Annotated in this window: 63 protein-coding genes and 1 pseudogene (2 of these 64 running past the window's edge); 37 read left to right on the top strand and 27 right to left on the bottom strand. The window is 65.2% G+C overall.

All coding sequences use genetic code 11. The annotated features are described in order from the left end of the window. Both CFR71_RS16875 and CFR71_RS08740 read right to left on the bottom strand, forming a co-directional pair. Positions 1 to 469 carry the 5' portion of a surface-adhesin E family protein gene (locus tag CFR71_RS16875; RefSeq protein ID WP_239020322.1) on the bottom strand. 32 nt of this gene lie to the left of the window's left edge, so the window shows 469 of its 501 coding nt (coding positions 1-469); it begins with the start codon at positions 467 to 469; its stop codon lies off the left edge, out of view. 148 nt (positions 470 to 617) lie between these two features. Beyond that, on the bottom strand, positions 618 to 992 hold the full coding sequence (locus CFR71_RS08740; RefSeq protein ID WP_110530170.1) for a hypothetical protein: 375 nt from the start codon (positions 990 to 992) through the stop codon (positions 618 to 620). A gap of 270 nt (positions 993 to 1,262) precedes the next feature. Between CFR71_RS08740 and CFR71_RS08735 the strand changes: the two genes are divergently transcribed. From CFR71_RS08735 to CFR71_RS08715, 4 genes are all read left to right on the top strand, one after another. Then, positions 1,263 to 2,966 (top strand): HAD-IIIC family phosphatase, encoded by a 1,704-nt coding sequence (locus CFR71_RS08735; RefSeq protein WP_165832067.1) that lies wholly within the window; start codon positions 1,263 to 1,265, stop codon positions 2,964 to 2,966. 290 nt (positions 2,967 to 3,256) lie between these two features. Continuing rightward, positions 3,257 to 4,444, top strand: coding sequence for an aldose epimerase family protein (locus CFR71_RS08725; RefSeq protein ID WP_110530162.1), 1,188 nt, complete (start codon positions 3,257 to 3,259; stop codon positions 4,442 to 4,444). A 118-nt stretch (positions 4,445 to 4,562) separates the two neighbouring features. Then, positions 4,563 to 4,751, top strand: a complete 189-nt coding sequence (locus tag CFR71_RS08720) for a hypothetical protein (RefSeq protein ID WP_110530159.1) — start codon at positions 4,563 to 4,565, stop codon at positions 4,749 to 4,751. Between the two features lie 52 nt (positions 4,752 to 4,803). After that, the gene (locus CFR71_RS08715; RefSeq protein ID WP_207781348.1) at positions 4,804 to 6,288 is read left to right on the top strand and encodes an MFS transporter; all 1,485 of its coding nucleotides are present in this window, start codon (positions 4,804 to 4,806) and stop codon (positions 6,286 to 6,288) included. 21 nt (positions 6,289 to 6,309) lie between these two features. Here CFR71_RS08715 and CFR71_RS08710 read toward each other — a convergent pair whose 3' ends face one another. Beyond that, entirely contained in the window at positions 6,310 to 7,635 is a 1,326-nt protein-coding gene (locus CFR71_RS08710) for a retropepsin-like aspartic protease family protein (RefSeq protein ID WP_165832066.1), read from the bottom strand. Positions 7,636 to 7,693: 58 nt separating this feature from the next. Between CFR71_RS08710 and CFR71_RS08705 the strand changes: the two genes are divergently transcribed. From CFR71_RS08705 to CFR71_RS08685, 5 genes are all read left to right on the top strand, one after another. Then, complete coding sequence (locus CFR71_RS08705; RefSeq protein WP_110530274.1) at positions 7,694 to 8,191, top strand: DUF2975 domain-containing protein; 498 nt, start codon at positions 7,694 to 7,696, stop codon at positions 8,189 to 8,191. Between the two features lie 6 nt (positions 8,192 to 8,197). Continuing rightward, positions 8,198 to 8,419 (top strand): helix-turn-helix domain-containing protein, encoded by a 222-nt coding sequence (locus CFR71_RS08700; RefSeq protein ID WP_110530152.1) that lies wholly within the window; start codon positions 8,198 to 8,200, stop codon positions 8,417 to 8,419. An 80-nt stretch (positions 8,420 to 8,499) separates the two neighbouring features. Next, positions 8,500 to 8,829: a hypothetical protein gene (locus tag CFR71_RS16505; protein ID WP_165832065.1), complete on the top strand. Its 330-nt coding sequence runs from the start codon at positions 8,500 to 8,502 to the stop codon at positions 8,827 to 8,829. Positions 8,830 to 9,041: 212 nt separating this feature from the next. Beyond that, positions 9,042 to 10,214, top strand: a complete 1,173-nt coding sequence (locus tag CFR71_RS08695) for a restriction endonuclease (protein WP_133251116.1) — start codon at positions 9,042 to 9,044, stop codon at positions 10,212 to 10,214. Between the two features lie 565 nt (positions 10,215 to 10,779). Beyond that, entirely contained in the window at positions 10,780 to 11,112 is a 333-nt protein-coding gene (locus tag CFR71_RS08685; protein ID WP_110530143.1) for a DMT family transporter, read from the top strand. 122 nt (positions 11,113 to 11,234) lie between these two features. Here the strand turns inward: CFR71_RS08685 and CFR71_RS08680 are convergent, their stop codons facing one another. Further along, on the bottom strand, positions 11,235 to 11,630 hold the full coding sequence (locus CFR71_RS08680; RefSeq protein ID WP_110530140.1) for a hypothetical protein: 396 nt from the start codon (positions 11,628 to 11,630) through the stop codon (positions 11,235 to 11,237). Positions 11,631 to 11,839: 209 nt separating this feature from the next. Between CFR71_RS08680 and CFR71_RS08675 the strand changes: the two genes are divergently transcribed. Further along, positions 11,840 to 12,421 carry a PAS domain-containing protein gene (locus tag CFR71_RS08675; protein WP_207781347.1) on the top strand — a complete coding sequence of 194 codons (582 nt, stop codon included), beginning with the start codon at positions 11,840 to 11,842 and terminating at the stop codon, positions 12,419 to 12,421. A gap of 12 nt (positions 12,422 to 12,433) precedes the next feature. Here CFR71_RS08675 and CFR71_RS08670 read toward each other — a convergent pair whose 3' ends face one another. Beyond that, the gene (locus CFR71_RS08670; RefSeq protein ID WP_110530137.1) at positions 12,434 to 12,823 is read right to left on the bottom strand and encodes a thiol-disulfide oxidoreductase DCC family protein; all 390 of its coding nucleotides are present in this window, start codon (positions 12,821 to 12,823) and stop codon (positions 12,434 to 12,436) included. Between the two features lie 270 nt (positions 12,824 to 13,093). Between CFR71_RS08670 and CFR71_RS16870 the strand changes: the two genes are divergently transcribed. Next, positions 13,094 to 15,955: an autotransporter outer membrane beta-barrel domain-containing protein gene (locus CFR71_RS16870; RefSeq protein ID WP_239020321.1), complete on the top strand. Its 2,862-nt coding sequence runs from the start codon at positions 13,094 to 13,096 to the stop codon at positions 15,953 to 15,955. A gap of 15 nt (positions 15,956 to 15,970) precedes the next feature. Here CFR71_RS16870 and CFR71_RS16865 read toward each other — a convergent pair. Beyond that, positions 15,971 to 16,093: pseudogene (locus CFR71_RS16865) on the bottom strand (IS481 family transposase); the annotation flags it as partial. A 226-nt stretch (positions 16,094 to 16,319) separates the two neighbouring features. Between CFR71_RS16865 and CFR71_RS08655 the strand changes: the two are divergent. After that, a complete protein-coding gene (locus CFR71_RS08655; protein ID WP_110530134.1) occupies positions 16,320 to 16,958 on the top strand; it encodes an NAD(P)-dependent oxidoreductase in 639 nt (212 codons plus the stop codon). A 139-nt stretch (positions 16,959 to 17,097) separates the two neighbouring features. Here the strand turns inward: CFR71_RS08655 and CFR71_RS08650 are convergent, their stop codons facing one another. Both CFR71_RS08650 and CFR71_RS16500 read right to left on the bottom strand, forming a co-directional pair. Further along, positions 17,098 to 17,637 carry a hypothetical protein gene (locus CFR71_RS08650; protein WP_110530132.1) on the bottom strand — a complete coding sequence of 180 codons (540 nt, stop codon included), beginning with the start codon at positions 17,635 to 17,637 and terminating at the stop codon, positions 17,098 to 17,100. Between the two features lie 640 nt (positions 17,638 to 18,277). Next, on the bottom strand, positions 18,278 to 18,721 hold the full coding sequence (locus CFR71_RS16500; RefSeq protein WP_165832064.1) for a hypothetical protein: 444 nt from the start codon (positions 18,719 to 18,721) through the stop codon (positions 18,278 to 18,280). 539 nt (positions 18,722 to 19,260) lie between these two features. Here CFR71_RS16500 and CFR71_RS08640 point away from each other — a divergent pair. The 3 genes from CFR71_RS08640 (at position 19,261) to CFR71_RS08630 (ending at position 24,030) form a co-directional block, all read left to right on the top strand. Next, positions 19,261 to 19,863 carry a glutathione S-transferase N-terminal domain-containing protein gene (locus CFR71_RS08640; RefSeq protein WP_110530269.1) on the top strand — a complete coding sequence of 201 codons (603 nt, stop codon included), beginning with the start codon at positions 19,261 to 19,263 and terminating at the stop codon, positions 19,861 to 19,863. 330 nt (positions 19,864 to 20,193) lie between these two features. Next, positions 20,194 to 21,414: a DUF3142 domain-containing protein gene (locus tag CFR71_RS08635; RefSeq protein WP_110530126.1), complete on the top strand. Its 1,221-nt coding sequence runs from the start codon at positions 20,194 to 20,196 to the stop codon at positions 21,412 to 21,414. 195 nt (positions 21,415 to 21,609) lie between these two features. Next, the gene (locus CFR71_RS08630; RefSeq protein ID WP_110530123.1) at positions 21,610 to 24,030 is read left to right on the top strand and encodes a hypothetical protein; all 2,421 of its coding nucleotides are present in this window, start codon (positions 21,610 to 21,612) and stop codon (positions 24,028 to 24,030) included. 110 nt (positions 24,031 to 24,140) lie between these two features. On the opposite strand, the gene hchA is transcribed toward CFR71_RS08630, so the two are convergent. The 4 genes from hchA to CFR71_RS08610 all read right to left on the bottom strand — a co-directional run bounded on the left by hchA (position 24,141) and on the right by CFR71_RS08610 (position 27,327). Next, positions 24,141 to 25,010 carry a glyoxalase III HchA gene (gene hchA, locus CFR71_RS08625; RefSeq protein WP_110530120.1) on the bottom strand — a complete coding sequence of 290 codons (870 nt, stop codon included), beginning with the start codon at positions 25,008 to 25,010 and terminating at the stop codon, positions 24,141 to 24,143. 194 nt (positions 25,011 to 25,204) lie between these two features. Next, the gene (locus CFR71_RS08620) at positions 25,205 to 25,972 is read right to left on the bottom strand and encodes a YoaK family protein (protein ID WP_110530267.1); all 768 of its coding nucleotides are present in this window, start codon (positions 25,970 to 25,972) and stop codon (positions 25,205 to 25,207) included. Positions 25,973 to 26,165: 193 nt separating this feature from the next. Further along, entirely contained in the window at positions 26,166 to 26,351 is a 186-nt protein-coding gene (locus CFR71_RS08615) for a hypothetical protein (RefSeq protein ID WP_110530117.1), read from the bottom strand. A 193-nt stretch (positions 26,352 to 26,544) separates the two neighbouring features. Further along, entirely contained in the window at positions 26,545 to 27,327 is a 783-nt protein-coding gene (locus CFR71_RS08610; protein WP_110530114.1) for a S24 family peptidase, read from the bottom strand. On the opposite strand from CFR71_RS08610, the gene CFR71_RS16495 reads away from it, so the two are divergent. The 4 genes from CFR71_RS16495 to CFR71_RS08600 all read left to right on the top strand — a co-directional run bounded on the left by CFR71_RS16495 (position 27,326) and on the right by CFR71_RS08600 (position 28,892). Then, a complete protein-coding gene (locus tag CFR71_RS16495) occupies positions 27,326 to 27,472 on the top strand; it encodes a hypothetical protein (protein ID WP_165832063.1) in 147 nt (48 codons plus the stop codon). The genes CFR71_RS08610 and CFR71_RS16495 overlap by 2 nt on opposite strands. Positions 27,473 to 27,653: 181 nt before the next feature. Then, positions 27,654 to 28,136, top strand: coding sequence for a phosphate-starvation-inducible PsiE family protein (locus tag CFR71_RS08605; RefSeq protein WP_110530265.1), 483 nt, complete (start codon positions 27,654 to 27,656; stop codon positions 28,134 to 28,136). Between the two features lie 219 nt (positions 28,137 to 28,355). Continuing rightward, positions 28,356 to 28,532: a hypothetical protein gene (locus CFR71_RS16490; RefSeq protein WP_165832062.1), complete on the top strand. Its 177-nt coding sequence runs from the start codon at positions 28,356 to 28,358 to the stop codon at positions 28,530 to 28,532. Positions 28,533 to 28,694: 162 nt separating this feature from the next. Beyond that, entirely contained in the window at positions 28,695 to 28,892 is a 198-nt protein-coding gene (locus CFR71_RS08600) for a hypothetical protein (protein ID WP_110530111.1), read from the top strand. Positions 28,893 to 29,223: 331 nt separating this feature from the next. Here the strand turns inward: CFR71_RS08600 and CFR71_RS08595 are convergent, their stop codons facing one another. Both CFR71_RS08595 and trhO read right to left on the bottom strand, forming a co-directional pair. Next, complete coding sequence (locus tag CFR71_RS08595; RefSeq protein ID WP_110530263.1) at positions 29,224 to 29,808, bottom strand: GNAT family N-acetyltransferase; 585 nt, start codon at positions 29,806 to 29,808, stop codon at positions 29,224 to 29,226. Then, on the bottom strand, positions 29,801 to 30,811 hold the full coding sequence (gene trhO / locus CFR71_RS08590; RefSeq protein WP_456306463.1) for an oxygen-dependent tRNA uridine(34) hydroxylase TrhO: 1,011 nt from the start codon (positions 30,809 to 30,811) through the stop codon (positions 29,801 to 29,803). Before trhO ends, CFR71_RS08595 begins: the two co-directional genes overlap by 8 nt. Before the next feature lie 447 nt (positions 30,812 to 31,258). On the opposite strand from trhO, the gene CFR71_RS08585 reads away from it, so the two are divergent. Continuing rightward, entirely contained in the window at positions 31,259 to 32,899 is a 1,641-nt protein-coding gene (locus CFR71_RS08585) for a phosphoethanolamine transferase (RefSeq protein WP_110530107.1), read from the top strand. Positions 32,900 to 32,932: 33 nt separating this feature from the next. Here the strand turns inward: CFR71_RS08585 and CFR71_RS08580 are convergent, their stop codons facing one another. Continuing rightward, a complete protein-coding gene (locus CFR71_RS08580) occupies positions 32,933 to 33,346 on the bottom strand; it encodes a hypothetical protein (RefSeq protein ID WP_110530258.1) in 414 nt (137 codons plus the stop codon). Between CFR71_RS08580 and CFR71_RS16155 the strand changes: the two genes are divergently transcribed. From CFR71_RS16155 to CFR71_RS08550, 7 genes are all read left to right on the top strand, one after another. Beyond that, a complete protein-coding gene (locus CFR71_RS16155) occupies positions 33,345 to 33,578 on the top strand; it encodes a hypothetical protein (RefSeq protein ID WP_133251114.1) in 234 nt (77 codons plus the stop codon). The two genes, CFR71_RS08580 and CFR71_RS16155, sit on opposite strands and share 2 nt — an antisense overlap. A gap of 95 nt (positions 33,579 to 33,673) precedes the next feature. After that, a complete protein-coding gene (locus CFR71_RS08575; protein ID WP_165832061.1) occupies positions 33,674 to 34,708 on the top strand; it encodes a Gfo/Idh/MocA family protein in 1,035 nt (344 codons plus the stop codon). A 204-nt stretch (positions 34,709 to 34,912) separates the two neighbouring features. Then, on the top strand, positions 34,913 to 35,368 hold the full coding sequence (locus CFR71_RS08570; protein ID WP_207781353.1) for a hypothetical protein: 456 nt from the start codon (positions 34,913 to 34,915) through the stop codon (positions 35,366 to 35,368). 245 nt (positions 35,369 to 35,613) lie between these two features. Further along, positions 35,614 to 35,937, top strand: coding sequence for a hypothetical protein (locus tag CFR71_RS08565; protein WP_133251113.1), 324 nt, complete (start codon positions 35,614 to 35,616; stop codon positions 35,935 to 35,937). A gap of 134 nt (positions 35,938 to 36,071) precedes the next feature. Then, a complete protein-coding gene (locus tag CFR71_RS08560) occupies positions 36,072 to 36,623 on the top strand; it encodes a hypothetical protein (protein ID WP_110530094.1) in 552 nt (183 codons plus the stop codon). Positions 36,624 to 36,721: 98 nt separating this feature from the next. Continuing rightward, positions 36,722 to 37,315, top strand: coding sequence for a hypothetical protein (locus CFR71_RS16855; protein ID WP_239020320.1), 594 nt, complete (start codon positions 36,722 to 36,724; stop codon positions 37,313 to 37,315). A 157-nt stretch (positions 37,316 to 37,472) separates the two neighbouring features. Further along, positions 37,473 to 37,934, top strand: coding sequence for a hypothetical protein (locus CFR71_RS08550; protein ID WP_133250234.1), 462 nt, complete (start codon positions 37,473 to 37,475; stop codon positions 37,932 to 37,934). A 228-nt stretch (positions 37,935 to 38,162) separates the two neighbouring features. On the opposite strand, the gene CFR71_RS08545 is transcribed toward CFR71_RS08550, so the two are convergent. Then, positions 38,163 to 38,408 (bottom strand): hypothetical protein, encoded by a 246-nt coding sequence (locus CFR71_RS08545; protein WP_110530088.1) that lies wholly within the window; start codon positions 38,406 to 38,408, stop codon positions 38,163 to 38,165. Positions 38,409 to 38,609: 201 nt separating this feature from the next. Between CFR71_RS08545 and CFR71_RS08540 the strand changes: the two genes are divergently transcribed. Together CFR71_RS08540 and CFR71_RS08535 are read left to right on the top strand one after the other, a co-directional pair. Beyond that, entirely contained in the window at positions 38,610 to 38,762 is a 153-nt protein-coding gene (locus tag CFR71_RS08540; protein ID WP_110530085.1) for a DUF3309 family protein, read from the top strand. A gap of 478 nt (positions 38,763 to 39,240) precedes the next feature. Next, complete coding sequence (locus CFR71_RS08535) at positions 39,241 to 40,173, top strand: metallophosphoesterase (RefSeq protein WP_165829165.1); 933 nt, start codon at positions 39,241 to 39,243, stop codon at positions 40,171 to 40,173. Positions 40,174 to 40,338: 165 nt separating this feature from the next. Here CFR71_RS08535 and CFR71_RS08530 read toward each other — a convergent pair whose 3' ends face one another. The 3 genes from CFR71_RS08530 to CFR71_RS16485 form a co-directional block, all read right to left on the bottom strand. Continuing rightward, entirely contained in the window at positions 40,339 to 40,524 is a 186-nt protein-coding gene (locus CFR71_RS08530) for a hypothetical protein (RefSeq protein ID WP_110530079.1), read from the bottom strand. A gap of 162 nt (positions 40,525 to 40,686) precedes the next feature. Further along, positions 40,687 to 40,881, bottom strand: coding sequence for a hypothetical protein (locus CFR71_RS08525; RefSeq protein ID WP_110530076.1), 195 nt, complete (start codon positions 40,879 to 40,881; stop codon positions 40,687 to 40,689). A gap of 164 nt (positions 40,882 to 41,045) precedes the next feature. Continuing rightward, complete coding sequence (locus CFR71_RS16485; protein ID WP_165829164.1) at positions 41,046 to 41,189, bottom strand: hypothetical protein; 144 nt, start codon at positions 41,187 to 41,189, stop codon at positions 41,046 to 41,048. Positions 41,190 to 41,311: 122 nt separating this feature from the next. Here CFR71_RS16485 and CFR71_RS08520 point away from each other — a divergent pair, with 122 nt between their 5' ends. Continuing rightward, complete coding sequence (locus CFR71_RS08520; protein WP_110530073.1) at positions 41,312 to 42,115, top strand: SDR family NAD(P)-dependent oxidoreductase; 804 nt, start codon at positions 41,312 to 41,314, stop codon at positions 42,113 to 42,115. Positions 42,116 to 42,201: 86 nt separating this feature from the next. Here the strand turns inward: CFR71_RS08520 and CFR71_RS16150 are convergent, their stop codons facing one another. Then, positions 42,202 to 42,420, bottom strand: coding sequence for a hypothetical protein (locus CFR71_RS16150; RefSeq protein WP_133251112.1), 219 nt, complete (start codon positions 42,418 to 42,420; stop codon positions 42,202 to 42,204). A gap of 95 nt (positions 42,421 to 42,515) precedes the next feature. Between CFR71_RS16150 and CFR71_RS08515 the strand changes: the two genes are divergently transcribed. The 5 genes from CFR71_RS08515 (at position 42,516) to CFR71_RS08495 (ending at position 44,966) form a co-directional block, all read left to right on the top strand. Further along, positions 42,516 to 42,812, top strand: coding sequence for a hypothetical protein (locus CFR71_RS08515; RefSeq protein WP_133250232.1), 297 nt, complete (start codon positions 42,516 to 42,518; stop codon positions 42,810 to 42,812). A 93-nt stretch (positions 42,813 to 42,905) separates the two neighbouring features. Further along, positions 42,906 to 43,109, top strand: a complete 204-nt coding sequence (locus CFR71_RS08510) for a hypothetical protein (protein WP_239019181.1) — start codon at positions 42,906 to 42,908, stop codon at positions 43,107 to 43,109. 375 nt (positions 43,110 to 43,484) lie between these two features. Beyond that, positions 43,485 to 43,745, top strand: coding sequence for a hypothetical protein (locus tag CFR71_RS08505; protein ID WP_133250231.1), 261 nt, complete (start codon positions 43,485 to 43,487; stop codon positions 43,743 to 43,745). A gap of 311 nt (positions 43,746 to 44,056) precedes the next feature. Then, on the top strand, positions 44,057 to 44,272 hold the full coding sequence (locus CFR71_RS08500) for a hypothetical protein (RefSeq protein ID WP_110530064.1): 216 nt from the start codon (positions 44,057 to 44,059) through the stop codon (positions 44,270 to 44,272). 514 nt (positions 44,273 to 44,786) lie between these two features. Continuing rightward, complete coding sequence (locus CFR71_RS08495; RefSeq protein ID WP_110530061.1) at positions 44,787 to 44,966, top strand: CsbD family protein; 180 nt, start codon at positions 44,787 to 44,789, stop codon at positions 44,964 to 44,966. Positions 44,967 to 45,254: 288 nt separating this feature from the next. Here CFR71_RS08495 and CFR71_RS08490 read toward each other — a convergent pair whose 3' ends face one another. The 4 genes from CFR71_RS08490 to CFR71_RS08475 are packed head-to-tail and all read right to left on the bottom strand — an operon-like array spanning position 45,255 to position 49,159. Then, positions 45,255 to 46,349 (bottom strand): sulfate/molybdate ABC transporter ATP-binding protein, encoded by a 1,095-nt coding sequence (locus CFR71_RS08490; protein WP_110530058.1) that lies wholly within the window; start codon positions 46,347 to 46,349, stop codon positions 45,255 to 45,257. Continuing rightward, complete coding sequence (locus tag CFR71_RS08485) at positions 46,346 to 47,212, bottom strand: sulfate ABC transporter permease (protein WP_408891766.1); 867 nt, start codon at positions 47,210 to 47,212, stop codon at positions 46,346 to 46,348. The genes CFR71_RS08490 and CFR71_RS08485 overlap by 4 nt, the downstream gene beginning before the upstream one ends. Positions 47,213 to 47,223: 11 nt before the next feature. Then, entirely contained in the window at positions 47,224 to 48,105 is an 882-nt protein-coding gene (cysT, locus tag CFR71_RS08480) for a sulfate ABC transporter permease subunit CysT (RefSeq protein ID WP_110530251.1), read from the bottom strand. Between the two features lie 28 nt (positions 48,106 to 48,133). Continuing rightward, positions 48,134 to 49,159 (bottom strand): sulfate ABC transporter substrate-binding protein, encoded by a 1,026-nt coding sequence (locus CFR71_RS08475; RefSeq protein ID WP_110530055.1) that lies wholly within the window; start codon positions 49,157 to 49,159, stop codon positions 48,134 to 48,136. A gap of 877 nt (positions 49,160 to 50,036) precedes the next feature. Between CFR71_RS08475 and CFR71_RS08470 the strand changes: the two genes are divergently transcribed. Next, a complete protein-coding gene (locus CFR71_RS08470) occupies positions 50,037 to 51,503 on the top strand; it encodes an alginate export family protein (RefSeq protein WP_110530247.1) in 1,467 nt (488 codons plus the stop codon). Positions 51,504 to 51,731: 228 nt separating this feature from the next. Here CFR71_RS08470 and CFR71_RS08460 read toward each other — a convergent pair whose 3' ends face one another. Further along, a complete protein-coding gene (locus CFR71_RS08460; RefSeq protein WP_206057819.1) occupies positions 51,732 to 51,920 on the bottom strand; it encodes a hypothetical protein in 189 nt (62 codons plus the stop codon). 656 nt (positions 51,921 to 52,576) lie between these two features. Here CFR71_RS08460 and CFR71_RS08455 point away from each other — a divergent pair. Next, a complete protein-coding gene (locus tag CFR71_RS08455) occupies positions 52,577 to 53,203 on the top strand; it encodes a TetR/AcrR family transcriptional regulator (protein WP_165832060.1) in 627 nt (208 codons plus the stop codon). On the opposite strand, the gene CFR71_RS08450 is transcribed toward CFR71_RS08455, so the two are convergent. Both CFR71_RS08450 and CFR71_RS08445 read right to left on the bottom strand, forming a co-directional pair. Continuing rightward, positions 53,176 to 54,219 carry an MBL fold metallo-hydrolase gene (locus CFR71_RS08450; RefSeq protein ID WP_110530046.1) on the bottom strand — a complete coding sequence of 348 codons (1,044 nt, stop codon included), beginning with the start codon at positions 54,217 to 54,219 and terminating at the stop codon, positions 53,176 to 53,178. The genes CFR71_RS08455 and CFR71_RS08450 overlap by 28 nt on opposite strands. Positions 54,220 to 54,436: 217 nt before the next feature. Continuing rightward, on the bottom strand, positions 54,437 to 54,612 hold the 3' end of the coding sequence (locus CFR71_RS08445) for an SGNH/GDSL hydrolase family protein (RefSeq protein WP_239020319.1). It continues 1,558 nt past the right edge of the window; 176 of the gene's 1,734 nt are visible here — the last part of the coding sequence; its start codon lies beyond the right edge, outside the window — the gene reads right to left on this strand; the stop codon is at positions 54,437 to 54,439.

The raw sequence follows: 54,612 nt of genomic DNA, 5'->3' as shown, positions 1-54,612 counted from the left end.
CCAGCGAGGGATCGACCGTCATTTCCCCGCGCGGCACCGGCCCGTCCGCCAGCCTGCGCCCCCGGCCCATATGCCCCGACCACGTGGAATAGGACAGGGTGCGGTACGTATTGGCGGCACAGTTGTACAGGACCGAAAACCGGACGGAGGCAAACGGCAGGCCGTGGCTTATCATCTCGTCATCGAAATCCTGCACAAACGTGGCCGAAGCATGGGTCCCGCGCATCCGGACGGACGAACGGTCGATATATTCCGTCACCTTGTTCTGGTATGGCGGCAGCTTCTGCAGGTTCGGCGGCGGTTCCGCGGCCCCCGCACGGGGGGCGGCCGGGGCGGTGGTTTCGACCGAAACGGGAACAGCGGGCACAGCGGACGGCGTCCCCGCCGCGATGGCCGGGACGGTGGGCACCATCAACACCGACACCATGCCCAGTATCGACACCATGCCCAGTGCCAGACGATCGTTCATACGCTGCTGTCTCCCTGCGCGCGTAATGACGCGGCATACCTCATTTATTCATCCGCGCTGTATATCCCATACCCCAACCGGTTCGCATAGGCCCCGTCCCGCAACGCAGCCGGACGGCAGAGGAAACGCGACAGAGGAAATGCAGCCGTCACGCCCCCGACAGGTCGCGAAAGCGCGTCCACGACATCTTGTCGCGAAAGATGAACAGGACATAGTAATCCTTGTGCCGCGTCCGCGTCAGGGCGGCGTTGGCGTAAAAGGGAAAGACGTCGAACGGCCCGTCATACCCCGCCGGCACCGGGTCGGAACGCAGCTGGCTGTTGACGCGGAACAGCGGGGAATAGGCGTGGCTTGGCCCCGCGTTGCGCCGGACGTGATAAAGGTTCTTGCGAAAGCGGCGCAGCCGGTCGGGCAGGACGAAGATCATGTTGCGCTCGATGAAGCTGTCCACCGGGTCGCGGTTGCGCAGGTATTGCATGTCCGGCGTCATGTCGCAGAAGAAGTTGTGGTCCTGAATGATCATGCCGCTGCCTTTCCCTTGCGCCTTTCCCTGCCGCCACACCCCCGCCACCGGGCCGCGTCACGGCCGGCGCCCTTCATATATGGGACCCGGGACGCAGGTGACAGGCCCCGGCGCGAAGCTGATGGGAAAATCCGGCCCGCGACGATGGCCGCATCGAACCGCACCGGGCCGATGATCTGGGCATTATTTCGCGATTTTCTTTTTATTAGCACATGCCCTGTACGAACAACATGCGAACAGCAATAGATGGCCATCAATGTGGAGATGCATATGACTGAGGCAGTACGTCTCGTAATATGGGACCTGGATGATACATTCTGGACCGGTACCCTGAGCGAGGGCGGCATTTCCTATATTGATGCGCATCACGACATCATCGTCGCGCTGGCGAAACGCGGCATCATGAGTTCCATCTGTTCAAAAAACGACTTCCGGCAGGTGGAAACCGTGCTGGTGGAAAGGGGCATCCGCGAATACTTCGTGTTCCCCAGCATAAACTGGGAGGCGAAAAGCCACAGGATCGCCGCGACGATCAGTGACATGCAGCTGCGGCCCGTAAACGTCATGTTCATTGACGATAACGCCATGAACCTTAACGAGGTGAAGCATTACATCCCCGACATCCAGGTCGCCGGGCCGGAGATCATCGGCACGATCCTGACCGACCCGCGCTTCGTGGGCAAGCCCGACCCCGACCTGACGCGCCTCGGGCGTTACAGGATCCTAGAACGCAAGCACGAGGACAGCCGCCGCTCCGGCGGGGACAACCTCGATTTCCTGCGATCAAGCCAGATCCGCATCAGTTTCCACCATGACGTGGAACACGAAATGCCGCGCATCCATGAACTGATCAACCGGACAAACCAGCTGAATTTCACCAAGAACAGGGCGCCTGAAAACCCGGACGAATTCAGGGACGCCATGCTTGGGAAACTGGCGAAATTCGATTCCAACATTTCGTATGTAAAGGTTGCCGACAGGTACGGAAGTTACGGGATCTGCGGCTTTTTCGCGATAGAAGACGGACAGGTCGAACATTTCCTGTTTTCATGCCGTTCGATGAACATGGGCATCGAACAGTTCGTCTGGCAGAAACTGGGACGCCCCCGCATCGACATCGTGGGGGAGGTTTCGTCCGTCCTGGATGACGGCACGGACATCGACTGGATCGCGGTGGTCGATGATGCCGATGACAGCGATGCCATCACCACCCATGACACGACCATCTGCATGCGCGGCGCATGCGACCTGTCGGTTTCATCCTATTACCTGAAGGGAAAATACACCGTTTTTGAGGAATTCGCGTATCCTTACCGGAACTGGGGAATACAGCCCGTCGTCCGGGCGCTGGAAATCGGATCGTGCATTTCCGACGGGGAACGCAACGCCATTTCGGACAGGATGCCCGGCATGCCCGTTGACAGGTTTTCGTCGCATGTCGTCACCCAGGATGTGGACGTCTTTGTCCTGTCCTTTTCGGGCGAGATTTTCTGCGACAACTTCTATTCAAAATCGTTCGGGCTTGTCTTCCCGCTGGATGGGCCATGCGTTCCCTACCTCAGGAACAGGGACCGCGATTACGGGCGGGTGAAACAGGCAACCAACATGGAACTGTCCGAAGCCGAATGGAATTTCATGGTCGATGACCTGGTTTTCCATCAGGAAAGTGTCTCCACCCTGTTCGAACGCGATATCCGCAGCCTGTTCAACCGGCTGCGGGGGAAGAAGGTGATATTGTGCACGCTGAATGAGGAATTCGGGAGCCAGCAATGGGTTCTGGACAAGTTCTCGCGGATCAATGCCATCACGATGCCGCTGGCGATGGAACATGGGTTCAGGATCGTTGACGTCCGCCCCTATGTCCGGGGCACGGATGACCTCATTACCCCCGATGACGCGGGCGGGCATTTCAAACGGAACATATACATGAAGATTTCATCGGACATAGAAGAACACATACGTCACTGGAACTGACGGTCCGCGCGCATGAAATGAATAAAAGTTTTTGGGTGCCGCCTTTTTCAAAAAGGCGGCGTTCTTCAAAGCTTTTTAGATAAAAGCTTCACCAAAAACTTTTCCATGATGCCTGCGCGCGGGATTTCGCCCGCCACCCGCGACGGCAACGTGGCTCATATCCATGATGTGTTCGCCCCGGCGCGCCGTCATGGTTGCCCGCCCCGGTGAAGGGCGGCATGATCGCCCCGCCCCGACATGCCGCCATGGCAGGCGCAGGCATCCCAGGCACAAGCGCAGGAAACAGCCCCATGTCCCATCCCCTCCGTCCCGTCCGCATGGCGCTGGCGGCCCTCCTGCCGGTGGCGGGCATCACCTGCGCCACCCTTGCGCAGGCCGCCCCGGCCGTCAGTTTCGAACGCGCCCCCTTTGGCACGACCGATGACGGGCGGCCCGTCGAACAGTACACCCTGCGCAACACGCACGGCATGACGGTGCGGTTCATGACCTATGGCGGCATCATCACCGCGATCGAAACGCCGGACCGCCATGGCAACGCCGCCGACGTGGTGCTGGGCTTCTCCACGCTTGGGGGCTATACCCATGACAGCGCGCGCGGCGGCCTGTTCTTTGGCGCGATGATCGGGCGGTACGCCAACCGGCTGGCGCGCGGGACGTTCACGCTTGACGGCCATACCTATCACATCGCGGTCACCGCGCCGCCCAATGCGCTGCATGGCGGCAGGAAGGGGTTCGACAAGCAGGTCTGGACGTTCGAGGGCGAAACGCACGACGACCATGGCACCAGCGTCACGCTGGGGCTGGTCAGTCCCGATGGCGACCAGGGCTTTCCCGGCACGCTGCATGTGCATGTGACGTACCGGCTGGATGACACCAGCGCGCTCAGCCTGCATTACACCGCGACGACCGACCGGCCGACGGTGCTGAACCTGACGAACCACAGCTATTTCAACCTGGGCGGCGAAGGCAGCGGCAGCGTGGAAAACCAGGTCCTGCGCATCAGCGCCGATACCTATACCCCCACGGACGCGACCTCCATCCCGCTTGGCCCGATCGCAAGCGTGGCGGGCACGCCGCTGGATTTCCGCACGCCCCACCGCATTGGCGAACGCCTGCGCGACAATGACCCGCAGATGATGTACGCGCGCGGATACGACCATAACTGGATCGTCAACGGACAGGCCGGGACCACGCCCCGCCCTGCGGCACAGATCAGCGACCCCGCCACGGGCCGCACGATGGAGGTGCTGACGACGCAGCCGGGGCTGCAGGTCTATACCTCCAACTCGCTCGACGGGGGGTATGCGGGCGTTTCGGGACGCGCCTACCGCCAGACCGACGCCGTCGCGTTCGAGGCGGAGCATTTCCCCGACTCCCCCAACCATCCCGACTTCCCGACGACGGAACTCCGCCCCGGCGAAACGTTTGACCAGACGACGATCTTCCGCTTTGGCGTGACGAAGGGCAAGGGCCACTGACCCGCCGGCATCCATCGCGCATGCCGGCATTCGGTACGGATCCGCACGGAATATCTTTTTCTTTTGCCCACGGCTGACTAAAAACGTCACCAGAACGTGAGCATGAGGGATATTCGCGATGTGGACAGGTCTGACACGCGCGCTGTGCGCGATGATGCTGCTGGCGGGACTGGGCGCGTGCGCGTCCCACAGCCCCCCAAGCGACCCCAGCGAAAGCGGCGGCGTGGGCGGGATGACCGGATCGCCGGGACAGGACGCGCCGTCCGACGGGCCGGGCGGTTCGGGCGGGCCGGGCATGGGATCATAAGGCGCCAGCTCCGGCCGCCCTGCCGGGTGGGCGCGCCGGGCGGACACGCCCGATGAACGCGCCGCCGGATACCACCCGCGACACGGCCGCCGCCATGACCCCGGACGCGCACACGCCAGAACCGCAGACGGCCCCGCCGCCCGCCCCGGCATGGAGCGCCCTGTTCACCGGGGCGAACGCGCTGCGCACCCTGATCCTTGCGGGTGGCGTCGTGCTGCATGCGGTGAACGTGTATGTCGCGGCCACCATCCTGCCCTCTGTCGTGCATGATATCGGCGGGCTGGAATATTACGCGTGGAATACGACGCTGTTCGTTACGGCGTCCATCGTCGGGGCCGCGCTGTCGTCGCGCGCGCTGGCGCTGTATGGCGGGCGGGGGACCTATGGCGCGGGGGCGGCGATCTTTGCCATGGGTGCCGTGACATGCGCCATGGCGGGGTCGATGCCGGTCATGCTGGCGGGACGAACGGTACAGGGGTTTGGCGGCGGCCTGCTGCTGGCGCTGTCCTATGCCATGATCCGCATCGTCTATGACCCGTCGCTGTGGTCGCGCGCGGTGGGGCTGGTGTCGGCCATGTGGGGGGTCGCGACCCTGATCGGCCCTGCCCTGGGCGGCATGTTCGCGCAGGCGCGTTTCTGGCGCGGGGCGTTCTGGTCGCTGGTGCCGGTGGCGGCGGGCTTCGCGCTGCTGGCGATGGCGGTCCTGCCCCGGCGCGCGGCGGCGCGGACCGCGACGTCCACGCTGGCGCTGGGGCAGGTCGGGCTGATGGCGGCGGCGGTGCTGGCACTCTCGGCCGGGGGGATCAGCCATGACACGCGATCGGCGGCCATGGGACTGGCGGCGTTCGTGGCGCTGATGGTGCCGTGGGCGTGGCTGGAACGGCGCGGGCGACAGCCGCTTCTGCCGGCGGGGGCGCTGCAGCCCCGCAGCCAGCTCTGCGCGCTGTACCTGTCGATGGGCCTGCTGGCGGTCAGCGTCACCACAAGCGAGATTTTCGTGCCCCTGTTCCTGCAGGTGCTGCACCGGCAGTCGCCGCTGATGGCGGGATACCTTGCCGCGTCGATGTCGGCGGGATGGTCCGTCGGCTCCATCCTCAGCGCGGGGCGGCACGGGCGCACCGTGTCGCGCGTGATGATGGCGGCCCCCGTGCTGGGGCTGATCGGCATGGGCATGCTGTGGGCGCTGCTGCCGGCGCCCACAGCGGGCGGGTGGCGCGATGTCGCGCCCATCTGTGCCGCGCTGGTGATGGTGGGCCTTGGCGTCGGGCTGGCGTGGCCGCACCTGCTGACCCGGGTGCTGCGCATCGCCCCGGCGGGACAGCGGGACCTGGCCTCGACCTCGCTTACGACGGTGCAGCTGTTCTGCACCGCGCTGGCGGCCGCGCTGGCCGGGCTGGTGGCGAACGCCGCCGGGCTGGACGCGCCCGGCGGGGTCGCGGGCACCGCCAGCGCGGCATGGTGGCTGTTCGCGGTGTTCAGCCTGTGCCCGCTGGCATGTATCGCAAGCGTGGCGCGGGTGCTCTACCTGTCGCGCTGACTATGCCCGCGCGACGCACGCTCATCCCCGTGGCGGCCCCAGCGCGAAGCCCATGCGATCGAAATCGATGGTGTATGAACCGAACGCCCCCAGCACGTCCTGACCGATATTGCCAAGCCTGTCCTCGTCCTGTCCTTTCGGCGCGTCGGTCGCGATGGGGAGTTCCGGCAGCGTCAGCGACCGCGCGCCAATCGTGATGCCAACCTGCCGCCATATGGCGGTGTGCCGCGCGACGGCCCCGCCCCCCGCGCCCATCAGCGTGTCCGACCCCGTCGGGAATGTCGCGACAAACGGGTGCAGCATGGCGAACCGGCTGGTCAGGCCGCTGCGGCCCGCCCCGGTGTCGAGGTGCAGCGCCGTGGCAAATCCGCCCACCCGCGCCAGCACATACAGGTCATTGCCGCTGACGCGCAGGTTGTCCGCATCCAGCGCCGGCCCCGCCGCGCGCCCCGCCGCGAAGCCGCCCGCGTTATCGAACCGCACGCGACCCAGCGCGCGGAACACGGGAAAGCCGATGATCGCGCCGATCCGGTATCCCCCCGCGACCGGGAAGCTGAGCTGGCTGTCATCCATCACCAGGAACACGACATGCGCCAGCGTGACGCCCGCGATGTCCAGCCGGTCGGCAATCGCCACGCGGGTCGTGACCTGACGCGCGGTCACGCTGGCGACGCTTCCGCCGCCGTCCAGGATCCGCAGTCCCAGCCGCCCGGCGGTGGAGGCCGCGACGACCGGCAGGTTGGCCCCGGTATCCAGCACCGCGTCCTGCGCCACGCCATTGATGCGCACCGTCGCACGCACCAGACCCACCCTGTCGCGCGACGTGGCAACCGTGCCGGGCGTCCCGCCGATGACGGCCTGTCGCGGCTGCGCGCGCAGCAGCCGCGCGATGGTCAGGGTCTGCGCCATGCTGGCCTCCTCTCCCGCATGCCAGCCCGCGCGGGGCAGGCGCTGCCATGCCTCGATCGCGGTGGCGGCGGCGGCGTAATCACCCGCGGCAAAGGCAGCCTCGCCACGGGTTGCCCATGCGATTGCCTGACGCCGGGGGTCCGTGTCATGCGCGGCGAAATAGGTGCCAAGCGCACGTTCCGCCCCCGCCCGGTCCAGCCGCAACGCCGCAAGCCGCGCGCGCAGCAGCGCGGCCTGTGCCCCACGCACCCGCACCAATGCCCCGGCCAGCGGCGCCGGATCGCCCGCCGCCGCGCCGTCGATCACGGCGGCCACGTCGGTGACGGCACGAGGATGCGGCGGCCGGGCGGACGCGCACCCCGCCAGCAGCGCCACCGCCGCCAGCCCCCCAGCCAGCCGCCTGCGCGGGGCGGATCGGGTTGCACATTTCGACCGCATGCCATAATCTCCGAATCGCAATAATAACTTTTCGTAAAACAGAAATAATGTTTGCGCAATGACGGACCCAATGGCCCTTGGCCGCTTTGCCCGCCGGCTGCGGCTGGCTGTGATGGCGGCCGGTTTCGCGCTGGCGCTGACGACGCTGGCTGGCGTGCTGTTTCCGGGTGTCGCCGCCATCTCGGTGGAGGCAGGCGGCCTGCCGCGCCCGTGGGCCTGCGCCATTTCGGTCATCGAGGTCGCGCTGGCGGTCGCGGGCCTTGCCGCGCTGGCGCGGATGCTGCGCGCGGTGGGGGACGGGCATGTCTTCGCGCCTGCCACCACAGGCTGTTTCCGGCGGTTCGCGTTGCTGAACCTGCTGTGCGTGGGTGCGAATATCGCGCTGCCCCCGCTGGCGCAGCTTGGCCTCGCCCTGCGGGGGCGGGGCGGGCATATCGACCTGGGCCTCAGTGACGGGGGACTGCTGGCGTTGCTGGTCGGTGTGCTCCTGTTCCTTGTGGCCCGGCTGTTTGACGAGGCCGCGCGCCTCGACGAAGACAGCCGCTCGATCGTCTGAGCCGCCATGGCGATCATTGTCCGCCTTGATGTCATGCTGGCGCTGCGCAAGGTCCGTTCAAAGGACCTTGCCGCGCATGTCGGCATTACCGAAAGCAACCTCTCCCTGCTCAAGTCGGGGAAGGTGCGCGGCATCCGGTTCGAGACGCTGGATGCGATCTGCACCTACCTGCGCTGCCAGCCCGGCGACATACTGGCCTTTGAACCCGACCCACCGGAAGATGGCTGAAAAAAACAGGAGTTTTTGGTGAAGCTTTTTGCAAAAAGCTTCGAAAAGACGCCGCCTTACCCAGACAGGGGCCGGGCCGATTGCGCGGCGCCCCCATTTCGTTTACATTAAGTAACGAATGCGGGCGACGACTCCAGCGCCTGATCCGGATGCGGGGGAAAGGCATGCTGAGACAGCACAGGACATCACTTCTCCTTGCCGCGCTGAAACAGCAGTGGAAGTCATTTGTTGTTATCGCCCTGCTGGTATCCCTGACCACGCTGACAAATATTGTTGAATACGTCATGAAGGTCGACAAGAACAGCACGGCATCGGCGGTCCCGTATGCGTGCATCTTCGTCATCGCGATTGGCTGGATGTGGCATGGCCGGGCATGGAAATCAAAAACGGGCGGGCCGCCGGTGAAGTGATGGAAGTTTTCGGGTGTCGCCTTTTTTCAAAAAGGTGATGTCTTTCGAAGCTTTTTGCAAAAAGCTTCACCAAAAACCTTTATTGTTTTCCTGTCGGCGGGTCATTTCGGGACGTGGCCGCGCATGGCCCCCTCGCCAACATGGGGAATGTGGGCTAACTGTCTGGAATGACAGGTGTACGAAAAGGGAACATCGCACGGATCGCCGGGTTGGTGGCCGCCCTGTGCCTGACGGGCGCGCACGGGGCCGGCGCGCAGGCGACGGAGACGACCGTGGGCGACGCGGGCGCGCCCTATCGCATCGTCGCCCATGCGCCGGGATGTTCCACCGCCACCGCCGCGCGACATCTGGCCCATGGGGCAACGCCACCGGGATGCCACCGCATGGACGCCACGGCACAACGCTGGACGCTGCTGTCGCGGGAGGGCGATGTCATCGCCCTGCGTGGGGAAACACCACGCGCGGGGGCCGGGCGCCACGAACGCATCATGTATTTCCGCGCCCAAGACGTCGCCCCCGCCGCCCCCGGCATCGTGGAATGGGCGCGCCGACGCTGGCATGACGGCAGCACGGCGATACGCGGCCTGCTGTTTTCCGCGCCGGATACGGCGGCACGTGCCACGGGCCCCGGGCCGCGCCACGGCCTGTCGCGCTGGTTGCCACACTGGCGCGGGGTGCTGGCGGCGGCGCTGGCGATGCTGGTGGGGTGGCCGGTCGCGCGCGGGATAATCCGGTGGCGGCGCGGGCGTCGGGCGCGGGCCATATGCGCCACCCTGATCGCGCGGCATGCCGATACGCTGCGCCTGCGGCGGCGGCAGCTGCTGGCCCGCAACAGCTATGGCGTGGCAAAGCCGGAGAAATGGCATCGCGAACGTGACGAATTCGCCACCACCATCCTGCGGCCCGCCCTGCGCGCGGCGGGGCTGGGGGCGCAGTGGCCGCGACTCGGCCCCTGGGCGGCGGCACGCATCGAACAGGCCGCCGACGGCCCGGTCCCGCGCCCCGACATCGTGGGGCCGGGGATGGACCCGCTGGATTATGAACAGCACTGCGCGGCGGAGCTGCGACAGGACGGGTGGCGGGCCGACACCACCATCGGCAGCGGCGATCAGGGGGCGGACATCGTCGCCACGCGGCGCGGCCTGCGCATGGTGGTGCAGTGCAAGCTGTACAGCCGCACGGTCGGGAATGAGGCGGTCCAGCAGGTCAGCGCGGCGCGCGCCCATTACGGCGCGGCGGTGGCCGTGGTGGTGTCGAATGCGCCCTATACCCGCGCGGCGCAGCAACTGGCGCGCACCAACGGGGTCTGGCTGCTGCATCATGACGAGCTGCGCGGCCTGTCGCGGCGGCTGCGGGATGGCGGGACGCGGGCCACGTCGGCCTGATGGCCGTATCCGCCACGCCCCTGCTGCCACACATCCGCTCATCACGCATTCCGCTCACCATGCCCCCGTCGCCATGCGGCAGGCCGGGGGCACAAACGGGCACGCGGGCCGGCAACGGCGATGCGCCGCGCCAATATGTCAAAGTATGTTTCCGGCCCCCGGGATGCGCGTTATAACACGCGCCCCGGGTCCATGTGCCCCCCGCATGCCAGTTTCCCATCGGAACCGGCGGCGCGGGATGGGGCACAGGCGACGGATCGCCCGGTTTTCCGGGCGTCAGTCCTGTTTGCGCGTGGTATCCTTCGGCAGCGGCTTTTCACGCGGCGCGCGACGGATGTTGATAAGAAGGTGGGCAATCATGCGTGCTGAGTTGCTCATGGCTCATGTCTCCTATCTCCTCTATACATATAAAATGCGTGGACAGGAAAAGTTTCATGCGCATCGGGACAAAAAACTTCATCCCCGCCTTCGCGCCCCGCGCATGGCCTGCCGGGCGGCAATCCTGTAAAGCCGACGCGGCACGGGGGCATCGCGCGCCCGCCGGCCACGACGCAAGGATGCCGCAATGCCTTATCTGTACCTGGCCATCGCCATCGGGGCGGAGGTCACGGCCACGTTTTTCCTGACACTGTCGGACGGATTCACCCGCCGGCTGCCATCATGCGTGACGGTGGTGGGATACCTGACCGCGTTTTACGCCCTGTCGCAGGCGCTGCGCGCGATTCCCACCGGCGTTGCCTATGCCATCTGGTCCGGGGTGGGCACGGTCGCGATTTCCGTGGTGTCGTGGATCTGGCTGGGGCAGAAGCTGGACATGGCCGCAATCGTGGGCATGGCGCTGATCATCGCGGGCGTCGCGGTCATGAACCTGTGTTCGGGCATGTCCGGCCATGGATAGGCGATAGGCCCACGCCCCTTCATGCCACCCGCAGGATGACGCCTGCAACAAGGCGAATGGCCGGGAGGCAGGGCGCGGGCGCGGCGCCCGATCGCTCCAGGGGCGGCTCTATACAGGGCTGTTCAATACAGGATCAGGCCGATCGCGCCGCCGAAAAGGATCATGCCCCACAGCAGCATGATCACCAGCCTGTGGATCACGGCCCGCTGCGCAAGAAGCGTCATGAGGGGGTCGGTGGCCGCGCCGTTATGGCGTCCCCGGCGCCGCGAATGGCGGTCCCGCTCCTCCACCCCGACGGCGTCCATCCAGCGCGCGCGAAGGGCGAGGAGGTCCTCCCTGCGATAGAGCCTCACGTTCCGCACCTTCAGGGACGGCGCGCCGCAGCCCAGCAGGCCGAGCATGCGCATCATCCGGGGTTCGATCCCAAGGACCCCGCAGGCTTCGCCGCGATCGAGCAGCATCCTTTCGGAAGCCCGCAGCACGACGAGTTTCGAGGTCTCCTGTTCCTCAGGCTTCATGACGCGTCCTTCCCTGTCGATTTTCGCCCCGGGGTAAACGGGGGGTGAATGAGATGGATGTCCGTTTGCGATGGCATCGTGGCGGCCTGACCGGCGCGCCCCCATCTCCGGGTATCGGGCGGTTGTCGGCAATATGGCCAAAGGGGTAGGATCGCCCGTCAGGGGGCGCTGGTGGCCCCGGATGCTGGAAAAAGGGGCAGTAGCGGCCGATGGCTATTTCCGACATGATCGCCGGCAGCACGGTGGCCGCCGTGATCAGCAATCCGCGACTGCCGGACAATCCGATCATCGACTGCAACGCGGCGTTCGAGGCCCTGACCGGCTATACCCGGGAGGAGGTCATCGGCCGCAACTGCCGTTTCCTGACCGGACAGGGCACGGAACCGCGACTGGTGGACGCCCTGCGCGCGGGCATCCGCGAACAGCGCCCGGTCATGGTCGAGATCCTTAATTACAGAAAGGACGGCCATCCTTTCCGCAATGCCGTGATGGTCGCGCCGATCTTCGATGGCGAGGGGAAGCTCCAGTATTTCCTCGGCTCCCAGATGCGGATCCCCGACGGGCCGGGCGAAAGCCGCGCGGTGGCGGCGCGGGACAGGGTCGAACGGCTGTCGCCCCGCCAGCGCGCGGTGCTGCTGGCGATGGCGAAGGGGCAGCTCAACAAACAGATCGCCCATGCGCTGGGGCTGTCGGAGCGTACGGTCAAAATGCATCGCGCCGCCATGTTTCGCGCCCTGGGGGTGCAGACGACCGCCGATGCCGTGCGCCTTGCGATCGAGGCGGGATTCTGACGGACGCCCCCCTTATCCCACCCATCGCTGCAGGATCGGCCGCACCCGCAGAAACCCGCGATAGGCCGCCTCAAGCCTCCACAGGACCGGTGGCAGCCGGGCCAGTTCGCCAAGCGGCCGCAGCACCGGAATGGCGCGCCACATGGCCGCGAAAGCGGCGGCGCCATCGTAAATCACGCTGCCTTTTCGGGCATGAAAACGATCGAGCAGTAGTTGCCGGTCAAGGGGGCAGGGCTGCGTCGGGTCGGTAAGATCGACGAAGTGAATACGTTTCGCACGGTCCAGTCGGCGCATCAGCGCGATCTCGCGCAGGCAGAGCGGGCAGCCACCATCGTACCATACGATCAAGGTATCATCGGGCAAGGTATCGTCGGACAAGGTATCGTCGGGTCGGTCATTCATGACCGGATCCTGTGATACCTCATGCCCCGTGACGACCTGACACTTGGGGCAGACCCCATTGACCCGCGGGCGAAAATCGCCCAATTCGCTTTTTCGATATGGAACTGTTATAATCAACTTCATATACGATATGTTTGATAGTATGGGTCCAGTCATGATGTTCCTGAATATTTCAATCGCCCATACCTGAGGATTTTTCGGCAGATTATTATGAAAAAATCGACATTATTACTTAATATTTCTGCGTTATTTTCGCCTTTGTTTCTTTCTGTGTCAGGCATCTGCACGCCTTCCGCGGCAGAAACCGTCTCGGGAAGCGAGAGTTTTTCGCTCGCGCCCGGGGGGGCACTGCTGGATAACGATGGCAAGGCACTGTCGATCAAGAACCCGGTCGATGTATCCATCAATATCGGGACCGGTGCGGTACTCAGTTCATCCGATGACGGGATTCACGGCGGTGACGCGACCGGCGGCACGGTGTCCATTACCAACAGCGGCACAATCGAGAGCACGGCAGGTGGCCAAGCGATCGACCTGAACGATTTCGTTGGTCCCGACAATACAAGCACCATCACCAACAACGCGGGTGGCCTGATCAAGGCGGACGATGCTGATGGCATCCGCCCGGGTGCCAACGCCACGGTGGTCAACGCGGGCACGATTTATGCCGATGGCGCGACAGGCGACAGTCATGATGGCATCGATTTTCAGGAAGCCCCCACCGGCACTGTCATTAACGAATCCGGGGGTCTGATTTCCGGCAAGCGCCACGGCATTACGACCGACGGGTATGTCGATGTCTATAATGCCGCAGGGGCCACGATCATCGGGCGCAACGGTTCGGGCGTCGGGTCCGATGGCACGGGCAAGGTGGTGAATTATGGCACCATCATTGGCGGTTATGACGGATCAGGTACGGGCGACGGGGATGGCGTGGATATCGACGGCTATGCCACCGTCACCAATTACGGCACCATCGAGGCGCAGGGCGCTGCCGGTTTTGGCAAGGACGGCGGCGCCAACGTGTCCGAGGGACTGGCCCTGACCGGTGGGGGCGTGGTCATAAACGAGAAAAATGCCCTCATTACCTCTGCCCAGGTGGGGGCCACCCTATGCTGTACCGCCACGCCATTCCTTGCCTATAATTACGGGACGATCAATGGCACCGATGTTGGCATATCCGTCGGTAGCTCCGCCAACGCCGGGGCCAACATCACTCTTTACAACTACGGAATGATCACAAGTGCCGATCGTGCTTTCGTGGCGAATACATACCCCGGCCTGACGATCCCCACGAACATTACAATTTACAATTCCGGAACAATATCCGGCAAGAATTATGGATTGTTCCTGGCACCCGATACAAACAGCAATGTTTACATGTATGCCGGCTCGACCATAACTGGCGCCATCAGCAACAATGGCAGCCTTACGCTACATAATGACACAGATTACACGATGAGCAATGACCTCATCGGTAATGGCATCCTTACGAAAGCCGGGTCTGGCCTTCTGGACTATACCGGAGATGGCTCGGCCTATGACGGGCAGGCCTATGTTTCATCCGGAACACTGGCGGTGGATGGCAACCTGGCAGCCACCCCGGTGACGGTGGAATCAGGGGCGATGCTCATGGGCGGCGGTTCTGTCGGCAGCGTCGTCGTCGATCAGGGCGCAAGCCTGGAGGGCGGGCGCGACGGGACAGGCACGCTGTCGGTAAACGGCAACCTGCAGCAGCAGGCGGGATCAACCCTGCTGGCCAATGGCGGCCTGGTATCCGTTACGGGCCATGCGACCATTGCGCAGGGCGCGCAACTGTCGATGACGCAGAACGCCGTGAACGACCTGCGGACCTCGGCGCAATACCAGGTACTCAGCGCGGCGCAGGGCGTCAGCGGAACCTATACGCTGCTGGGTGACACACAGCTTTCGGCCTTTGAATCCGTGACGGATGCGTATGACGCCAATGATGTCTACCTGCGCACCGAACAGACGCGCGCCTTTACCGATGTGGCGGTGACGCGCAACCAGATCGCCACCGCAGGGGCGCTCGACGCGCTGGACGGCGCGGGGATGGGCCACACGGTCGGCCTTGTCAACAGCGATGCGCAGGCGCGTCAGGCGTTCAACGCGACATCGGGGGAAATCCATGCCTCCGCCCGGACCGAACTGGTCCAGGACAGTTTTTACCTGCGCAACGCCGCGATCGACCGCCTGCGCGGGGCGGCGTGCGACCCGGGGGCCGGACCGCAATCCACCGCCACCCTGCGGGGCCGCCGCACCGATGGCACATGCCAGCAGCAGCGTGCCGCGATGTGGGGCGAGGCCTATGGCGGATGGGGCCATAATTCGGGCGACGGCAATGCCGCGGGCATGCACCACAGCGTCGGCGGCTTCATCCTTGGCGCGGACGCCCCGGTGTTCGGCACATGGCGTGTCGGCGGGCTGGTCAGCTATGGCCACTCCGCCTTTGATGTTGGTGCGCGCGACTCATCGGGGCACAGCAATACCGTGTCGGTGGGTGGTTATGCGGGCACGCACTGGGGGCGGCTGGCGCTGCGGATCGGGGCGACATATTCGTGGGACATGCTGGGCATGAACCGGCAGGTGGCGTTCTCGGGATATTCCGGGCGTGAAAGCAGCGCCTACATGGGGGGCACGGCGCAGGGCTTTGGCGACCTTGGCTACCGCCTTGACGCCGGGCCGGTGGCGCTGGAACCGTTCGCCAACGTCGCCTATGTCAACCTGCATACCGACGGGTTCCACGAACATGGCGGCAGCGCGGCGCTGGCGGGACGCGCGATTGATACTGGCACCACCTATTCCACCTTTGGCGTAAGGATGGCGTCGCATGTGCGTGCCGGTGCGATCACGCTGGTACCTAACGCCAGTTTCGCCTACCGCCATGCGTTCGGGGAACTTACCCCCACCACGCGGGAATATTTTGCCCGGGGCGGCGGGGCGACATTTGACATCGCGGGCGTGCCCCTGTCGGAAAATGCGGCGGTGCTGGATGCGGGGCTGAAAGCTGTAATGAGCAACCGGATCGATGTCGGCGTGTCCTATATCGGACAGTATGGCGAACGTTCCATCGATAGCGGCATCCGTGGGAAGTTCCGGCTGAAATTCTAGCCATCAGGCTGCAAGACGCCACCTGCGCACAGGTTCATCGCTGGCCCCGTAGCGACGCGCAGGCGTAGCCGGTCCTGACGTGCGGGCAATTCCGGCCCGCACGACGGGCGTGGTTCGGGCTTGCGGATGGATCTTCAGAAAGCTTCGCAAGACGCCGCCTTTTTCAAAAAGGAGGCACCCGAAAACTGTTGTTGTTTTTATCAGCGGGTTATTTTCAAACAGCCTCCTGACGAACTCCCCTGCTCAACGACATCCGCCGTGGCGTATCATAAGAGACAGCCCGGCCCCCCATGCCCGAAGTGACATGTTTCCCCGGCCGTGCCCGTACGGGATGATGCGGGCGCGAAAACATGAGGGAGGCGACGTGGTGACTGTTCTGGTGATGGGCGCGTCACGGGGGATCGGGCTTGAGGTCGTCAGGGCGGCGCTTGGCCAGGGGTATGGGGTCAGGGCCTTTGCCCGCCATGCCTCCGCCATCGCACTGACGCATGACCGGCTTGAGAAATGCCCCGGCGATGCCCTGGTGCCGGCGGACGTGGAGCGGGCGCTTGTCGGGGTCGATGCGGTGGTGCAGGTGCTGGGGATACCCAATCGCGACCTGTTCGGGCCGGTCGACCTGTTTTCCCGGGCCACGGCGGTCCTGTTGCCCCTGATGGCCCGCCACGGCGTCCGCCGGCTGGTGGCGGTCACCGGCTTTGGCGCGGGCGACAGTGCCGCCGCCGTGGGACCGTTCCAGCGCCTGCCCTTTCGCATGCTGTTCGGCCGCGCCTATGACGACAAGACCCGGCAGGAAGAGCGTATCATCGCCAGCGGCCTGGACTGGACCATCTGGCGGCCGGGCGTACTGATCAATGGCAGGGCCAGCGGCAGGGCCAGGATCCTGACCGCGCCGTCACAGTGGCGGAACGGCATCGTTTCACGGGCTGATGTCGCGGCGAATATGGTATCGCACCTTGAAGACGCCGCGATGCTTCACCAGAAGCCGGTCATCATACGGTTCTGACGGGGTATGGGCGGACCACTGAAATCATAAAGGTTTTTGGTGAAGCTTTTTGCAAAAAGCTTCAGAAAGACGCCACCTTCCCAGATGAACGCCGCCCCCGGGAACCTGTGCCATTTATTACCGGCAGGCGCAGGTTCATTCATGTTTTTTGCGTGCCGTATTTCAAATAGACAGATGCGGCGCAATCATTTCCATCATGCACTTCATAAACGACCCTGATGAAGTTTTTCATAACAGGGCTATAGATGAATTCATTTCGGGCAGAGGCAATATTTCCCCGCATGAAAACATCCGCGATCGTTTTCCGGGACAGGCATTTTCCGCTTTCATCGCCCCTGATGGAAATGAAAACCTCGCTAACATAAGGAGGATTATGGATTTTCAGTTCAATTCCACTTAAAACATATCCATCTTTAGTAATGATTTCCCTGCGCACATGGGCCATACCGCTGCCATCATCCTGATTTTGGTAAAGCATGAAGGTCCTGTCGGGTGTATGGAATGACAGAGGTTCGTCGAACAGCCCTGAAAAACCCTCCACCCTTCGTGGCAGGGAAGATCCGATCTCCTCAATAAATCGGACAGCATCCATTCCGCTGTCCTGAACATCGGAATTCCCGGGCGCGGCTTCAGCGAAGCCCATAAAGGCCGGTTCGACCAAAATCAGGAAAAACAGCATAAAGGGCTTCATTACGTCACCTGAGAGAGCGTCTTGAAATAAACGCCTGATAAAAGATAACATAAATTTCCAGATATCACATTTTAACCAGAAAAGTGACGCCTTTATAATCTTTTTTGGAAATATTCACCAGAAAGTTTCATGACCAGAACGACAGGGAATGCGCGGCAGGGAGGACCCATGGACTTTTCGCGAAAGCCGGGGGCCGCGAACAGGATGCTGGCGCGGACCGTTCCGATTGGCAGGGACAATCACGTCCGGGACGCGGCGGCCATCAACGCGTGGCCTGCCATGACGTTTCGGGGAAAAGGCCCGCATGCGGGACATCCGCGCGTCCGTCCGCCGGTGCGGGCCTGTTGTCTCCGGCCCCTTCACGCAAGGCGGGGGGGCAGGTTTTCCCCTTTCGGACCAATGGGGCCTGCCCCTGATCCACGCGCCCTTGGTGCCATGAACTCTTGGGCCATACGCCCATGGGCCACGCGATGCAGCCCGGACCGGCACGGCCCGGACAGGGGGCCATGCGCGGGTGTCCCGGCCCACGGACGCATGCGGCCGGGACCGGGGGTAAAGTCGGGATGAAGGCCCGCCGCGTCCCCTGCGGGAAAGGTGCGGCGGGCAAGGCACAGGCCGTCGCGCGGGATCAGCGGTGTCCGCCGCCGCCGTGGCCGCCACCGCCACCACCATGGCCGCCGCCACCCCCACCGTGGCCACCGCCGCCGCCACCGCCATGGCCACCACCGCCAAATCCGCCACCACCGTGGCCGCCGCCCGGTCCGCCGCCGGGTCCGCCCGGACCGCCGTGATGGTCGCCCCCGCCAAAGCCACCGGGCCCACCCGGACCGCCGCGATGGTCGCGGCCATCGCGGCCACCGCGCCTGTCGCGTCCGCCGCCGCCATAGACGTAATAGGGGTAACCGCCATAATAATCGCCGCTGTAATAGCTGCCGCCATAGGCGCCATAGCCGCTGTAATTATCGTAACCGCCGTAATAACCGTCCCCGTATCCATAAGGACCACCCGGTCCGGCACAGGCGCACAGCGTGCCAGCAACTGCCAGAACCGGCACAAGTTTAATGGGATTCATATCAATATCTTTCTGCTGTCCGTCCCGTATCACTGTAATCATCCGACAGAATGGGGATCGGAACAAGGCATGGACGTGACCATCGCATGGCATTGCACGGCGCGAAGGTCCGCCCCGTCCCGACGCGCGCCACCACCGCACGTCGCATGCAACGGCCGCATCCCGCGCGGGTTCTGTTCGCTCCCGCCGGCGCGGTCCCGCCGCGCCGGTTGCATCCGCGCGCCCCGGCCGGCCATCCCCGCCATGTCGCATCGCCCGGATCGCATTTCCCCGGATCGCATTTCCCCGGGACAGGCCGCGACATGGCGGGGGGCTGGGATGCGTGGGGCGTATCGGGCGCGGCGTGGGAACGCGGGGCGCGTTTGCGATATTGCCTGCCCCGCGCGGCGGTTTCACGAACATCGCGCCGCGCGCCCGTCCCATCACGCTTCGCGGCGGCACGCGCGCGGGTGCTTCCCAGGGCGGCGGGCGTGTGCCACCCTTTCGCCCGACGGGACGGCGGGCCGCTGTCCCGAACCGTACAGGAAAAGGTTGCTGCAATGAAGCTCTTCTACACGCCGGGGGCATGTTCGCTTGCCTCGCACATCATCCTGAACGAAACGGGCCTGCCCCACCATCTGGAGCGGGTGGACCTGAAGACCAAGAAAACCGCGAACGGCCACGATTACCTGAAAATCAACCCGCGCGGCGCCGTTCCCGCGCTGGAGATTTCGCCGGGCCAGGTCCTGACGCAGAACGTGGCGGTCCTGACCTATATCGGGCGGAAATCCGACGTCGCGGCCTTTCGCCCCGCGCCGGATTCCGTGGAATTCTTCCGCCTGCTGGAGGCTCTGGGCTTTTGCGAGGACGTGCATGGCGCGATCGGCCCGCTGTTCGCGCCTGACGTGCCCGACGTGGTGCGCGAACGCCAGCTTGGCCTTGTCACGCGCCGCATGACGCAGGTGGAGGCGATGCTGAACGCGCGCGACCACATGCTGCCGGTGGGCTTTACGCAGGCGGACGCGCTGATGGCCGTGATCCTGAGCTGGACAACGCCGCTGAAGGTGGACATTTCCGCCTATCCCCGCGCCTGCGCCCTGCGTGAGCGGGTCTTTGCCCGCCCGGCGGCGCAGAAGGCGCTGAAGGAGGAAGGGCTGGCCTGACCCCCACGCCAGAACTGACAAAAGTGCCCGGATGCCGCCTTTTCTTCGGAAAAGGCGGCATTCTTTCATGACCCCCCACCACCAGGGCACCGCCTGAAACCATGAAAGTTTTTGGTGACGCTTTTTTCAAAAAGCTTTGAAAAACGCCACATTCCTGAAACAAAGCCAACGCCTGTCATTGCCTGCCAGCAGGTCGTTTTCAGACAGTCTTAAAAACTTTACCCGATCATGACACGATGCCACCGACAGTCTTGTTGAAACCGGCCGGCAGGGGAGAGCGGGAAGATCGGACAGGGGAAATACAGGCCGAAACATCCATGGCTTTTCGCGGTGGCGGCGGTGCCGGTGCTGGCGTGCGTCGCGCGATATGCGGCCGTCCCCGCCCGTCCGGACGGCGCGGCGGCGCGGGACGGCGGGCAACACGATGGCTGGGCGCAGGATGCCTATGTCTGGCAGCGCCAGTGGACGCCCGCCGTCACCCGCGCCATCGGCGACAGTGCCGCGGGGGTGCGTGCGTGGCATGTCCTTGCGGCGGAACTGGACCGGACGGGACAGTGGCGCGACAGCCGGGTCGCGGACGGGCCGCTGCCGTCGCCGCAACGGCCGGTGGTCGCGGTGTTCCGCATGGACGGGCGGCTTGCGGACGTGGACGCGGACGTGCTGGCGCGCCATGTCGCGACGCGGGTGGAGGCATGGACGCGACAGGGATGGCAGGTGGCGGGCGTGGAAATCGACCATGACTGCGCCACGTCGCGCCTTGCGGATTATGGCCGGTTCCTCGACCGGCTGCGCCAGGCGATGGGGGGACGCCACGCGCTATGGATCACCGCGCTGCCGACATGGATGGACGCCCCGGAGCTGCCGGACGTGCTGTCCCGCGCGGACGAGGTCGTGCTGCAGGTCCATGCGGTACAGGACCCGCGCCTTGGCCTGTTCAATGCCGCGCGCGCGATGCGGTGGATGGCGCAGTTCGCCCGCCTGTCCCCCCGGCCGTGGCATGTCGCGCTGCCTGCCTATGGATCGCGCGTGATCTGGGGGGCGGATGGCGGGATCGGCGCGGTCGAGAGCGAGACGCCGGCCATGATGGGCGACACGCCCGGCCATGACGAACTGGTGGCCGACCCCGCCGATGTCGCCCGTTTCATGACGGCGACGCAGGACACGCCGCCGCGCGGGTTCGCGGGATGGGTCTGGTTCCGCCTGCCGACCGGCGATGACCGTCGCGCGTGGAGCCCCGGCACATGGCGCGCCGTCATGGCGCATCGCCCGCTGACATACGCGATGCAGACGCGGGTGCTGCGGGACGCGCCGGGGCTGTATGACATCGTGGTGGAAAACACCGGCGACATCGACGCCGCCCCGCCGGGGACGATCCGCGTGGACGGGGCGTGCCGGGGCGCGGGGGGACGCGGCGGCTACGGGCTGGAATATGATGCCCGTGGCCCGTGGCTGCACCGGCGGGAACGGATGCTGCTGGCGCCGGGCGTCCCGCTTCTGGCGGGATGGGCGCGCTGCGACGGGCAGGGGCCGGATGTCCATGCGGGCCCCTGAGCGGTGTTCCCCTGATCGCCGTCCCCCCGGCCGGCATCCCCCCGGTCGATATCCCTCGGCGGACATTCCTCTGGCGCATATCCCTCTGGCGTACATCCCTGTGGCCGATATCCCTGTGGCGGACATGTTCCCCGGCCTTCCTTCTTCCCCCTCCTGCTGAAAGGCGATCCGTTGGCAAGGATACCTCATGCCGCCGTGGCAAAAGCCATTCCGTTCATCGCCCTGCCGGTGCTGGCCGCAGCAGGGATGGCGGTGGTCCATGCCTGTGGCCCGGCATTTCCGACGCAGCTGCTCGACGACCGGGCGCATACGCTCAGAACCCTGCCGGCCGGGTCGTTCGGTTACGAGGCATCGCGCCTGCTGCCCCCGGACAATCCCCGCCGCGACACGGACCCTTCCCCGGCGGACGCCGCCGCCATCACGCCGGACCCTGCGCCGGGCGACGCGTCCCCGCAGGATGACGGGCTGGGGAACACGCCCGCCGGCCGGCTTTATGCCCGGGGGGCTGCGGCCTATCGCGCCGCCCGTGCCGCGACCTCCGCCCCGGCGGCCCCCAGTGCGGCGGCCCCCGGTACGGCGGCCCCGGGCACGGCGGACTCCGGCACGGGCGAAGATGCCGCGGGCGACGCCGGGGCGCAGGCATTTGCCGCCGTGCTGGCCCTGCCCCCGGCGCAGGCGGCCCCCCGCGCGGTAAAGGCGGCCTTCATGCTGGGGAAAATCCATGCGCAGCGGGGGCTTTCCCTGCCGCCCGATGGCTGGCCGCGCGAACGTGACGCGGCCATTGCGATGTTCACGCGCGTCCGCGCCCTTGCCGCGCAGGGCGACCCCGACCCGGACGGGCTGGCCCTTGCGTCGTGGGGGGAGCAGGCGCGGCTGTTCACCCGCCCCCTTGCATGGCGGGACTTTGACAGGGACGACCTCCCCACCGCCGCGATCGCGCCCGCCGACCTGCTGCAGGCCATCCACCTGTACGCGCGGCAGGCGGCCGAGGCGTCCGTGACGGAGGCAGGCTCCACCGGGGTCGATTCCCTGCGCCTGATCGCGCGGTGGGCGCTGCGCGATCCCGGCCGCGTCGCGATGCTGGTTGACGACCCGCTGGCCCGGCGGCTGATGGTCGCCTATGCGCTGGCGCTGGGGGACGAAGACGGTGGCGGTGGCAACGGCGGGGATAACGGCGCGGAGGATGGCGCGGGTAATGGCGGGGCGGCCACGGCGCGGCCCGCCCCGCCGGTGCGGATGCTGGCCGATGCCATCCGCGCGCGCGGGCTGGTCCATGTGCCCGACGCCGACCGGCTGTCGGCGCTGGCCTATACCGCCGGGGATTACGACACCGCCCTGACGCTGGCGCGGCAGGGGGAGACGCCGCTTTCGGACTGGGTGCGGGCGAAACTTGCCATCCGCGACGGCGACATGGCGGGGGCTGCGGGTTTCTATGCCGCCGCGACCCGTGGCTTTCCCACGCTGGCCGCAACGCCGGGGGCCACGCTGGAACCGGGGAACGTGGATACCCTGAAGGGGGAACAGGGCGTCGTGGCCCTGTCGCGCGGGGAGTATGTGCAGGCGTTCGCGTTCCTGTACGACGCGGCGCGCGATGCCGGTCCCTATGGCGACAGCGGGGTAAGCAACGACGCGGCCTATGTCGCGGAACGGGTCCTGACGATTGCGGAGCTGAAGGATTACGTGGACGCCCACATCCCCGCCCCCGTCCCGCCCGACGGCCACGACAGCCATGACGGCAGCGGGGATGACATGCCGGACCATCCCCGCACGATGCCCGACGCCATACGCGCGCTGCTGGCGCGGCGGATGGTGCGCGTGGGCGACATCGATGGCGCGATCGCCTATTTCCCGGCGGACGACGACCCGCGTTACGCCACCGCGATCACTGATGGCAACGGGCGGTGGACGGGGAAGTACGAACCCTCCATCCGGTCATGGGCGCGGGCCTATGGGGCGGCCCTGCGCCGGGTCGGGACGGCATGGACCGACACCGGCCGCGCCGCCGCATGGTTTGACGCGGCGAACATCGCGCGCGCCCACGGCATGGAAATCATGGGCACCGAACAGGACCCCGATTACGCCGCCACGGATGGGGCTTACGACTGGGGCGTCGGGCGGTACCTCTATCGTTTCAGGAATGATGGCACGGACCTTACCCCCCTGCCGCAGACGGCGGGGCAACGCGCCGCGCAGGCACTGTCGGGGCCGTTCATACAGGACGGCGAACGCAGGCGGTACCTGCACAGCGAGGTCGTCCCCTACCAACGGTTCCATTACCGCAACATCGCCGTCACGCAGGCACAGCGCGCCGCCGACCTGCTGCCGCCGCGTTCGCAGGCGTTCGCCGCCGTCCTGTGCACGGCGGCGGGATGGGAAAGCGGGGATGAGGCCGACCTTTACGCGCGGTATGTCCGGCAGGGGGCCTATGTCCCCTTTGCCCGGCATTTCGGGAAGGACTGCCCCGCCCCCGATTTCCGCGCCGCCGCGTATTTCCCCTATCGCCAGTCATGGCGCAGGGCCCGCCACGACATCCGCCATGGCTGGCTGCCCTTCGCGGGCGGGGCGGGCGCCGTGGCCCTTGGCGCGGCCTTCGCGTGGTGGAAGTGGAGGCGATAGGGGATGGGTTCGGAATATCCGGACCTTGCGCCATGCGGATACAGCGGGAGCATGCTGGAGAATCCCACGGTCGCAGGCAACGGGATCTGCCCGCGACCGCGTGGGCGGGTTTATTTTCTGGCAGCCTCAAGCAGGACTTCAGCCGCCAGCTTGCCGAGACTGTTCGACGCCAGCGGGCTATCGCCCGTCAGCAGGTGACGATCACGATGCACCTGGCCGGTGATCCCCGTGTTGACGATTTTTACGTTGTATTTTCGAAGGTTTTCACCGACCAGCCACGCCAGCGGACCCGGGATGTAGCCGATTTCGATATTGGCCCCGGTATCCAGACTGTCTGGAAATACGCACATCTCATAACCTTCGTATGCGAACCTGCCACCATCGACCGCTGTCGCCAGCAGGCTGGCGGGTCCATGACAGAGCGAGATCGTGAAGCGCCCGTTGGTCTGTGCCCAACGCAGGATATCACCGACCTGTCTGCTGAATGGCACACCATTGAGAACACCATGACCACCCGGAATGAACACGCCGAGATACGGCGTTTCGGCGGTGAAGCCTTCGCCTATCACGTCGGCAAGCGTCTTCGGCGCCTTGAGCTGCTTTTCGTATTTCTTGTAGATCGACCTGACGGCCTCATCTTCATGCGGGAAGGCCCACCACTCGAACTTCACCGGATCGCCGGAGATGGTCGCGATATCGATCTCAAACCCCGCCGCGTCCAGATGATACATGGGCAGAAGCATTTCGACCGGATGATTGCCCGTCGAGAAGAACTCGCCGTCTTTCATCATCAGATACCGCTCCTGCGTGCCGATCATCAGGATCTTCCACTTTCCGCCCGTATAGGGCTCAGGATAGGTGGTGCCGTCAAAATCGGTCCTTGAAGACGTATATTGGGTCAGGGAATATTCCGACGGGAAGAAGGCGTTATCCTCGGCCCGGTCGGGCACCGGCTTACGGCTCGGCTGTTCATCATTCATGGGTATCCTCCTGTTGTCAGCCAGTCGCGGGCGACCGGCTTACGGCCAGACCTTGCGGCGTCTCCTCGATCAGAAAGTGCGGCAGGGCATGCAGGGAACCATACGTTGCTTCGCGGAAGAGATGAATGAGGGAAATCCCTCATGATCGCCCTGATCGCCTGCGGGTCCGGGGTCATGAAACGCAGGATTGCACGTCATTGATGCCTTGCGGGGGCGGACACGGTCGGAACCGGGGCCGCTTCATGGTCCGCCATCTGTTGATGCGACAGCGCCCCCGGCAGGGCAAGACAGGCCAGAAGTCCCGCCAGCAGCAGAAGCAGCAGGCCGGACCACCAGCCATACAGGAACGCCCCGCCAATGCCGCCCAGCGTGAAGGAAAGGACGATTGCGGCATGAAGGCCCAGCCGCTCGCATGTGCCCGCCCGCCGGGCCGGACTGACCGGATGAAAGAACCCATCCAGCCAGTCCGCCAGTTCCAGCCCGACATCGGTCAGCATTCCCGTCATGTGGGTGGTGCGGACGCGCGCGCCGGAAATGCGCGTGACCGTGGCATTCTGCAGCCCCATGAGAAAGCTCAGCCCATAGGCCAGCGTCGGGCCGCGTGGCTGGACCGGGAACAGCAGGTCCATCGCCCCCAGAAGCCCGAGCAGGCAGCCCTCCAGCAGGATACTGCGGGCATAGATCGACGGCAGGCGGCGACGTCGCCCCGCATTGACCAGCAGCGCCGAAAGCACGGCGCCAGCGACAAAGGCCACAACCAGCCCACAGCAGGACAGGACCATTCCCATGCGGCCTTCATGCAGGCCACCTGCCAGGGCCGAGACATTTCCGGTCATGTTGGCCGAATAATACCCGACGGCAAGAAACCCGGCGGCGTTCACCGCACCGGCAACGGCCGCCAGAGAGCAGCCAAGGCGCCTGTCGATGATGGCGTTGCGCTCTTCCGCTTCATGAACAAGCACCCGCCCCTCCCGCTTTTGCCAGCCACGACCGAAAACATCGTGCATATCCGCCCTGGCCAGCACAATGCCCCGTCTTACAAATCCACTTTACAGAAAGCCGCACCCGCGTATCCGCACGCGGCAGGACCGCCAATAAAAAACGGGGCCGGACCCACTGGATCCGACCCCGTTCGCGTCATGCCGGAAAAGGCAATCAGGCGACGGTGCGGCCGTCTTCCTTTGCCAGTTCCTTGATGCGGCGCAGGAACGACACCGCGTAATCCTCGCCTTCCATCTTGGAGGAGAAGCCGCCGATCGTCGTCGTCACGCCGCCCACGCTGACCGCGAGGGAGAACTTGCCCTGGGCGTCGGGGCCCTGTGTCTCGGCTTTTTTGGTCATGTCCGTTATCCTTGCAACTTAAGGTGCCGTGTCATTCACGGCGTCGGTCATAGTATGGGGATGATCCCACCGCGCTGCCATAGGCGCGTGCTGCATGACTGTGCGGTGGGATGGGCATGCGCATGTTTGACCGAAATCATGGCGCGGGGGGCCGGTCGCCCCGTAACCCGCCCCGCCATGGCATGCGGCGCGCCTATTTCCACACCCACTTGCCCACCACGCGGCCGTTGATGACCAGGTCCTCGGCATTGACCTCGTCCATGGGATAGGTCTGGTTGACGCTGATGATGCGGATGCGCGGCGGGTTGGAATGCGGCACCAGCATCAATTGTTTCAGCACGACGCCCAGCCCGTTCCACAGCACGTACACCCCGTCGGGCGAGGGCACGCGGTGCGCGGTATCCACCAGCACCCGGTCGCCCGCCATGAAATCGGGCTCCATCGAATTGCCCGACACCCGGATGATCGCAAGCGATGACGGGTCGGAGACATAGTTTTCGACAAACGCGCGCGGCATGTGCCACGCCGCCACGCTGGCGTGGCCTTCGCCCGACCCGCTGGCGGTTTCCTCCACGATCGCGCCGCTGCCGGCATGGGGGGTGATGTCGTATTCGTTGATGGTGATGGTCCCGTCGGCATTGCGGCGCGGGGCCTGCGCGCGGGCGGCGCGCGCGATGCCGTCATTCAGGTCCGACCCGCCGGGAATGACCCCCGACAGGGCCCAGACCTCGCTTGCGGTAATCGGCGGGTCGCCACGTTCACACAGCAGCGGGACAAGCCGGCGCACCAGGTCGACCGGCAGGTATTCCTTCTTCAGCTTCTGTTCGTAAAACGAATAGCTGGAGAATTTGTGCCCCATCCCCAGATCCTGCGCCAGCGCGCGGATGCTGTATCCCGCGCGTTCGCGCAACGCCTTGAGCCGCGCGGACACCGGCTGCTGTTCAGGGAAAGGCGGGGGGGATGAGGATACGGCCATGGGCAATGTCTTGTCGGCAGGGGCGGGAAATGTCCAGATCCTTGGTGGGGGACCTTCGCGCGCATCCTTTCACCCGGCGGCATCCTTCGCAAGGGTCGTGGCCACCCGCGCCACCCCGGACGGGCGGTGGGCGGGCATGGCATGACGGGGCGGCGGGGGTGAACTTTCTTGGTGGCGGGGGGCGTGATAGGATGGGCCGGCGCGCCCCTGTCCCTGCGCCCCTGCCCCTGCGCCCCTGCCCCTGCATGCGGTCCCCCCTGAACCCCCAGCCCCCTTTTTTTCCACCCCACAGTCCCAGACCCCGTTCCAAGGATTGGATGCGCCCGATGATGACGCGCCTGCCCGGCCTGTTCCGGATTTCCCACCTGTTCGACCTGTTCGAGGAAGGCGTCATGCTGGTGCTGACGCTGCTGATCATCATCATCGCGGGCACGTCGCTGGTCCATGTCGTGATCGCGGTGGGGGAAATGCTGCTGGGCACCGGGCTGACCCCCACCAGCCCCGAAGTGATCCAGAGCATCTTCGGCATGTTCTTTACCGTGCTGATCGCACTGGAATTCAGGCATTCGATCCTTGTCCTGCCCGATGCGCAGCCACACAGCATGATCCGCATGCGCTCCGTCCTGCTGATCGGCATGCTGGCGACAGTGCGCAAGTTCATCGTCCTTGACCTCAAGGAGGTGAACGTCATGGAAATGCTGGCGCTGTCGGCCTCCATCCTGTCGCTGGGCATCGTCTACTGGCTCGTGCGCCCGCAGCCCGCCCCCGTGGCCGAGGACGCCCCCCACGACCCCGCGACGCATGAATGACGGGACCTGACGGGCGGGTGGCATGCCGCATGCCGCCTGCCGCCTGCCGCCGGGACATCAGGGCCGGAGACACCGCCGCTGAAACCCCGACCCGGGCCGCGCGCCCCTGCCGCGGGCCGCCATGGGCGGGCCACGGCCATGCGATCACGCCTTCTTGACGCGGCGGCGGGGGGCGGCTTTCCTTGGGGCAGCGGATCAACCACAGATGAGAGGGACAGGATGGCTTTCAAGGACGGGGATGTCGTCGTGGTGCGCAAGGATGCGGTGTCCGACCCCCATTGGGAGGGCGCGCGCGGCACGGTCGTGGAAATCATCGATAACGGGCAGATGCGCGTCCGCAGTGACCAGACCGGCGATGACAGATGGTTTACCCCCGATCAGCTTGCCGCGGGCTGAAAGCCGCCTTCCCCGCCCCGCACGGGCCGAGCACTGCGCCGCGCGGGTGCGCGCCATGTTGCGCATGCGGGTCGGTTTGGACGTGGGCCGCGCCGTGGTGATAGGGTGGTCAAGGTTGCCCGGTTTCCGGGCCGACCGTCGGAGGCGTAAGGCAGGAATACAATGAATCGCGGCAAGATCGTAAAATGGGGCACCATCCTTTCGCTTCTGCTGATGGTCGGCAGCATCGGCGTGCTGGTGCGCGGCATGACGGCCGAAGGCATCGGCCCGATGGCATGGATGGTGGCCGAGGGACTGGCCGGGCTTGGCCTGCTGGGCCTGGGGATCATCAACATCACCGGCGGCCGCGACAAGCAGTAACGCCCCACCCGCCATCGCGTGCGTTTCAGGGGTGGGCCGGGGATGCCCCAAGGCGTGGTCCGCCACGCACCCCGCTGTCCATATCCTGCAAGATATCGTCGCCATGTCCCGCCATCGCGCCACGCGGGTGCGCAGCGTGCGTTGCAGGGGTGGCCTGAAAATACCCTGCCGATAAAATAATAAAAGTTTCCGGGTGTTGCCTTTTATCTAAAAAGGCGATGTTCTTTCGAAGCTTTTTGCAAAAAGCTTCACCAAAAAACCTTTATGGTTTCAGGATATCCTTGAGGCCGTCTTTCCAGATACGGAGCGGTCATGGCGACAGGCGCGCGCCCTAGGCCGCCATGCCGGCCGGGTCGTCCGACAGGATGGCCCAGCGTTCATGGTCGCGCCATGCGCCGTCAATGAACAGGTAGCGCGGCGAAAACCCCTCGCACCGGAAACCCACGCGCCGCACCAGCGCGATGGAGGGCAGGTTGGCGGGCTGGATGTTGGCCTCCAGCCGGTGCAGGCCCAGCAGGTCAAAGGCATGGCGCACCGTCATGCGCAGCGCCTGCGTCATCAGGCCCCGCCCCGCCTGCGGCTGCATGGCGTAATATCCCAGATAGGCGCTGCAGAACGTGCCATGGGTAATCTGGCTGAGTGTCAGGACACCGATCACCGCCCCGCTTAGGCCATCACCCGGACCATCGGCCGCCTGCGCGTCGGCGCGGCGGGCCACCAGCGCGACATTCGCCCCGGTCACCACCTGCTGGAACCATGCGTCGAACCCGTCGCGGTCGGTAAACGGGGCGACCCACGGGGCATGGAAATCCCGGCTGGCGCGGTTGCCCGCGATCAGGTCGTCCGCATCCATGCGCGTGACGGGGGACAGCATGACCCCCACCTCCAGCGCATCGGGGCGGACGGGTTCAGCCATGGCCGCCACATCCCTTCCCCGCGTCCGTGTCCGGACCGGGGGCGTCGCCCGACGGGGCGGCATCGCGCCGTGGCATCGCGCCCAGGTGGGACTGCCCCCGCGCCGCCGCCAGACGGGTCTGGCGTTCGCGTTCGGCATACCGCGCGCGGCGGGTCGCGTCGCGCCGGTCATGGCAGGCGGGACAGCTGACGCCCGGCACGTAATGGGGGGATGCCTGGTCCGCCACGCTGACGGGCATGCGGCAGGCATGGCACAGTTCATGCGTGCCGCGTTCAAGGTCGTGGGTGACCGTCACGCGCTGGTCAAAGACGAAGCACTCGCCCTCCCACAGGCTCTGCGCCCGTGGCACGGTCTCGAGGTATTTCAGGATGCCGCCGCGCAGGTGGAACACGTTGTCGATCCCTTCGGCCCGGACAAAGGCGGTCGCCTTTTCACACCGGATCCCGCCGGTGCAGAACATCGCGATTTTCGGGGCGCGCCCCTGCGACAGCAGTTCCGCGCGGCGGGCGCGGAACCAGTCGGGGAATTCGCGGAACGTCCGGGTGCGCGGGTTGATCGCCCCGGCAAAGGTGCCGACCGCGACCTCGTAATCATTGCGGGTGTCGATCACGATGGTATCGGGGTCCGAAATCAGGTCGTTCCACTGCGCCGCCTCCACATAATGGCCCGCATCGTGGCGGGGGTCGATGCCGGGCACGCCCATCGTCACGATCTCGCGCTTGAGCCGTACCTTCATGCGATGGAACGGCAGGCTGGCGGCGCGGGTTTCCTTGACATCCAGGTCGGCGCAGCCCGGCAGGGCGCGGATATGCGACAGGACATGGCCGATGCCCGCATCACTGCCCGCGATGGTGCCGTTGATCCCCTCAGCCGCCAGCAGCAGCGTCCCGCGCACGCCATGGGCGACGCATTCGCGTTCCAGCACGCCGCGCAGGGCCACGGGATCGGCCATGGGGGTGAACTGGTACAGCGCCGCGATCCGCACCGGCAGGTCCGCGTCCAGCGCGGTGTCATGGAGGGCGGCGTCATGGGGCGCAAGGCTGTGGGGCAGGGCTGGCGCAGGGTCGCGCGCGGTGTCGGTCACGGGGCAAAACCATCCGAACGGTCTGTGGGGCACGGTCCCCCGCCATATCAGGGCGGGGCGCGATCGCCAAGCGGCGACATGCGCGCAGGCGCCCGCGAAACATGGCGCGTGATGTAAAAAGAGTTTTTGGTGAAGCTTTTTGCAAAAAGCTTCAAAGAACGCCGCCTTTTTGAAAAAAGGCGGCACCCAAAAACTTTTATTCCTTTTCTATCAGTTGGTTACGACATCCCCACCCCCGCATGCCACGCCCCGGCGGGACATTATCGCGCCGGTCGGGCGATATTGCGGAACGTTTCAGTCCCCCCATACCCATTGCGCATCCGTGACGACACATGCTGTCCTGCGGCAAACTTCATCGCCGGGTCCATGACAGCCGCCTCCATCCTTCGCAGGTTCACGCACGCACGCCATCGGGATTTCGGGTTCTGGATCCTCGTCGCGCTGGCGCTTTCGCCCTCGGTCCTGTCGCTGCATGGCATCACACGCAGCGTCGCGATGGAAATGCTGCTCATGGCGCTGCTGGGGCGGCGGCGGCTGGTGGTGGCGGCGATGCTGCCGGCGCTGCTGGTGCTGCCGATGGCGCTGTATTACGTCCACCTGACCGGCCACCTGCCGGGGGTGCAGCTGTGGCTGGTGCTGTTCTACTGCTCCGTCCCGGTCATCATGGGATACCTGCATACCTTCGCGCCGTGGCTGCTGGCGTGGGCGGTGGTGTGCCTTGGCGGGGTCGGGGCCTACCTGTCGCGGCCGCGCGGGCCGGTCCTGCCGGGGGGATGGGGCCGCCATGGCTGGCTGCGGTGGTTCACGCTGCTGCTGGCGCTGCCGATGGGCGCGCGGGTCATGCAGTTCAACCGCGAGGATTTCCACAGGGCCGTCAACTACAACCCCTTTTACGGGATGGAGGATTACTACGACCATTCCTATCCATGGGACCTGGCGACGGGATACATGGCCGGCCGGCACGAGACACGGCGCGTAACCGACATGGCACGGCGGATGAACCACCAGCCGGTGCGTTTCGCGGCCCCGCCCGAAAGCGACCCGCCGCATGTCGTGGTGCTGGTGATTGGCGAAAGCGCGCGGCGCGACCACATGCACCTGTTCGGGTATGGCGTGGCCGACACGCCGGAGATGGAGCGCGAGGACGGGCTGCTGCGCTTTGGCGACATGGTGACGCCCTTTGACTATACCGTCGGGGCGGTGCCGGTCATCCTGTCGCAATATGACCGGGTGCTGACGTCGCGCATCACGGAACATGACCTGATTTCGGTGTTCAACGCGGCGGGATACGACACGTGGTGGATCAGCAACCATCCCCGCCTTGGCCCGTATGACAGCGTGATCGGGGCCTATTCCGAACAGGCACGGCACATCATCTATACCACCGCCAGCGGCGGGATGATGAGCCGCCCGCAGCTTGACGAAGTCCTCCTCCCCCATGTCGCGGACGCCATACGGGGCGCGCGGGGCAATACCTTCATCGTCGTGCATGTCTTTGGCAGCCACGAATATGTGGGCGACCGCTATCCCCGGTCCTTTGCGCATTTCGGGTCGGAATATGACAACAGCATCGCCTATGGCGACCATATCCTGGCGCAGGTGACGGACATGGTGCGCGCCGCGCCGGGGGAAAACATGCTGTTCAGCGTGGCGGACCACGGGGTGCGGGTGGATGAATGCACCCCCGGCCACCCGCAGCATGGCGACCTGAAACAGTCCTATGCCGTGCCGTTCCTGATGTGGCTGTCACCGCAATGGATCGCCCGCCACCCGGCGCAGTACGACACCGCGCGCGCGCATCTGGACGCGCCGCTGATGACGTGGAACCTGCCCGACAGCATCACCGAGGCGGCGGGACTGCACCTTGCGGACGCGGATGCGACGAAATCCGTGTTCTCGCCCCTGCTGGCGCGCCCGCGCCGGATGGTGCATGGCGATGGCGGCAACCTCAACGTCGATTACGACCACAGCCACAACACGGCGCAGTGCCATATCATGCCCGACTGATCGCCACGCCGGGGTTCTACGCGGGGCGGCACCTTACGGCTGGTGCGCGGCCTCCGGATGGGTGCGGACATAGGCGTCATAGCGGCGCTGGTCCACGCAGAAGGCAAGGTTCTTGTACAGCTGGATATGGCGCTGCGTGGTGACCTGCTTCTGGCATGCCACCTTGTCCGCGTCGCGGTATTCGTCCCACACGCCGCGCAGGACGGCGGCCTTTTCCTTTTCCGCCGAAACGCAGGCGTACTTGATTTCATCGCCGAATTCGTTGCTGCAGTCGGCGTCGATGTCATATTCGGGAAAGGCCGGGCTGGCCGCCGGCAGGTGAACCGACGGGTCGATATACAGGGAATCCAGCATCGCCTCCGACACCGCATGGGCGGGATGCGCCCCCGCCATCAGCGAAACCGCCACAACCGACAGCACTGCCGCCACGCCACCTGTTTTCGTCATGCCCGCAACATCCCTTTTACGCACATTCCGGCTGGCCCCACGCGGGCCGGCCGCGCGGCGCACTGTGATGGAGTTCGGGGGAATTGAAAAGCCCAAAATCCACCCCGCCGCCATGATGCCCGCCACGCCGCCCGCCACGGCAACGCCCCGCGCCGTCCCGGCGAACACACCCGTGGACGCGCCCGCCGCACGCGCGGTTGCGACTGGACAGCGCGGGGCGTTGTCGCAATGATGTTGCCCGCCCGGGGTGGGCCGGAACCATGCGGTGGGAACCATGGCAGTGGCCGGGACCACAGCCCGGCCCGCGCCATGAGGGAGCCGACCGCAATGACCGCATCCCCCCAACCGCCCTCCCCCCAACCGCCGCCCTCCGCCAATCCCGCCGCGACACCCGCGCGCGCCGCGCCGCCCATCCGCATCGCCATCATCGGCACCGGGACGATCGCCCATACCCAGCATGTGCCGGTCATCCGCGCCCATGCGGGGTTCGAGCTTGTGGCCGGGGTCAACCCCACGCCTGTCCCGTGGTGGGCGGAGGCGACCGGCGGCCTCAAGCTGTTTTCGTCGATGGACAGCCTGATCCGGTCGGGCATGTCGGTGGACGCGGTGGCGATCTGCACGCCGCCGGCCACCCATTACGCGCTGGCGGCGCAGGGGCTGGCGGCCGGGTGGCACGTGATGCTGGAAAAACCGCCCACCCCCATCCTGTCCCAGGCGATGGACCTGCACCGGCTGGCGTGCGCGGCGGGGCGCACCCTGATGACGTCATGGCATGCCGCCTGCGCCCCGGCCATCGACCCGGCGCGGCAGATCCTGGCGTCCGGCGGCGTGCGGGGCATGCGCGTCACGTGGCGCGAAAACGTGCGCAAATGGCATCCGGGCGCGGACTGGTTCTGGAAACCCGGCGGCCATGGCGTGTTCGACGCGGGCATCAACGCGCTGTCGATCGCGTGCGCCGTCATGGGCGAACCCCTGTTCGTGACCGGCGCCACGCTGGACATCCCGGCGGGGGCCGCCACCCCCTGCACCGCGCAGGTGCGGTGGGCCACGCCGTCCCTGCCAGACGGGATGGAGGGGATATTCGACTGGACCCATCGGGGGATTGAGGTCTGGGACATCGCATGGACCCTGGGCAATGGCCGCAGGCTGCTGCTGTCGCAGGGCGGGGGCGGGCTGTCGCTGGACGGGGTGGCGGTCACGCTGCGCGGGACGCATGAATATGAATGCGTCTACAGCCGGTTTGAAAGGCTGGTCCATGACGGCGCGTCCGACATCGATTACCGTCCCGTCGCCCTGGTGGAGGACATCCTGTCGGCGGGACAGCGCCGCCCCGCCGACCCGTCATTTCGCATCCTTCCCTGAGGCCGCGCGCCCACAGCCATAACGCCGCGTGATGGAGGCCCTGCATCACGGGTGCTGCCATATGGGGGAAAACCGTTCTATAACCCCGCGTGCGACATTCGTGCGACACTGCGGACCCAACTGGCGAAATGGACGGCAATTCAGGTGACTTGGGTGACATGGGGAGAGTTCCAGGCAATCGTGCAGCTTTCCGCGGGGCTGAACATGGCGATCCTGAGCTTTGTGGACATCAGCCTGCCCGCGATAAAGGAACGCCGCCGCGTCTTTGAAAAGGCGCAGCAGGAACTGGAACGCCACAAGAAGACCACGCGCCACCAGGACGAGGAATCGCAGGCCGCGCATGTAAAACGCGTCAGCGAGATGGACCAGAAGATGTACCTGCTGTGGAAGGAGGCGTCCGCCTTCAGCAATGAGGAGGACTCCCTCCTCAAATCCACGGGCGTGATGGGGGTGGCCGGTTCCGTCGTCAGCCTGGTGCTGCTGTGGTATTCGGCGCAGCATTACAATGACCCGATCTCCACGCTGGGCAAGGTGCTGGTCGCGCTGTCGTTCGGTTCGCTGATCGGGGCGTTCGTCATCAATTTCATGACCGCATCACAGGCGGGCATGCTGACGCGCAAATGCAACGCCATCCGCAGCGAAATGCACGACCGCCTGTAAAAATCCACATCAGAACAATGCACTGACCCAAAAGAATAAAAGTTTTTGGGTGCCGCCTTTTTCCAAAAAGGCGGCGTCCTGCCCCCACTTTCCCGACACAACGCCACCCTGGCGACAGCCATTCCCCACCGCCCGGGATGCGCAAATTCGCCCCGCGCCGCCGGACGTGGTATCGCCCTGTCACCGCCCGCGCGGCACGCGCCGCGTGGCGGACGACCATCCCCGCCCCAAGAAAGGCATTCCTGATGAACGCAACCGAAATCCGCACGCGCTTCCTTGCGGCGCTGGACAACATCCTGTCCGATGACGAGGTCCCGGCCGAAGGCCGCGCCCTGCCGACCGCCCTGTCGGAGGCGCTGATCGATTACCGCCTGTCGACCGCGAAGCCGGGGCAGGACCTGACGGTCGCCGACATCACCATGCCCGACATCACGCAGATCGACCGGCTGAAGGCGGGCACCGACGCCACCGCCGCGACCCTGCGCAAGATCACGCAGGGGCAGGATGACCGCGCGCTGCGCCTTGCCTTCCTGTATTACTGCCAGGCCATCACCCGCATGGCGTCCTGATCCCGCCGTTTCGTATCCCGGCCGGGGCCGCGATGGCGCGCCCCCTCGCCACGCGCGGCCAAAGGGATTAGACCGAAACGACATGAGGGAGGGCAGGCACGCCTGCGTGCCGCACGGACAGGACTTTCGCCACGATGACGCATTTTCCGCACAGGGCGCGCCCGTCGCGCATTTTCCCGCGATCCCTGGCGGGGGGCATGCTGGCCCTCGGGCTGGTGGCCGCGACGGGTCCGGGCGTCGGCACCGCCCATGCGCAGCAGGCGCGCCAGGTCCAGACGCGTTTCGGCACCGTCGCCATCCGCAACGACCGCATCACATGGCGCGGGCATGTCGTCCATCCCACCCTGTCGGGCAACAGCGGCCTGATGCTGGCGCAGGTCCTGCCGATGGGCGACAGCGACATCGTGCTGGTGCAGAGCATCGGCGGTTCCCTGTGTCCGGCGACCTATTCCGTGATGCAGGTCAGCGGGAAAAAGGAACGCCACACCAATTTCTTTGGCACCTGTTCCGACACCCCGCACGCCAGCGTGCGGGGCGATACGCTGACGATCCGCATGCCGTCGGTGCACAATGGCGGCACGCAACACACCTATACCTACCACGCCGGGCTGGTGAGCAAGGACGGTGTTCTGCTGAATTCCCAGTGTAGTAAAGGAACATGTGAAAACTATTTCGGTGATGACTGAGATTGTTTGCAGCATGGCAACATAAAGTTACAGTCCGTTACATAGCCACGTTTTCCCGGACATGCGACAAGACACCGTCATCATGCACGGAGAAACCGATGAACAAGCTTGTCCCGCTGCTTGGCGGTATGGCGCTGCTGGCGGGATGCGCCGCCAGTCCCAAGGACGTCCAGCCCACCTATGTCCCCGATTCGGCCTATTCCAGCCTAAGCTGCCAGCAGCTGGGCGAGGCAGAGCTGAAGGAAGGTGACGTGCTGCAGACCCTGACGGACAAGCAGCACCGCGCGCACAAGACCGACACGTGGGGCGTCCTGATGGTGGGGCTGCCGCTGTCGGAAATGACCGGCAGCGACGTCAAGGGACTGCTGGCGCGTGAAAAGGGCAAGATGGAGGCCCTGCACCGCGTCCAGATGGCCAAGGGATGCGCGGGCACGACGGGCACGGGCACGATGGGCACAGGCACGGCCGGCACGGGCTTTCCCGGTTACGGGTCCGGCGTCAGCACCGGATACGGCACCACGGGATACGGGACCGGCGCTGGCACGGGTGCGTATGGCGGCGGCGCGTATGGCGCGGGTTCGTCGTCCACAGGATCTTCATCCACGGGCGGGATGATCAACGATCCGGGCGGGATCGGCACCACCACCACGCCGGCATCGAACCTGCCGGGTGCCGCGGACTTCCGCCACTGATCCGCCGGGAACGGCAGGCCCGATCCCCCCGCCGGACAGGATCCCGGCGGCCCGGACCGGCAGCCCCGCCCGTTCCCCATCCGCACAGTCCCCGGGGCCACGATACATCACGTCGCGACAGGCCGGGGCGGTATTCACGTCCGGGATTTGTATGAAAATGAGGAAATATTTCCTGTACCTGTTCTCCGCATGCGTGCTTCCCACGCTGGCGTCGTGCTCCTCCGGCCCGACACAGCAGCAGCGCGTGCAGGAACAGCTGTCGATCATGCGTGGCAAGACCATCGCGTGCAAACAGCAGTTCCCCCCCGTCAAGGGCAATTTCGAACGCCGCGCGACGTGCGAGGCATCCGCCATGTACGAGGCCGGGGCCAACGCCGGGATCAGCTATGACGCGATCAACGAACTGGCCGGCACGATGAAACGGCTGGGGGCGGAGCTGGACCAGGGCACCATTTCGCGCGAGGACGCGCGGATCCAGCTGAACGAGGCGGTGCACAAGGCCTATGCCCATGCCGCGTCGGATGCGCAGGCGCAGAACCTTGAACTGCGCGAACATCAGGAACACTGCACCTCCATGCCGCTTGCCGACGGGCTGGTCACGACCGACTGTTCACCCTGAGCGGCGCCCCAGGGGGGGACAGGGATCGGGTGTCGCCTTTCATCCCGAAAGGCTGCGATCCCCGGGGCTTCCCCGGGGCTGTTTGAAAACAGTCTGCCGATAAAGGCGACAGGAGTTTCCGGGGGCGCTTTTTTCGGAAATGTGACGCCTTTCAAAGCTTTTTGAAAAAAGCTTCACCAAAAACTTTCATCATTTCAGGGTATTGTCGGGGCTGTTTTCAGGCGGGCGTCAGGCATCCGGATCGTCGGGATCCGCGATGTCGTCGTCATCGTCCTCGCCGCCTTCATTATCCCACGTATCGACGTCCGCATGTTCCGGCAGTTGCAGGGGTTCAGGCAGGTCGTCGTCCTCCCCACCCGGCGGAAGGGCGGGATCCTGGTCCTCGGGGTGCGGGTCGGGCGGGGCCTCCGGCGGGATGCCAAGGCCGGGACCGGGACGGTTCGCATGGAAATCAGGGGATGATGCAGGGCGCATGGGCGTTATCCTTACCGCTGTGCCGGGACAACCCGCCATGCGCGGCAAAGTTCCCGCACGCCCACGCGCGTACCGGACGGTTGGCGGCCCCCGGCGGGATGGCAAATCCTTTGGGAACTTCGCCATTCCTGCGGGGTTATCGCGGGACGAGGTCGCCACGCATGCCGATGCGGCGACGCCCCCATCCCGAAGGTCCGAACAATGAACAACATCCTTCTTGTCGTCATCGTCATCCTGCTGATCGGGGCCCTGCCGACATGGCCATACAGTTCGGGATGGGGATATTACCCCTCGGGCGCGCTGGGCCTTGTCGTGCTGGTGCTGGTGGTGCTGATGATCATGGGACGAATATGACGCCCGCCGCCATGGCGCGGACAGGACAAAAGGCGGCGGGAGCACTCCTGCCGCCTTTTTTCGTGAACGAACGGGACTGCCTGTACCGCTTGGGACAGGGCGGGATCGCGCGTCCGGCGGGACCTTGCGCGATCTGGACAGGGGGGTCCGGTAATACCCTGAAATCATGAAAGTTTCCGGGGGGTGCCTTTTTCCGGAAAGGTGATGTCTTTCAAAGCTTTTTGGAAAAAAGCTTCACCAAAAACTTTTATCAGTTTTATCAACAGGTTGTTTTCATGCGGTCTTCAGGCTTGGCCGGAAACTTCCCTGATGGTCATGGGACATTTCACGATTCCATGGCCCGGTGGGTGCAACCGGGCGGCGGAATCGGTTATAATGACGTTTCATGACCGCGACATGTGGCGCGATACCCCGATGGGGCCGGGCCGCGTGCCACGACAGCAGACGCATCCAAACCATGCCGGGAATGCCAGCACCGATGCCACCACAGCCCATCACGCTCCACGCCAGCGCGCCCATCCCCGTTCCCGTATCGCTGCCGGACGGACACGTGGAATTCGTCATCGGCGACGTGCACGGCGAACGCGCGCAGCTGACGGCGCTGCTGCGGTACTGCGCCGAACATTTCCCCACCGCCACCTGCACCTCGCTGGGTGACGTGATCGACCGGGGACCGGACAGCATCGGCTGCCTTGTCGATACGCTGGAATATGCGCGGCGCGGCCGCCTGCCGGGGACGGACATCGCGTTCTTCGCCCTGCCGGGCAATCATGAACAGATGCTGTTCGCGCCGATGTTCAACCGCGATTATCCCAACATCTTCTTCCGCAATGGCGGCGACTGGCTGAAACCGTGGACCAGCACGCCCGACGACCGGCGCGGCGCGCTGATCCGGGCTGCGGTCAGCACCGGCCTTGGCGCGGAGGAGGCGCGTTCGCTGATCGATTACGGCATTTCCCGATGGCGGCCCGGCGCGGACGGGCGTCCGCCCATCGCCGTCTTCCGCGCCATCGGATCGCTTCTGGTGATGCATGCCGGCATCGACCCCACCGCCCCCGACCCGGTGGCATGGGCGCGGGCCTACAACCCCCTGTACCTCGATGACGAGGACAATCCCCTGTGGATCCGCGAGGCGTTTTACGAGGCCCCCACCCCGTGGCCCGGCAACTGGTTCGTGGTGCATGGCCATACGTTCGAACACCGCATTCCCGTGGGGCCGGACCATGTCTGCAAGGAAATCGGGGACCTGCGCCCCGAAGGCCACCGCCTGGGCCTCGATGCGGGGTCGAGCGTGACGGGAATCGTCGCCGCCGCCGCGATCACCAACGGCGCGGCGCGCATCATCACCGCGCGCGGGGGTGGCGCGAATCCGGGGAAAAAGCGTCCGCAGGCGGGCGGGCACGCCCACTGAGAGAGACTGCCGACAACAGAAATAAAAGTTTTTGGTGAAGCTTTTTGCAAAAAGCTTCAAAGAACGCCGCCTTTCCAGAAAAAAGGCGGCACCCAAAGACCCTTATGATTTCAATGAATTACCGGGATCACCTTTCCAGACAGTCCCTGCATCGCCGCGCTGCCGTCAGGCGCCGGTGGGCGCGGCGCAGGTCCGTTCGGGGCACAGCGCCTGTTCCATCACGTCCTTGACCACGGTCCGGTTCGGCCATTCCCGCAGGGCGGGACGGCCGGTGCGATTCCAGGCATGCACCAGCGTCTGTTTCCATTCGTCGCGGATTTCGCGCGGAATCTGTCGGATCGAGCGTTTCATGGCGTAACCTCCGTCATGCAGCGGTAACCAGCACTGTATGAAAGGCAGCATATCGCAATCGCCCATCCCACAATGTGGATTTTTCATGAATTCGCCACGCCGCCGATCATAAGAATGTCATGGCGATACTGCCACGGCCGCATTGACATGCGATGGGCCGCGTCACATTCCGGGGCCGCCCACGCTGCCGGGACCGCCGCCCGCCTGCTGTGGCGATCCGCTGACACCGCCCATGCCATTGGGGGCGCTGCTGCCACCCGGCGGGGCGACATGCCGCCCCGAACAGGCGGCCACCCCCACCAGCATGAGGATGCATGCAATACGCGTCGTCATATGGCGCATCGAGGTATGGCTCATCGGGCACTCCATGTTTTTTAGCCGGGTTTTTTCATCAGCCGGGAAATCCCGCCACGCCGCGCACCGCGTACGCGCCATCCATCGCCGGATACCGCCTGTCGCGATACCGGACGCGCCGAAAGCAGATGGGGGCGGGACGAAAAAAGACGGGGGAAATTATTCCCCTATTGCGGCGCCGTGCCGCCATGGGTGCTGACGCCGGGGCCGCCCCCGTCATCGGACCCGCCGCCATGCGGCTTGGGCTTGTCACATGCCGCCAGCGCGCCCAGCAGGGCAAAGGCCGCCGTGATTTTCGTGATGCGTCCCATAAAACGCCTCTCCTTCAACCGTGTTGACATGGGTAATCGCTCACCCCATCCATAGGGTGCCAACAGATCGCGCCGGGGGGAGTTGCGTATAAAATCCGGCTGGCTTCACAAAGGATATCTTCATGACAGGACAGACCCTCAGATTCTCTGGCAAGGTGGCGGTCGTCACCGGGGCGGCCGGCAATATCGGGCTGGCATGCGCGAAACGCCTGGCGCAATCCGGCGCGGCGGTGGCGCTGCTGGACATGAACGCCGACACGCTGAAGGCCGCGGTGGCGGATGTCGCGGCGCATGGCGTGGCGGCGCGCCCGTACGTGTGCGACGTGACCGACATCGCGGCGGTGCGCGACACCATCGCCGCCGTCGTGGCCGATTTCGGCGCCATTGATTTCCTGTTCAACAATGCCGGCTACCAGGGGGCATTCGCACCGGTACAGGATTACCCCGAGGACGATTTCGCCCGCGTCATGAACATCAACGTGTGCGGCGCGTTCCATGTCCTGCGCACCGTGGCGCGCCACATGGTCGAACGTCGCTTCGGGCGCATCGTCAACACCGCCAGCATGGCCGGCGTGCAGGGACCGCCGAACATGGCGGCCTATGCCGCGTCGAAATTCGCGATCGTCGGCCTGACGGAAGTGGCGTCCAAGGACCTTGCCCCCTACAACATCCGCGTCAACGCCATCAGCCCCGCCTTCATGGGGCCGGGCATGATGTGGGACCGGCAGGTGGAACTGCAGGCGAAGGTCGGCAGCCAGTATTTCTCCACCGATCCCAAAGAGGTCGCGAAACAGATGATCGGCAGCGTGCCGATGCGCCGTTACGGCAATATCGACGAAATCCCCGGCGTGGTCGAATTCCTGCTGGGCGAGGATTCAAGCTACATGACCGGCGTGAACCTGCCGATCGCGGGCGGCATCCTGTAGGAGCCCGCTGATGAAAAGCGACATGAGTTTCCGCGTGTCGCTTTTTCACAAAAAGCAAAGTTTTACGAAGCTTTTTGCAAAAAGCTTCACCAAAAACCTTTGAAATTTTCAGGACATTGCCGGGGATACAGCCCGGCAGTAATGCCGTGACTAAAAACCGGTAAAAGTTTTTGGGTGCCGCCTTTTTTCAAAAAGGCGGCGTCTTCACAAGGCATCACCAGAAACTTCTTTTGCGTTTTCACCCGCCCCCGAAACAGGGGATCCGTTTTTTCCAAAACCTTCCGGCCAGCACGCGAACGTTTCATTTTCCGCCATCCTGCCCCATGCCCGTCGAACCCGCTGTCGCGTCATGCGTTGGACATCCGGACCCAATGATACTGTGAACCGGATCGGGACGGGCATGCGACGATTTCCATTTCTGTTGGCCGCGATGCTGCTTGTTGGCGGCGTGACTGGCGCGTTTCCGGCCATGGGCAAGGAAAACGCCACCCGCCAGCGACAGGCCAGCGCGTGCCAGGGCGACGCGCTGCGCCTGTGCACGACCTCCATCCCCGACGAAGGGCGGATCGCCGCGTGCCTGCAGCGCAAGTTCGACCGCCTGTCGCCGCGCTGCCGCGCCATGTTCCATCCGGCCACCCCCGACAGCACGACGCCACCGCCCCCGGCGCAGGAACCGCCTTCGGGCGATCATGTCTGACGGGCGCACGATGCGCGAAATCCCGATGCCGCAGGCAACCGGATGTCGGGGACGGGCGTTTTGCTTACTCCTTTATCCGGAGCCAACCCAACCATGAAAACCACACGCGCCATGACCCTCCTGACGCTGTCGCTTACGCTGGCGTGCACCGGCCTTGCCGGGTGCAAGCGGCATCATGAAACAGCGGGGGAGAAGGTGGACCATTTCGGAAACAAGGTGCAGGACACCCTTGACCCGCCCAAGGGACCGGCGGAAAAGGCGGGACGCAGCCTCGACCGCGCCACGGGCAACGACTGATACCCCCCTCTCCCCGGCGCAGATGCCTGACATCGCGCCGGGTGGCGGGGCCGTCATGCCAACAGGGCCGCGTCCCCGCCCCCCCATCATCGGGCCTGGCGTACCGTCCGTTCCGGCGGTTTTTTCATCCCGCCATCAACATGGCCGAAATCCGCCACATTTCCCCGGCACCTCATGTTCCTGCCCCGTCCGTTCCCGCCATGCGCAAGGGGAGGAACGGGGCGGACGACCTAACGCCACGCAAGGGAGGAACGGAGGATCATGCGCGATACAGGCAACCCTGCATCCGGCCATCCGTTTCCCCTGCATGAATCCGGGCGCGTATCCACACGCGCCCGCGTTTGCGGCCCATGCCGGGCCACGGGACATATCATCATGACGACATCCGGCCCATTCCCCACCATCGCGCAGCGCCATCACGCCGTCATGCGCGCGCATGTCCGCCGGGGAAGCACTTTCATGACATGGCTGCGCCCGATTGCAGTTTTCGCGTGCTTCATGTCGCTGGCGGGCTGTTACGGCGGCCGCGACTGGCATCACCACCATCACCGCGATGGATATTACCGCGACGGGTATTATGGCGGGGGCCAGTACGGCGGACGTCCCGCCGGCCCGCCGCCCGGCCGGGGGTGGTAGGACGCGGCCAGCCACCGCGCCACGCGTCACCAGCACATGCAGACCGGCCGGCAATGCCCCACCTTGTCACCCGCGTCCCGTCACCTTAATGATCTGCTGAAAAGGCTTTCTGCGGATCGGAAAGGAAGCAGGGATGAAGGAACAACTGATCGAGGGGATGATTTCCCTTGCCGTCGCAATGGCATTCCTGGTGGCGCTGCGCCTGATGATGGGCTGACCATCATCAGGGGGTCCGTGCCCCGTTCCCTTCCCACTGCCGCCGCAATCGTTCTGTCGGATTGCACATGACCGACCCGTTGTGGAGATTGACGATGAACAGGAAAATACTCGCCGCGCTGGCGCTGCTGGCGGGCATGTCGCCCGTCCTTGCAACGGCGCGACCCCCCGGATATTACTACGGCCCCCGCCATGAACGGCGATGGCACCGGCCCATCCCGCCGCCGGTCTGGCGCAGGCCGCCGCCGCCCATCTGGGGCTATGGACCGCCGCCGCCCCCACCGCCGCCACCGGCCTATCCCTACTGGTAAGGGGACGTTGCGACGGGAGATGCGCACTGACCATCTGGGGGATTTGTGAAAATTCTTCACATAATCTTGGTTTTTACAGATTTATCCGGATCGTGCCGTTTTCTTTCGTGACGGCCATATGGCGGGCGGGATTTACATTCCGCCCGCCATATTTGTACAGTGACATGGCCGTGTTTCAGGACATGTCGGGCATTTTTGAAATATTAATCTGTTTCAAAGCTTTTTGAAAAAAGCTTCACCAAAAACTTTCATGACTTTTCAAATGCCGCCGGGGCCGGGTTTTCGGGTGGGCACGGGCAGGAGATGGATAAACATTCATGAAATATATGGGAAAATACGCCAGATCGGGATTACCTTTTGCGGGTTGCGTGGAACCCCGTACCTGACGCGGCGTTTTAACCATATGGCCGATCGATACCGGTCAGGCCATCGGACATGCTGACCAACGTACCGGCGCGCACGCGCCATCACGGGCAGGCCGGGTCCGGACATAATGGAATCAGGAACCGCAATCATGGGTGAATTCACCGACAAGATGAAGGGCACCGCCGACAGGACGGTTGGCTCGATCAAGGAAAACGTCGGCAAGGCAACCGGCAACGAGGAACTGGAGGCCAAGGGCACCGCCCAGAAGCTGAAGGGCAGCGCCGAAAAAGCCGTCGGCGGCGTCAAGGGCACGATCAACAAGATCTAGGCCCCCTGCGACCGGAGGAGACGGATCGTCAATTCCGTCCCCCCTGTTGCCCGTGTCCCCGCCATCCCCCATGGCGCGGGACAGCAGGGCCGGGTCCGGCCAACCGGGGCGCAGACACCACTTCGCGCATGCCATGGTCCCCCCCGTGGCATGCGTTTTTTATTGCCCCCTTCATCGGCACCTCCCGGAAACCGGAAGAAGTTTTTGGTGAAGCTTTTTTCAAAAATCTTCAGAAGAACAAAACATTCCTAAAAAACGGCAACACCCGCGAACCATCCCCACCGGACCTCAGGCCCGCGCGACGCACGCACTCCCCGATGGCGCGGGAACATCCGCCGCCCCCAGCCACTGCCCGTCGCGCGCCACCCGCCCGACGGACACGTCGAGCGCGCAGTTGACGATAATGCGCCCGTCGCCCGGCGGGATCACCGCATCGATGCGGATGGTGTCCGGTCCGCTCATGACATCGAACGTACCGATCGGTCCATGCGCCTGACGCAGCCACGCCGTCGCCGCCCCCTGCCCCGGCAGCAGCCGCACGTCCCCCGCCCGCACCAGCAGTTCCGCCACGCCATCCGGCCCGCCCGCCACGACGGGCCGCACATCGGGCAGGTCCGCGACGAAGCGTCCCCCCACGACCCGCCCGGCAAGGCGCGTGACCTCGCCCATGAACTCCATGGCAAAGGGGGTCGCGGGCGTGTCGAGCAGGTGCTGCGGGCTGCCGGCCTGCACGATCCGCCCGTCGCGCATCAGGGCGATGGAATCCGCCAGTTCGCACGCCTCATGCCGGTCGTGGGTGACAAGGATGGTGGTCAGGCCCAGACGGTCATGCAGGTCGCGCAGCCAGCCGCGGATGCGCCGCCGCACCAGCGGGTCCAGCGCGCCGAACGGTTCATCCAGCAGCAGCACGCCCGGCCCCGTCGCCAGTGCGCGGGCCAGCGCCACGCGCTGGCGCTGCCCGCCCGACAGTTCGTGCGGATACCGTCCCCCCATGCCCGGCAGGTGCATCAGTTCCAGCAGTTCGTCCACCCGCGCGGCGATGCCCGCGCGGTCGGGCCGCAGGGCGCGGGGGCGGATCGACAGGCCGAATCCGATGTTGCGCGCGACCGTCATATGGTCGAACAGGGCGTAATTCTGGAACACGAAGCCGATGTTGCGCGACCGCGCCTCCATCATGTCCACGCGCCGCGCATTGATGAACACGCGCCCGTCGCAATGCGCGTCCAGCCCGGCGATGATCCGCAGCAGCGACGTCTTGCCCGCGCCCGATGGCCCCAGCAGCGCGGTAAAGCTGCCGTCCGCGACCTCCAGCGAGACGTCATCGACAATCGGGCGGCCATGCCGCGCGACCCGGCGCGTCAGATGTTCAAGGCGTACGCTCATGCCATGTCCCCGATCCCGCGGGCCGCGACGTCCCCGCCGCCAGCCCTCCTGCCCATGCGCTCGACCACGCCGCGCGCCGCGACGACACCCATCGCCATAAGCGCAAGCAGCGCCGCCATCGCAAAGGCGGCAGGCGTCTGGTACCCGTTATACAATGTCTCGATATGCAGGGGCATCGTTTCCGTCAGGCCGGGAATATGGCCCGACACGACCGACACCGCGCCGAATTCGCCCATCGCCCGCGCCGTTGTCATCAGCACCCCCGACAGCAGCGCCGAACGCGCGCCGGGCAGGGTGACATGCCACAGGACCCGCCACATCCCGGCCCCCAGCATCACGGCGGCCTCCTCCTGCGCGCGGCCCATGTGGCGCAGCATCGGCATCATCGTGCGCGTGACATAGGGGAAGGTGACAAACAGCGTCGCCAGCAGGATGCCCGGCGGGGCGAACATGACGGGAAAGCCCCGGCGTTCCAGCGCCGCCCCCCACCATCCCTGCGTCCCGAACACCAGCAGCCACACCAGCCCCCCCACCACGGGCGATACGCTGAGCGGCAGTTCCACCAGCACGATCAGCAGCCCGCGCCCCGGAAAGGAAAACCGCGCTAGCGTCCATGCCGCCATCACGCCGAAAAACGTGTTGATCGCCACCGCCAACCCCGTCATCACCAGCGTCAGGCGGATGGCCGGCAGCGCGTCGGGATCGCGCAGCACGGCATCGCACGCGGCCACCACGCCGTGGCGCAGCGCGGTGGCGAACACCAGCGCGGGCGGCAGCACCACCATGACCCCCACCAGCAGCCACACCAGCGCGGCAAAGGCCCAGCGCCCGGCCCGCGCCGTCATGTCGCGCGTCCCCATCATGCGCCATCCCCTCATACGCCGCCCCCCGCCCCGCCCCGCGCGACGCGCCGGCGCAGCCATGCGATCCCCCCGAGCGAGGCCAGGGCCACCGCCACCAGCACCACCCCGATCAGGCTGGCGCCCCGCGTGTCATATTCCTGCAGGCGGATGACAATCAGCAGCGGCGCGATTTCGGTATGGTACGGCTGGTTCCCCGCGATGAAGATGACCGACCCGTATTCGCCCACCCCGCGCGCGAACGCCATGGCGAACGCCGTCAGCAGCGCGGGATACAGCGCGGGGACGATGACGCGCGCGATGACCTGCGCCCGCGTCGCGCCAAGGGTGCGTGCCGCCTCCTCCGCCTCGCGCGGCAGGGCGCGCAGCACGGGGGCCACGGTGCGCACCACGAACGGCAGGCCCACGAACATCAGCGCCACGACAATCCCCGCCGGGGTGAACGCGACCTTCAGCCCCAGCCGCGCCAGCGGCCCGCCGATCCAGCCATGCGGGCCATACAGCGTCGCCATCGTGATGCCCACCACCGCCGTCGGCAGCGCGAAAGGCAGTTCGATCAGCGCATCGATGACCCGCCGTCCCGGGATGTCGCCCCGCGCCAGCGCCCATGCGATCACCACGCCGGGCGGCAGGTCCGCCGCCGCCGCCACAAGGGCGGAAACGAAGCTGACCCGCAGCGCGGCAAGCATCCGCCCGTCATGCAGCATGTGCCCGAATGCGGCGAGGCCACTGCCAACCCCCTCCGCCCACGGCCGCGCCAGCAGTGCCGCCAGCGGCAGGACCACCAGCGCCCCCAGCCACGCCAGCGTCAGCGACAGCCCGACCCGCAGCCCCGGCAGGCCATCGCGCCCGCGCGGCGCGATGCGGACCCGCGCCCACGCCGCCGTGGCGGCCATCGCGCCCCGCGCCGTCATCGGGGCGACCTCATCGGGCATAGATGCCGTCAAAGACGCCGCCTTCGGCGAAATGCGTCCTGTGAACCTGCGCCCACCCGCCGAGCGAGGCGATGTCGAATGTCGCGGTATCGGCGAAGGTCGCGCGGTTTTCCGCCAGGATGGCGGGCGTGACGGGCCGGAAATAATGTTTCGCCCCGATCCGCTGTCCCGCGTCGGTAAACAGGAAATCCAGATACGCCCCCGCCAGTTCCGTCGTGCCATGCGCCTTCGCATTGCGCTCCACCACCGCGACGGGCGGTTCGGCAAGGATGGTCAGCGGCGGCACCACGATGTCGAACTGGTCCGGCCCGATGTCGCGCGTCGCCATCAGGGCCTCGTCCTCCCACGCCAGCAGGACATCGCCCGATCCGCGCTGGACGAAGCTGTTGGTCGCGCCGCGCGCCCCGGTTTCCAGCACCGGGACATGCGAAAACAGCGACCGCAGGTACGCCCGCGCGGTGTCCGGCGTGCCGCCCGGCTGGCGCAGCGCCCATCCCCACGCGGCGAGGTAGTTCCAGCGCGCCCCGCCCGATGTCTTGGGGTTGGGGGTGACGACCTCCACCCCGTCACGGATCAGGTCGGGCCAGTCATGGATGTTCTTCGGATTGCCCTTGCGCACCAGAAAGACGATCGTGCTGGTGAACGGCGTCGAATTGTGCGGCAGCCGCCCCTGCCAGTCGGCGGGCAGCAGGCCGCTGGCGGCCAGCATGTCGATGTCATAGGCAAGGCCCAGCGTCACCACGTCGGCGGGCGCGCCCTCCAGCACGGAGCGGGCCTGCGCGCCCGATCCCCCGTGGGAGGTCCGCACCATGACCGCCGCGCCGCCATGCGCGCGCGCCCACTGCGCGGAAAATGCGCGGTCAATCTCCTGATACAGTTCGCGCGTCGGGTCGTAGGAGACGTTGAGCAGCCCCGTCGCCGCCCGTGCCGCGCGCGGCCGCCACGCCAGCAGCGCGGCCCCGCCCAGCCCCGCGCCAAGCACATCGCGACGTGTGAAAAAGGACGATGGTTTCATGATAGGATTTTCCTGTCGGCATCCCGCGTGGCGCGTCCCGTCCCCCGCGCGCCGCCATGGGCCGCGCCACCGGGATCGGGAGGGTGGATAATAAACCATATTCAATCGTTTAATACCCTAATTTACACGCCGGAAACCTGTCAATAATCATCTTTACGGTTCGTGTTTCGTGTAAATTACATGTGTATGTGTGTTATATGCGCCACGGAAACGCCATCAGGTCTTGATATATTATGTTTATATATCAATGAGTTGGTTTCATTTCGCGCTCCCGATCCCGATGCGCCACATTGTAATTACTCCCATTGTGTTGTGTTTCATAAATTAACGTTGTTGACCGTATTATAAAAACACATTACCGATATCCCTGCCTTTCCATTCCCCCTTCGCAAAGATGGCCCGTCCCCCAATGGCACCTTTCCCACGGTCAGCAGCGACAGGCCCGCAGGCCATCATTCCCAACGCCGCCAATGGTTCCGTCGCCAGTGGGGGCATCGCCAGCGGACACGTTGCCAGCCTCCCCCTTACCGGCATTCGCAACGCGCGCGGCCTGCTTGCCCGGCCGGCGGCGGCCTTCGCGCTGGTCCTGCCGCTGGGGGCCATGGGCGCGATGGCGGGCACGCGCGCCCACGCGGCGGCGGACGTGACGCCCACCCACCGCCTGTCCGCCCATGCGACACCGGGCGCGCGCGGCGTCACCCAGACATCCGCCACGGCGACGCCCGCCTCCCCCGCGACGCCGGGCACGCCCAACGGGGGACAATCCACCGGGGCACAATCCACCGGGGGACAGCCCGAAAACCTGACGGTGCATGTCGGCCCCCGCCCGCCGATCCAGACCTATCCCCACGCCAACCCGGTGGGACAGCCGATCGTCATGACCGGGGCGCAGAACCGCATCAACGGCCATCCCTATGACTGGGGCGTGTTCAATCGCGGCAACGGGGAGGCCGCGGGCTTTGGCCCGGTGGGCCAGTACGGCGTCGCCCCCTGGGCCGAGGACTGGAGCCGCCTGCGCAACAGCACGAAACATGACGACCCGTTCGACGTGCTGAAATACATCCCCCTCACGCCCGGCGGGTCGGTGTGGATCAGCTTCTCGGGGGAGACGCGGCTGCGCAACTGGTTCGAATCGCGCCCCAACCTCGGCACGCAGAAACCCAACGATTCCGGGCGCTTTGGCGTGCGCAACCTGTATGGCGCGGACCTGCATGTCGGCACGCACCTGCGTTTCTTCGGACAGCTTATCAATGCCGACGCGGCCGGGTGGGGCGGATACGGCTATGGCTCCACCTATCGCAAGCGGCTGGACGCGCAGCAGGCGTTCGTGGAGACGAAGTGGAACCTACTGGGGGCCAAGACGGGGTTCATGTTCGGACGCCAGCAGTTCCTCGATGCGCCGTCCTACATGCTGTACAACCGCGAAACGCCCAACGTGCCGCTGTCATGGGACGGGTTTCGCGCCTATGCCATCTGGAAACGCATCCGCATCGACGCATGGGATTTCGTGCAGACGAACGACAGCGAAAACAAGATGTTCCACGATACGGAAAATTACGCCACGCGCCTGTACGGGTTCGACACCACATGGGCGCCGCCGGATTTCCGCTTCCTTGGCGAACGGGGCTATTCCTTCGTCGATGCGTTCTATATCGGCTACAAGCTGTCGGGCGCGGCCGGGGCGATTTCAACACCGACCGGCACGGCGCAGGGATCGAACACGCGCAACAATTTCGGCGTGCGCTGGCACGGGCAGGCCGGGCCGATCGAATTTTCGGTTGGCGGCATCTGGCAGGGTGGCGTCTTCCGTTACGCCGGCACCAACGTCGCGCGCAATGTCAGCGCCTATGCCATCAACTCCATCGTCGGCTACCGCGTGCCAAAGGACAACCTGCATACCTTTGCCGGGATCCAGACGGACGTGTATTCGGGCGGCAATGACGCCCGGAAAAGCGGGGATATCGGGACCTACATCTCGCCGTTCAATCCACAGACGAACTACCTCGACACCACGACCTACATGACGGCGTCCAACCTCATCAGTTTCGCGCCGCTGGTGCGCATCACGCCCTTCAAATCCGTCAGCATCCAGATCAAGTATCCCCTGTTCTGGCGCGACAGCACGAATGACCGGGTTTACAAATCCTCTGGCGCGTACAGCTTTTCTGGGAATTTCGGGGGAAAGTTCATCGGCATGGCGCCACAGGCGTCGCTGGCGTGGCAGATCAATACCCACCTGTCATGGACGCAGTATGTCTCGCGCTTCATGACGTCGCACGCCCTGAACGCGGCGGGCGGGTCCAGCGGAACCTATTACCAGTCCAACCTGGTGTTCCGCTTCTGACGGCACGGCGACAAGGCATCGTGCCATCACAAAAGTTTTTGGTGAAGCTTTTTGCAAAAAGCTTCGAAGGACGTCGCCTTTTTGAAAAAATGCGCCCCCCAAAAACTTCTGTCATTTTTTATCGGGGGCTGGCCATCCGCTGCATGGCTGGCGGCGGATGGCCGATACCGTCATTGATTTCATGTCGCGCGGAACAGGGATTATCCCCAACGGGATGATCCGCCCCCATCAGGGCGTGGTGGCGCGGAACAGGCGGGCCACGCGCCGGCGCAGGCTGCCAAGGTCGGGCAGCACGGCATTATGCAGCGCGCGCACCCGGTCATGGGTGGCGTAAAACCGCCGGCCCGCGACGTTCGCCAGCACGATCGCGGTCCCGACAAAGATGCCGTCAATTTCAATGATTGTTGATTCAAGCATGATCTGTAATCCGAAAAAATCCTGTATCATTCCCGGACGATTTCGACAGATCCGATGACCGTCTATCGCGCCGGGGGGGAATATCCGGGGCGTGCCCGCATGACGGGTCCCCAACATCGGCCATGGCCGCGCATGCATATCGTCATGATGATGATCCCTGGATGGAAAATACCGTCCTGATGACATCCGCACCCTATCAGCAGGCAATGCGATGTCAAGTATAAAACGAATACGTTATGTTTTATTTTAAAATAACGATTGTTTATGTTGTTTTTTATGACGCTATTTTATTGTTTATATACAACAATATATCAGAAACCTGATCTTCATCCCCATGCCTGCCCCGGCCGTCACGCAGGCAGGGAACAGCGGATTCCACAGCATGGCGGAAATATACGACAAATGACGTGGTTTTCATGCGTCCCCGCCGCGACACATGCGCGACGATACATTCCATGACATCCCGCCCCCCTGACACGAATGGGTGAAACGGGTAGCATGTCGCCACGCGCCATCGCGATCCGTCGATGGTGCGACGACCGCGTCAATCAAAGAAATCTGTATATCATAAGCATGTTTTACTTTTCGCATGTTGCGCTAGACTTGCCATTCATGTCCCTGATCCCATCACCCCGCGCCGGAACCGATCGCCCATAATGGCCGCCACCCCGATGCAATCCGCCACCCGTCTGCTGCTGCTGGAACAGGCATGGCCCCTGGTCGCGCAGATGGGCTTTGCCAGTACCAGCATCAATGACGTGCTGGCGGCAGCCCATGTGCCCAAGGGATCGTTCTATTACTACTTCGCGTCAAAGGATGTGTTCGGACAGGACCTGCTGCGGCACTGCATCGACGAACATGCCGCGACACTTCGCATGTTCCTGTCGCGCGCCCATCTGTCGGGGCTGGAACGGCTGATGGAATACTGGTCATCATGGGTGGAGCGCGAAACCAGCCCCGACCCGCGACGCAGGTGCCTGATCGTCAAGATCGGCGCGGAGGTCAGCGATTTTTCCGAAGGCATGCGCAGGGTGATGGATGGCGGCATCGAAATCCTGGTCACGCTCCTTGGCGGGGGGATCGGCGCGGGGATGGCGGATGGGTCGGTCTGCCCGGTCATGGAACCGACGAACGTGGCGCGTGAACTGTTCCATTACTGGCTGGGCACCGCGGTGGCGTTCAGGATCGACCGCGAACCGGCGCGCCTGTCCCGCGCATTGCGGACCACGCGGGAAATCCTGATGGGCGCGCGTCCCTATCGCGGGTCGGCGGCGGCGGGCTGAACGCACGCGATGTCGCGACATTCGCCATGGCCCAGCGTGGTAAAGGCATCGGGCGGCAGTCCCGCCGCCACCACGGCGCGCGCCAGCCTGCGCACGGGTTCGTCCATCGGTTCGTCCGTCAGGCGGAACGTGCCGAAATGCATCCCCACGCCCCGCCGCGCGCCCAGTTCGATGAACCCCGCGCATGCCTCCTCCGGCGTTGCGTGGACGGACGCCATCAGGTCGCGCGGGTCATAGGCCCCGACCGGCAGCAGCGCCAGGTCCGGCGCGTCCAGCCGTTCGCGGATCATGCCCCAGTGACGGCCATGCGCCGTATCCCCGGCAAAGAATGCCTGCCGCGCGCCCTGCGGCCCCGCCACCCGCAACATGAATCCCGCCCACAGGCTGCGGTTGCGGTCGAACGGCGTGCGGGCGGCGGCATGACGCGCGGGCGTCGCGGTGATGCGCGTATCCGCCAGTTCCACGCTGTCCCACCAGTCCAGTTCGACCACGCGCCGCAGCCCGGTGCGGCGCAGGTGCCGCGCGTTGCCCGACGGCACGACCACCAGCGGGTCATCCCCCCGCCGCGCCAGCGCGCGCAGCGACGGCAGGTCCATATGGTCGTAATGGCAGTGGGAGACGAGGATGACGTCAATCGGCGGCAGGTCCGCCATCCGCCGCCCCGGCGCGCGCACGCGGCGCGGCCCGGCCCATTGCACCGGCGAACAGCGCATGGAAAAGATCGGGTCCGTCATGACCGTCAGCACCGACCCGTCGGCCCGCGCGATACGCAGCAGGAAGGTGCTGTGGCCGATGAAGGTGACCTGGATCGCGCCCGCCGCCGGGGGCTGGCGCGGGTCGCCGGTGGGGACGGGATTGTCGATCCATGCGGGCCAGTCGGATGGCGGGCGGTTGCGCTGCCATTTCCAGATGTCCCACGCGCGCAGCCCGCGCGGACGCCATCCGGGCGGCAGGATGCTGGCGGGGTTGTAAAAACGGGTTCCGTCACAATGGTCGGACACGCGAAACAGGGACATGCAGGCACTCTCCGGCGAAGGGGACAGTATGTCGCCTGCATCGGGGGCATGGCAAATCCTGTCGCCAGCCCTGCCTGCAAAGGCCTGAAATCATAAAAGTTTTTGGTAAAGCTTTTTTCAAAACGCTTTGAAAGACGTCGCCTTTTTGAAAAAAGGCGAGACCCAAAAACTTTCATCATCAACAGGCTGTTTTCAGACCATCTTTCCCTGCCAGCCGTCAGTTACGCGCCGGCTGCATCAGCCAGCCACCGACGCGTTTCCATACCGTTTCCGACAGGACCCAGTGCCCGTGCTGCGACGGATGGGTGTAATCCGCGAACCAGTATGTCCGGTCGCCCACGTCGGCCATCGGCTGTCCCGGCGCGAAGGGGTCGATTTCCGCGTCCACCGTAA

Source organism: Novacetimonas pomaceti (genome assembly GCF_003207955.1).
GTDB classification, from domain to species: Bacteria; Pseudomonadota; Alphaproteobacteria; order Acetobacterales; family Acetobacteraceae; genus Novacetimonas; species Novacetimonas pomaceti.
This window is presented reverse-complemented; position numbering and strand designations above follow the sequence as displayed.

Coding starts and splice junctions, on each gene's coding strand:
- CFR71_RS08650 (WP_110530132.1), bottom strand. CDS start 17,637: ATGCTGTTTTTCCTGATTTTGGTCGAACCGGCCTTTATGGGCTTCGCT.
- CFR71_RS08485 (WP_408891766.1), bottom strand. CDS start 47,212: ATGATGGGGACGCGCGACATGACGGCGCGGGCCGGGCGCTGGGCCTTT.
- CFR71_RS08700 (WP_110530152.1), top strand. CDS start 8,198: ATGGCGATCATTGTCCGCCTTGATGTCATGCTGGCGCTGCGCAAGGTC.
- CFR71_RS08460 (WP_206057819.1), bottom strand. CDS start 51,920: ATGCTTGAATCAACAATCATTGAAATTGACGGCATCTTTGTCGGGACC.
- CFR71_RS08705 (WP_110530274.1), top strand. CDS start 7,694: ATGACGGACCCAATGGCCCTTGGCCGCTTTGCCCGCCGGCTGCGGCTG.
- CFR71_RS08720 (WP_110530159.1), top strand. CDS start 4,563: ATGTGGACAGGTCTGACACGCGCGCTGTGCGCGATGATGCTGCTGGCG.
- CFR71_RS08505 (WP_133250231.1), top strand. CDS start 43,485: ATGACGACATCCGGCCCATTCCCCACCATCGCGCAGCGCCATCACGCC.
- CFR71_RS08715 (WP_207781348.1), top strand. CDS start 4,804: ATGAACGCGCCGCCGGATACCACCCGCGACACGGCCGCCGCCATGACC.
- CFR71_RS08545 (WP_110530088.1), bottom strand. CDS start 38,408: ATGCGCCCTGCATCATCCCCTGATTTCCATGCGAACCGTCCCGGTCCC.
- CFR71_RS08575 (WP_165832061.1), top strand. CDS start 33,674: ATGACCGCATCCCCCCAACCGCCCTCCCCCCAACCGCCGCCCTCCGCC.
- CFR71_RS08515 (WP_133250232.1), top strand. CDS start 42,516: ATGCGACGATTTCCATTTCTGTTGGCCGCGATGCTGCTTGTTGGCGGC.
- CFR71_RS08560 (WP_110530094.1), top strand. CDS start 36,072: ATGACGCATTTTCCGCACAGGGCGCGCCCGTCGCGCATTTTCCCGCGA.
- CFR71_RS08670 (WP_110530137.1), bottom strand. CDS start 12,823: ATGAATGACCGACCCGACGATACCTTGTCCGACGATACCTTGCCCGAT.
- CFR71_RS08585 (WP_110530107.1), top strand. CDS start 31,259: ATGACAGCCGCCTCCATCCTTCGCAGGTTCACGCACGCACGCCATCGG.
- CFR71_RS08685 (WP_110530143.1), top strand. CDS start 10,780: ATGCCTTATCTGTACCTGGCCATCGCCATCGGGGCGGAGGTCACGGCC.
- CFR71_RS08450 (WP_110530046.1), bottom strand. CDS start 54,219: ATGTCCCTGTTTCGCGTGTCCGACCATTGTGACGGAACCCGTTTTTAC.
- CFR71_RS08565 (WP_133251113.1), top strand. CDS start 35,614: ATGAACGCAACCGAAATCCGCACGCGCTTCCTTGCGGCGCTGGACAAC.
- hchA (WP_110530120.1), bottom strand. CDS start 25,010: ATGAATGATGAACAGCCGAGCCGTAAGCCGGTGCCCGACCGGGCCGAG.
- CFR71_RS08595 (WP_110530263.1), bottom strand. CDS start 29,808: ATGGCTGAACCCGTCCGCCCCGATGCGCTGGAGGTGGGGGTCATGCTG.
- CFR71_RS08740 (WP_110530170.1), bottom strand. CDS start 992: ATGATCATTCAGGACCACAACTTCTTCTGCGACATGACGCCGGACATG.
- CFR71_RS08570 (WP_207781353.1), top strand. CDS start 34,913: ATGGCGATCCTGAGCTTTGTGGACATCAGCCTGCCCGCGATAAAGGAA.
- CFR71_RS08640 (WP_110530269.1), top strand. CDS start 19,261: ATGAAGCTCTTCTACACGCCGGGGGCATGTTCGCTTGCCTCGCACATC.
- CFR71_RS08735 (WP_165832067.1), top strand. CDS start 1,263: ATGACTGAGGCAGTACGTCTCGTAATATGGGACCTGGATGATACATTC.
- CFR71_RS08540 (WP_110530085.1), top strand. CDS start 38,610: ATGAACAACATCCTTCTTGTCGTCATCGTCATCCTGCTGATCGGGGCC.
- CFR71_RS08535 (WP_165829165.1), top strand. CDS start 39,241: ATGCCACCACAGCCCATCACGCTCCACGCCAGCGCGCCCATCCCCGTT.
- CFR71_RS08470 (WP_110530247.1), top strand. CDS start 50,037: ATGACCGGGGCGCAGAACCGCATCAACGGCCATCCCTATGACTGGGGC.
- CFR71_RS08580 (WP_110530258.1), bottom strand. CDS start 33,346: ATGACGAAAACAGGTGGCGTGGCGGCAGTGCTGTCGGTTGTGGCGGTT.
- CFR71_RS08610 (WP_110530114.1), bottom strand. CDS start 27,327: ATGGCCGTATCCTCATCCCCCCCGCCTTTCCCTGAACAGCAGCCGGTG.
- CFR71_RS08600 (WP_110530111.1), top strand. CDS start 28,695: ATGAATCGCGGCAAGATCGTAAAATGGGGCACCATCCTTTCGCTTCTG.
- CFR71_RS08605 (WP_110530265.1), top strand. CDS start 27,654: ATGATGACGCGCCTGCCCGGCCTGTTCCGGATTTCCCACCTGTTCGAC.
- CFR71_RS08475 (WP_110530055.1), bottom strand. CDS start 49,159: ATGAAACCATCGTCCTTTTTCACACGTCGCGATGTGCTTGGCGCGGGG.
- CFR71_RS08520 (WP_110530073.1), top strand. CDS start 41,312: ATGACAGGACAGACCCTCAGATTCTCTGGCAAGGTGGCGGTCGTCACC.
- CFR71_RS08510 (WP_239019181.1), top strand. CDS start 42,906: ATGAAAACCACACGCGCCATGACCCTCCTGACGCTGTCGCTTACGCTG.
- CFR71_RS08550 (WP_133250234.1), top strand. CDS start 37,473: ATGAGGAAATATTTCCTGTACCTGTTCTCCGCATGCGTGCTTCCCACG.
- CFR71_RS08525 (WP_110530076.1), bottom strand. CDS start 40,881: ATGAGCCATACCTCGATGCGCCATATGACGACGCGTATTGCATGCATC.
- CFR71_RS08495 (WP_110530061.1), top strand. CDS start 44,787: ATGGGTGAATTCACCGACAAGATGAAGGGCACCGCCGACAGGACGGTT.
- CFR71_RS16495 (WP_165832063.1), top strand. CDS start 27,326: ATGGGCAATGTCTTGTCGGCAGGGGCGGGAAATGTCCAGATCCTTGGT.
- CFR71_RS08500 (WP_110530064.1), top strand. CDS start 44,057: ATGAACAGGAAAATACTCGCCGCGCTGGCGCTGCTGGCGGGCATGTCG.
- CFR71_RS08615 (WP_110530117.1), bottom strand. CDS start 26,351: ATGACCAAAAAAGCCGAGACACAGGGCCCCGACGCCCAGGGCAAGTTC.
- CFR71_RS08530 (WP_110530079.1), bottom strand. CDS start 40,524: ATGAAACGCTCGATCCGACAGATTCCGCGCGAAATCCGCGACGAATGG.
- CFR71_RS16150 (WP_133251112.1), bottom strand. CDS start 42,420: ATGAAACGTTCGCGTGCTGGCCGGAAGGTTTTGGAAAAAACGGATCCC.
- CFR71_RS08490 (WP_110530058.1), bottom strand. CDS start 46,349: ATGAGCGTACGCCTTGAACATCTGACGCGCCGGGTCGCGCGGCATGGC.
- CFR71_RS08675 (WP_207781347.1), top strand. CDS start 11,840: ATGGCTATTTCCGACATGATCGCCGGCAGCACGGTGGCCGCCGTGATC.
- CFR71_RS16155 (WP_133251114.1), top strand. CDS start 33,345: ATGCCCGCAACATCCCTTTTACGCACATTCCGGCTGGCCCCACGCGGG.
- CFR71_RS16500 (WP_165832064.1), bottom strand. CDS start 18,721: ATGAATCCCATTAAACTTGTGCCGGTTCTGGCAGTTGCTGGCACGCTG.
- CFR71_RS08710 (WP_165832066.1), bottom strand. CDS start 7,635: ATGCGGTCGAAATGTGCAACCCGATCCGCCCCGCGCAGGCGGCTGGCT.
- cysT (WP_110530251.1), bottom strand. CDS start 48,105: ATGGCCGCCACGGCGGCGTGGGCGCGGGTCCGCATCGCGCCGCGCGGG.
- CFR71_RS16855 (WP_239020320.1), top strand. CDS start 36,722: ATGAACAAGCTTGTCCCGCTGCTTGGCGGTATGGCGCTGCTGGCGGGA.
- CFR71_RS08455 (WP_165832060.1), top strand. CDS start 52,577: ATGGCCGCCACCCCGATGCAATCCGCCACCCGTCTGCTGCTGCTGGAA.
- CFR71_RS16490 (WP_165832062.1), top strand. CDS start 28,356: ATGGCTTTCAAGGACGGGGATGTCGTCGTGGTGCGCAAGGATGCGGTG.
- CFR71_RS08725 (WP_110530162.1), top strand. CDS start 3,257: ATGTCCCATCCCCTCCGTCCCGTCCGCATGGCGCTGGCGGCCCTCCTG.
- CFR71_RS16485 (WP_165829164.1), bottom strand. CDS start 41,189: ATGGGACGCATCACGAAAATCACGGCGGCCTTTGCCCTGCTGGGCGCG.
- CFR71_RS08680 (WP_110530140.1), bottom strand. CDS start 11,630: ATGAAGCCTGAGGAACAGGAGACCTCGAAACTCGTCGTGCTGCGGGCT.